At 41.4% G+C, this 57,671-nt stretch carries 53 protein-coding genes and 6 pseudogenes (2 of these 59 running past the window's edge); 37 read left to right on the forward strand and 22 right to left on the reverse strand.

From position 1 onward, the window contains the following. From F973_RS03140 to yiaA, 4 genes are all read right to left on the reverse strand, one after another. Positions 1-839, reverse strand: partial view of an ABC transporter ATP-binding protein gene (locus tag F973_RS03140; protein WP_004680865.1) — the 5' portion only. 37 nt of this gene lie to the left of the window's left edge; only the first 839 of its 876 coding nucleotides appear in the window; it begins with the start codon at positions 837-839; the stop codon falls past the left edge of the window. Further along, on the reverse strand, positions 839-1,777 hold the full coding sequence (locus F973_RS03145) for an ABC transporter permease (RefSeq protein WP_004680864.1): 939 nt from the start codon (positions 1,775-1,777) through the stop codon (positions 839-841). Before F973_RS03145 ends, F973_RS03140 begins: the two co-directional genes overlap by 1 nt. 457 nt (positions 1,778-2,234) lie before the next feature. Continuing rightward, positions 2,235-2,663 carry a hypothetical protein gene (locus F973_RS03155; protein ID WP_004677704.1) on the reverse strand — a complete coding sequence of 143 codons (429 nt, stop codon included), beginning with the start codon at positions 2,661-2,663 and terminating at the stop codon, positions 2,235-2,237. A gap of 234 nt (positions 2,664-2,897) precedes the next feature. Then, positions 2,898-3,365, reverse strand: a complete 468-nt coding sequence (gene yiaA / locus F973_RS03160) for an inner membrane protein YiaA (RefSeq protein ID WP_004759958.1) — start codon at positions 3,363-3,365, stop codon at positions 2,898-2,900. A gap of 246 nt (positions 3,366-3,611) precedes the next feature. Between yiaA and prfA the strand changes: the two genes are divergently transcribed. Next, the gene (gene prfA / locus F973_RS03165) at positions 3,612-4,700 is read left to right on the forward strand and encodes a peptide chain release factor 1 (protein ID WP_004677700.1); all 1,089 of its coding nucleotides are present in this window, start codon (positions 3,612-3,614) and stop codon (positions 4,698-4,700) included. Continuing rightward, positions 4,700-5,527, forward strand: coding sequence for a peptide chain release factor N(5)-glutamine methyltransferase (gene prmC / locus F973_RS03170; protein WP_004759960.1), 828 nt, complete (start codon positions 4,700-4,702; stop codon positions 5,525-5,527). Before prfA ends, prmC begins: the two co-directional genes overlap by 1 nt. Before the next feature lie 27 nt (positions 5,528-5,554). Here prmC and F973_RS03175 read toward each other — a convergent pair whose 3' ends face one another. Next, positions 5,555-6,658 carry an AraC family transcriptional regulator gene (locus F973_RS03175; protein ID WP_004759961.1) on the reverse strand — a complete coding sequence of 368 codons (1,104 nt, stop codon included), beginning with the start codon at positions 6,656-6,658 and terminating at the stop codon, positions 5,555-5,557. 90 nt (positions 6,659-6,748) lie between these two features. Between F973_RS03175 and F973_RS03180 the strand changes: the two genes are divergently transcribed. Continuing rightward, complete coding sequence (locus F973_RS03180; RefSeq protein ID WP_004759962.1) at positions 6,749-7,519, forward strand: SDR family NAD(P)-dependent oxidoreductase; 771 nt, start codon at positions 6,749-6,751, stop codon at positions 7,517-7,519. A 143-nt stretch (positions 7,520-7,662) separates the two neighbouring features. On the opposite strand, the gene F973_RS03185 is transcribed toward F973_RS03180, so the two are convergent. The 3 genes and pseudogenes from F973_RS03185 to F973_RS14415 form a co-directional block, all read right to left on the reverse strand. After that, a complete protein-coding gene (locus F973_RS03185; protein WP_004759964.1) occupies positions 7,663-8,211 on the reverse strand; it encodes a hypothetical protein in 549 nt (182 codons plus the stop codon). 26 nt (positions 8,212-8,237) lie between these two features. Next, positions 8,238-8,626: pseudogene (locus tag F973_RS03190) on the reverse strand (IS4 family transposase); the annotation flags it as partial. 157 nt (positions 8,627-8,783) lie between these two features. Then, positions 8,784-8,969, reverse strand: a pseudogene (locus F973_RS14415) (IS66 family transposase); the annotation flags it as partial. Positions 8,970-9,090: 121 nt separating this feature from the next. On the opposite strand from F973_RS14415, the gene arsC reads away from it, so the two are divergent. The 6 genes from arsC to trxB are packed head-to-tail and all read left to right on the forward strand — an operon-like array spanning position 9,091 to position 13,118. Then, positions 9,091-9,525 carry an arsenate reductase (glutaredoxin) gene (gene arsC, locus F973_RS03195; RefSeq protein ID WP_004759966.1) on the forward strand — a complete coding sequence of 145 codons (435 nt, stop codon included), beginning with the start codon at positions 9,091-9,093 and terminating at the stop codon, positions 9,523-9,525. A gap of 59 nt (positions 9,526-9,584) precedes the next feature. Further along, entirely contained in the window at positions 9,585-9,908 is a 324-nt protein-coding gene (locus tag F973_RS03200; protein WP_004759967.1) for a metalloregulator ArsR/SmtB family transcription factor, read from the forward strand. 6 nt (positions 9,909-9,914) lie between these two features. After that, positions 9,915-10,388 (forward strand): arsenate reductase ArsC, encoded by a 474-nt coding sequence (locus F973_RS03205; protein ID WP_004759969.1) that lies wholly within the window; start codon positions 9,915-9,917, stop codon positions 10,386-10,388. 7 nt (positions 10,389-10,395) lie between these two features. After that, complete coding sequence (arsB, locus tag F973_RS03210) at positions 10,396-11,439, forward strand: ACR3 family arsenite efflux transporter (protein WP_004759971.1); 1,044 nt, start codon at positions 10,396-10,398, stop codon at positions 11,437-11,439. A 5-nt stretch (positions 11,440-11,444) separates the two neighbouring features. Beyond that, complete coding sequence (gene arsH, locus F973_RS03215; RefSeq protein WP_004759973.1) at positions 11,445-12,149, forward strand: arsenical resistance protein ArsH; 705 nt, start codon at positions 11,445-11,447, stop codon at positions 12,147-12,149. 18 nt (positions 12,150-12,167) lie between these two features. Beyond that, positions 12,168-13,118, forward strand: coding sequence for a thioredoxin-disulfide reductase (gene trxB, locus F973_RS03220; protein WP_004759975.1), 951 nt, complete (start codon positions 12,168-12,170; stop codon positions 13,116-13,118). 93 nt (positions 13,119-13,211) lie between these two features. On the opposite strand, the pseudogene F973_RS03225 reads toward trxB, so the two are convergent. Beyond that, positions 13,212-14,434: pseudogene (locus F973_RS03225) on the reverse strand (IS256 family transposase). A gap of 88 nt (positions 14,435-14,522) precedes the next feature. Here F973_RS03225 and F973_RS15655 point away from each other — a divergent pair. The 6 genes and pseudogenes from F973_RS15655 to F973_RS03250 form a co-directional block, all read left to right on the forward strand. Next, positions 14,523-14,624 (forward strand): annotated as a pseudogene (locus F973_RS15655) (hypothetical protein); the annotation flags it as partial. 212 nt (positions 14,625-14,836) lie between these two features. Continuing rightward, entirely contained in the window at positions 14,837-15,565 is a 729-nt protein-coding gene (locus tag F973_RS03230; RefSeq protein ID WP_378251358.1) for a HesA/MoeB/ThiF family protein, read from the forward strand. Positions 15,566-15,622: 57 nt separating this feature from the next. Next, entirely contained in the window at positions 15,623-16,921 is a 1,299-nt protein-coding gene (locus F973_RS03235; RefSeq protein WP_004680857.1) for an ABC1 kinase family protein, read from the forward strand. A gap of 28 nt (positions 16,922-16,949) precedes the next feature. Next, positions 16,950-17,330 carry a dihydroneopterin aldolase gene (folB, locus tag F973_RS03240; protein ID WP_004677684.1) on the forward strand — a complete coding sequence of 127 codons (381 nt, stop codon included), beginning with the start codon at positions 16,950-16,952 and terminating at the stop codon, positions 17,328-17,330. Next, positions 17,287-17,721 carry a 2-amino-4-hydroxy-6-hydroxymethyldihydropteridine diphosphokinase gene (locus tag F973_RS03245; protein ID WP_004680856.1) on the forward strand — a complete coding sequence of 145 codons (435 nt, stop codon included), beginning with the start codon at positions 17,287-17,289 and terminating at the stop codon, positions 17,719-17,721. Before folB ends, F973_RS03245 begins: the two co-directional genes overlap by 44 nt. A gap of 41 nt (positions 17,722-17,762) precedes the next feature. After that, positions 17,763-18,314 (forward strand): DUF2799 domain-containing protein, encoded by a 552-nt coding sequence (locus F973_RS03250; RefSeq protein WP_004680855.1) that lies wholly within the window; start codon positions 17,763-17,765, stop codon positions 18,312-18,314. Positions 18,315-18,359: 45 nt separating this feature from the next. On the opposite strand, the gene coq7 is transcribed toward F973_RS03250, so the two are convergent. Beyond that, positions 18,360-18,995: a 2-polyprenyl-3-methyl-6-methoxy-1,4-benzoquinone monooxygenase gene (coq7, locus tag F973_RS03255; RefSeq protein ID WP_004677677.1), complete on the reverse strand. Its 636-nt coding sequence runs from the start codon at positions 18,993-18,995 to the stop codon at positions 18,360-18,362. Positions 18,996-18,998: 3 nt separating this feature from the next. Next, a complete protein-coding gene (locus F973_RS03260; protein WP_004758157.1) occupies positions 18,999-20,321 on the reverse strand; it encodes an MFS transporter in 1,323 nt (440 codons plus the stop codon). Between the two features lie 163 nt (positions 20,322-20,484). On the opposite strand from F973_RS03260, the gene F973_RS03265 reads away from it, so the two are divergent. The 6 genes from F973_RS03265 (at position 20,485) to F973_RS03290 (ending at position 32,652) form a co-directional block, all read left to right on the forward strand. Next, positions 20,485-23,208 (forward strand): autotransporter assembly complex protein TamA, encoded by a 2,724-nt coding sequence (locus tag F973_RS03265; protein WP_004759978.1) that lies wholly within the window; start codon positions 20,485-20,487, stop codon positions 23,206-23,208. A gap of 46 nt (positions 23,209-23,254) precedes the next feature. After that, the gene (locus F973_RS03270; protein ID WP_004759980.1) at positions 23,255-27,757 is read left to right on the forward strand and encodes a translocation/assembly module TamB domain-containing protein; all 4,503 of its coding nucleotides are present in this window, start codon (positions 23,255-23,257) and stop codon (positions 27,755-27,757) included. Between the two features lie 136 nt (positions 27,758-27,893). Beyond that, entirely contained in the window at positions 27,894-28,415 is a 522-nt protein-coding gene (locus F973_RS03275) for a DUF4124 domain-containing protein (protein WP_004759982.1), read from the forward strand. 99 nt (positions 28,416-28,514) lie between these two features. Beyond that, a complete protein-coding gene (locus F973_RS03280; protein WP_416201891.1) occupies positions 28,515-28,877 on the forward strand; it encodes a hypothetical protein in 363 nt (120 codons plus the stop codon). Between the two features lie 258 nt (positions 28,878-29,135). Continuing rightward, positions 29,136-31,775, forward strand: coding sequence for a bifunctional aconitate hydratase 2/2-methylisocitrate dehydratase (locus F973_RS03285; protein WP_004677664.1), 2,640 nt, complete (start codon positions 29,136-29,138; stop codon positions 31,773-31,775). A gap of 151 nt (positions 31,776-31,926) precedes the next feature. Then, complete coding sequence (locus tag F973_RS03290; RefSeq protein WP_004759984.1) at positions 31,927-32,652, forward strand: hypothetical protein; 726 nt, start codon at positions 31,927-31,929, stop codon at positions 32,650-32,652. 63 nt (positions 32,653-32,715) lie between these two features. On the opposite strand, the pseudogene F973_RS15000 reads toward F973_RS03290, so the two are convergent. Beyond that, positions 32,716-32,823, reverse strand: a pseudogene (locus F973_RS15000) (2-oxoglutarate/malate translocator); the annotation flags it as partial. A gap of 80 nt (positions 32,824-32,903) precedes the next feature. Between F973_RS15000 and F973_RS03295 the strand changes: the two are divergent. Then, positions 32,904-33,887, forward strand: coding sequence for an ion transporter (locus F973_RS03295; RefSeq protein ID WP_004758150.1), 984 nt, complete (start codon positions 32,904-32,906; stop codon positions 33,885-33,887). An 89-nt stretch (positions 33,888-33,976) separates the two neighbouring features. Further along, positions 33,977-34,588 (forward strand): DUF2238 domain-containing protein, encoded by a 612-nt coding sequence (locus F973_RS03300; protein WP_004677657.1) that lies wholly within the window; start codon positions 33,977-33,979, stop codon positions 34,586-34,588. A 25-nt stretch (positions 34,589-34,613) separates the two neighbouring features. Here the strand turns inward: F973_RS03300 and F973_RS03305 are convergent. Then, positions 34,614-35,477: pseudogene (locus F973_RS03305) on the reverse strand (MFS transporter); the annotation flags it as partial. On the opposite strand from F973_RS03305, the gene F973_RS15005 reads away from it, so the two are divergent. The 3 genes from F973_RS15005 to F973_RS03315 all read left to right on the forward strand — a co-directional run bounded on the left by F973_RS15005 (position 35,444) and on the right by F973_RS03315 (position 36,915). Beyond that, a complete protein-coding gene (locus tag F973_RS15005) occupies positions 35,444-35,650 on the forward strand; it encodes a hypothetical protein (RefSeq protein WP_155756449.1) in 207 nt (68 codons plus the stop codon). The pseudogene F973_RS03305 and the gene F973_RS15005 overlap by 34 nt on opposite strands. A 79-nt stretch (positions 35,651-35,729) precedes the next feature. Continuing rightward, complete coding sequence (locus tag F973_RS03310) at positions 35,730-36,164, forward strand: I78 family peptidase inhibitor (RefSeq protein WP_034432142.1); 435 nt, start codon at positions 35,730-35,732, stop codon at positions 36,162-36,164. Between the two features lie 187 nt (positions 36,165-36,351). Continuing rightward, positions 36,352-36,915, forward strand: a complete 564-nt coding sequence (locus tag F973_RS03315; protein WP_004758145.1) for an FxsA family protein — start codon at positions 36,352-36,354, stop codon at positions 36,913-36,915. A 46-nt stretch (positions 36,916-36,961) separates the two neighbouring features. On the opposite strand, the gene F973_RS03320 is transcribed toward F973_RS03315, so the two are convergent. Then, entirely contained in the window at positions 36,962-37,144 is a 183-nt protein-coding gene (locus F973_RS03320; RefSeq protein WP_004677645.1) for a hypothetical protein, read from the reverse strand. A 148-nt stretch (positions 37,145-37,292) separates the two neighbouring features. Continuing rightward, positions 37,293-38,459: a methionine adenosyltransferase gene (gene metK, locus F973_RS03325; protein ID WP_004758144.1), complete on the reverse strand. Its 1,167-nt coding sequence runs from the start codon at positions 38,457-38,459 to the stop codon at positions 37,293-37,295. A gap of 385 nt (positions 38,460-38,844) precedes the next feature. On the opposite strand from metK, the gene tkt reads away from it, so the two are divergent. Then, positions 38,845-40,833: a transketolase gene (tkt, locus tag F973_RS03330; protein WP_004759990.1), complete on the forward strand. Its 1,989-nt coding sequence runs from the start codon at positions 38,845-38,847 to the stop codon at positions 40,831-40,833. Between the two features lie 55 nt (positions 40,834-40,888). Here tkt and F973_RS03335 read toward each other — a convergent pair whose 3' ends face one another. Beyond that, positions 40,889-41,296, reverse strand: coding sequence for an OsmC family protein (locus F973_RS03335; RefSeq protein WP_004680844.1), 408 nt, complete (start codon positions 41,294-41,296; stop codon positions 40,889-40,891). A gap of 227 nt (positions 41,297-41,523) precedes the next feature. Here F973_RS03335 and F973_RS03340 point away from each other — a divergent pair, with 227 nt between their 5' ends. After that, the gene (locus F973_RS03340) at positions 41,524-42,102 is read left to right on the forward strand and encodes a YceI family protein (RefSeq protein ID WP_004677637.1); all 579 of its coding nucleotides are present in this window, start codon (positions 41,524-41,526) and stop codon (positions 42,100-42,102) included. Between the two features lie 556 nt (positions 42,103-42,658). On the opposite strand, the gene F973_RS03345 is transcribed toward F973_RS03340, so the two are convergent. Further along, a complete protein-coding gene (locus tag F973_RS03345) occupies positions 42,659-43,306 on the reverse strand; it encodes an A1S_1983 family putative colistin resistance protein (RefSeq protein WP_004758142.1) in 648 nt (215 codons plus the stop codon). Between the two features lie 98 nt (positions 43,307-43,404). On the opposite strand from F973_RS03345, the gene ispF reads away from it, so the two are divergent. Continuing rightward, positions 43,405-43,896 carry a 2-C-methyl-D-erythritol 2,4-cyclodiphosphate synthase gene (gene ispF, locus F973_RS03350; RefSeq protein WP_004680840.1) on the forward strand — a complete coding sequence of 164 codons (492 nt, stop codon included), beginning with the start codon at positions 43,405-43,407 and terminating at the stop codon, positions 43,894-43,896. Here the strand turns inward: ispF and F973_RS03355 are convergent. From F973_RS03355 to glnL, 5 genes are all read right to left on the reverse strand, one after another. Next, positions 43,884-44,408, reverse strand: coding sequence for a protein tyrosine phosphatase family protein (locus F973_RS03355; RefSeq protein ID WP_004680839.1), 525 nt, complete (start codon positions 44,406-44,408; stop codon positions 43,884-43,886). The genes ispF and F973_RS03355 overlap by 13 nt on opposite strands. 145 nt (positions 44,409-44,553) lie before the next feature. Further along, complete coding sequence (gene argF / locus F973_RS03360) at positions 44,554-45,474, reverse strand: ornithine carbamoyltransferase (RefSeq protein WP_004758140.1); 921 nt, start codon at positions 45,472-45,474, stop codon at positions 44,554-44,556. Between the two features lie 112 nt (positions 45,475-45,586). Then, entirely contained in the window at positions 45,587-46,228 is a 642-nt protein-coding gene (locus F973_RS03365) for a TetR/AcrR family transcriptional regulator (RefSeq protein WP_004759991.1), read from the reverse strand. 146 nt (positions 46,229-46,374) lie between these two features. After that, entirely contained in the window at positions 46,375-47,877 is a 1,503-nt protein-coding gene (gene glnG / locus F973_RS03370) for a nitrogen regulation protein NR(I) (protein ID WP_004759992.1), read from the reverse strand. After that, entirely contained in the window at positions 47,864-48,973 is a 1,110-nt protein-coding gene (glnL, locus tag F973_RS03375) for a nitrogen regulation protein NR(II) (protein ID WP_004758138.1), read from the reverse strand. The genes glnG and glnL overlap by 14 nt, the downstream gene beginning before the upstream one ends. A 328-nt stretch (positions 48,974-49,301) precedes the next feature. Here glnL and rimO point away from each other — a divergent pair, with 328 nt between their 5' ends. The 8 genes from rimO to bamA all read left to right on the forward strand — a co-directional run. Beyond that, on the forward strand, positions 49,302-50,645 hold the full coding sequence (gene rimO / locus F973_RS03380; protein WP_004759997.1) for a 30S ribosomal protein S12 methylthiotransferase RimO: 1,344 nt from the start codon (positions 49,302-49,304) through the stop codon (positions 50,643-50,645). A 48-nt stretch (positions 50,646-50,693) separates the two neighbouring features. Then, entirely contained in the window at positions 50,694-51,422 is a 729-nt protein-coding gene (pyrH, locus tag F973_RS03385) for a UMP kinase (protein WP_004677620.1), read from the forward strand. A 75-nt stretch (positions 51,423-51,497) separates the two neighbouring features. Beyond that, entirely contained in the window at positions 51,498-52,052 is a 555-nt protein-coding gene (gene frr, locus F973_RS03390) for a ribosome recycling factor (RefSeq protein ID WP_004677618.1), read from the forward strand. Positions 52,053-52,056: 4 nt separating this feature from the next. Further along, complete coding sequence (uppS, locus tag F973_RS03395; protein WP_004680833.1) at positions 52,057-52,806, forward strand: polyprenyl diphosphate synthase; 750 nt, start codon at positions 52,057-52,059, stop codon at positions 52,804-52,806. Between the two features lie 2 nt (positions 52,807-52,808). Further along, positions 52,809-53,633, forward strand: a complete 825-nt coding sequence (locus F973_RS03400; protein ID WP_004759999.1) for a phosphatidate cytidylyltransferase — start codon at positions 52,809-52,811, stop codon at positions 53,631-53,633. Then, the gene (gene ispC / locus F973_RS03405; protein WP_004760001.1) at positions 53,634-54,830 is read left to right on the forward strand and encodes a 1-deoxy-D-xylulose-5-phosphate reductoisomerase; all 1,197 of its coding nucleotides are present in this window, start codon (positions 53,634-53,636) and stop codon (positions 54,828-54,830) included. Positions 54,831-54,835: 5 nt separating this feature from the next. Next, entirely contained in the window at positions 54,836-56,191 is a 1,356-nt protein-coding gene (gene rseP / locus F973_RS03410) for an RIP metalloprotease RseP (RefSeq protein ID WP_004760002.1), read from the forward strand. A gap of 34 nt (positions 56,192-56,225) precedes the next feature. Further along, positions 56,226-57,671 carry the 5' portion of an outer membrane protein assembly factor BamA gene (gene bamA / locus F973_RS03415; protein WP_004760004.1) on the forward strand. It continues 1,068 nt past the right edge of the window, so only the first 1,446 of its 2,514 coding nucleotides appear in the window; the start codon lies at positions 56,226-56,228; its stop codon lies off the right edge, out of view.

Genomic DNA, 57,671 nt, shown 5'->3' on the forward strand with positions numbered 1-57,671 from the left:
GGTAAATGAGTCAGGGCAGGATCAAGCTCATCTTCCTGAGCATGCACCAGTTGATCTACCTTGTTTCTCAGGCGTTGAAACTCAGGCGTATTCATTAGCTCTGTACCACGCGGGTGAGGCAAATCTACTTCAATAATTTCCTTGATTTCGCCAGGATTGGCTTTGAGCGCCACAATACGATCAGCCAGTAGAATCGCTTCATCCATGTCATGGGTAACAAAAATGATAGTGATATCAATGTTTTGCCATAAATCCATCAAATGTCGTTGCATTTTCTGACGAGTATGAGGGTCAAGTGCACCAAACGGTTCATCCATCAATAAAATCTTGGGTTCATTGACCAAGGCGCGGGCAATTGCAACTCGTTGTTTCATCCCACCTGACAGTTGGTGCGGATACTGGTTTTCATATTTTTCTAGACCAATGATATTGATCCATTCTCTCGCCATCTCTTCGGCACGAGTTGCACTGATGCCTTTCATCAAAGGCCCAAACATGACATTTTGCTTAACCGTTTTCCAAGGAAATAGGGTATAGCCCTGAAACACCATGCCACGTTCTGAACTTGTGCCTGTGATAGCTTGACCATCAACTAAAATTTCACCACTATGATAAGGGTCTAAGCCAGCCACCACACGGCTCAAGGTGGATTTGCCACAACCTGACGGGCCAATCACACAGACAAATTCACGTTTATGAATTTTTAAATCCAGTTGATTGAGAATGGTGCGTTGCTCTTTGCCATGCTTAAACACCTGTGTCAGTTTTTTTGCTTCCAGAATCACAGGACGGGCATAAATTTGTTCAAAATAAACATTCGCATCAAATTGAGTTTCCATTATTTTGCTCCTGCTTTCCATTTAAATAGACGTTCGCCTAATTTCATCAACATCACATCGGTGACCAAACCAATCACACCAATAATTAAGATAGCGGCATAGACATTCTCAAAATTCTGGTAACGGGCTTGTTGAGTGATAAACCAGGTAATCCCCGAAGTGGCCCCGATCAATTCTGATACGATTAAATAAGTCCACGCCCAGCCCAGTAACACCCGTAAATCACGGTAAATATCAGGCAGTGCCGCAGGAATCACCACATGAAATAAACTTTTGGCTTTATTTGTTCCCAGTGTATAACCCGCTTCAATTAGGCCGCGATCCACCATACGAGTGGTATTGGCAATAATCAGGATTTGCTGAAATAAGGTGCCGATCACGATAATGGCAATTTTAGGTGCATCATTAATGCCCAAAATGGCAACTGCCAATGCGCCAAATGCAGGCGCAGGTAGATAACGGAAAAACTCGACAAAGGGTTCAGTCAATCGGGAAATCGTGGCAGAAAAGCCAGATAAAATGCCGAGTGGAATACCAATCAGAGATGAAATAAAGAAAGCGATAAACACAATCTTGATACTGTGCCACAGACTTTGATGCAACCACGGCGCATCAGGTTGTTGTGGTGGTGTGGTAAAGGATGTGACCAGCGCTTTGGCAACCTCATGTGGTGCAGGCAGATAAATTGGATTGACCAGAATCCCATTTGGCGGTGTTTTACCTGCATCCACTGCCTGTTGCGCTTCACGATAAAAGGCAGTTTTTTCAATACGTGTGCCGACCTGTAAATAAGACACACTGCCAGAATCGGTAATTTGTACCTGTGGATGCCAGATAAAGGGCAGGTAACTGACGCAACTCCAAATCAGGATGGGAATCAGGAAAGACCCCAAACCTAACAAAAGTTTTTTCTTTTTTGAGAATACTGAATCATGCATAGGTTTGTACCTATCGAGTAATACGATTTTTTAAAAACGTAATACTTGAAGCAATTTTGATGCCATTCCTGAGACTAGGATAAAGTGACTTATTTAAAAGATGGCCGATGAGAAAAATTCATCAATTTATTGAGCTTTAATTTTTTATCTATTTGATTTTTTTAAATTTAAAAAATTAATCCGATAAATGAAAAATTTTCATAGTGGAAACATCAACCTGATCATAAAGATATTTATATGGCAGGTTATGGAGCAGGGTAGCTCAAATCTTTATCAACAACCCATACATGCACAGAAAAAAAGCACGTATGCTCCACCTGCAAACTTGGGTGATGCGCTCGGTGCTTATTGTATCGGTATAAAAAGAAACACTATGAAGTTGGTTGAATACATCAAGACCAAATGCTTTTAGAAATTTTAATCGTAAAAAAGCGCCCAAAGGCGCTTTTCTAAAATATCAGTGATGACGATGCTTTCTTTTTTTCTTGTATTTTTTAGACTGGTAATTGTCATAGTCGCGGTCCTGACCGACTTTACGACCCAAAGCTGCACCACCTGCGGCACCCGCAGCGGCACCAATATAACCGCCTGTTGTACCACCTACATTCTTACCAACGGTATAACCGCCCACGCCACCTAAACCACCACCAATTGCAGCTTCAGTACGGGTATTTTTACCACTTGCAGCCGCTGCACCACCAGCACCGCCAAGTGCGGAACCAATCATGGCACCATTGTTGCCACCGATCTCCTTACCAATTGCAGTGCCCACCACACTTCCCAGGGCAGATGTGGCAGCAACACGAGTTGCATTATCAGCGTGTGCTGTAGTCACCAAAGTTGAGCTGGCTAAAATCGCACCCAATAACCAAATATTCGCTTTCATTTTGACTCCATGTTCCTATTAATAGGACATCTTTTGTAATGGAGGGAAATGTAACAAAGTTTGAGGGGAAAATTGTGGAGATGGCTGCCTGAATTATTACGTTTTGGTGTCTGGATTGTAGCGTTTTGTTTTGATGAATAAATTTAAATGAGAAATAATGATGATAAAGCATATGGATAGTAAGCATCATCGCGAAATAGGGAAGCTCTCGGGCTGAACTTCCTTAAGCTAAATTTAATCTTGTTGATGATCTTGCTGTGGGGAATCCTCCAGTTTCAACTGGCGAGGATTCAACTCATTTTGCAGGCGTAGGTAATTTAGGTCACGAATATTCTTTTGTGTGGCAACTACACCGAATAAACTCATCATAAAAGACATGATATAAAAGCCTTTTTCGCTCATCAGCATGTCAGCATTCCATAGACTGATTAATAATAATACGATACACACCGCCATAGAGACCCAGCACAGACCATAGTAAATTGTGGTAACAGCAATTTCCTCCAATTGATCACGAATGGTTTTCTGCAATGAGGCGGCAGAAAATAAACCGTAGAGTAAAATGACCAGATAGTAGCCTTTTTCATGCAAGGGCATATTGGCATTCCATAGCCCAATCATGAATCCGACCGCCCCAGCAAGTAAAGCAACCCAGCTTGCCGCAATAAATGCGGAGGTTGGACGATTAATAAAATTATTCATACATATTATCCTGTTGTTTTATCTTTCTATTTGTCCCTGATTATTTATATCTGAGCACAAATCCAAGAACAAGTGCCCACAACCAAAACTGAACAATTTATGATGAAATGAGGGCGAATGGGTAAGTTGGCCCGTTTCTCTATGTCTTTTAAGCACCAGAATCTGTACACTATGCGCAATTTTTTAATGTTAATTGTGCGGTATATGTTGTATTCGCACAAACCTGAATTTTGAGATATTTCGCCCATGAAAGCATCACTCCGTTTAAGACTGGATCAACTTTGTGATCGTCATGAAGAGCTGACTGCATTACTCGCTGATGTAGAAGTGATTTCGGACAATAAACGTTTTCGTAAACTGTCCCGTGAACATAATGACTTAACTGAAATCACCGAGGTTTGGGGTAAATATCGTCAAGCTGAGGAAGATATTGAAACAGCTGAGATGATGAAATCTGATCCAGATTTCAAGGACATGGCAGAAGAAGAAATCAAGGCCAATAAAGAGCTTTTGGTGGAACTGGAAGATCAACTGAATGTGTTGATGATTCCAAAAGATCCGAATGATGCCAATGCGGCCTATCTGGAAATTCGTGCGGGAACAGGCGGTGATGAGGCTGCAATTTTTTCAGGTGACCTGTTCCGTATGTATAGCAAATATGCTGAGAATCAAGGCTGGCGTATCGAAGTGCTTTCTGAAAATGAAGGTGAGCATGGCGGTTATAAGGAAGTGATCTGCCGTGTCGATGGAGAGGGTGTCTATGGTCGCCTGAAATTTGAAAGTGGCGCACACCGTGTACAGCGTGTACCTGCAACCGAATCACAAGGTCGTGTGCATACCTCCGCATGCACGGTTGCCATTCTGCCAGAAGTTGATGTCGATACCACAGTGGAAATCAATCCTGCCGATTTACGTATTGATACCTACCGTGCATCGGGTGCGGGTGGTCAGCACATTAACAAAACCGATTCTGCGGTGCGTATTACTCATATTCCATCAGGTGTGGTGGTGGAATGTCAGGAAGAACGTTCCCAGCATAAGAACAAAGCCAAAGCGATGGCGTTGTTAGTATCACGTCTGGAAAATGCAAAACGTGCGGCGGCTGATGCTGCAACTTCTGAAATGCGTCGTGATTTGGTGGGTTCAGGTGACCGTTCTGAGCGTATCCGTACCTATAACTATCCACAAGGACGGATGACCGATCACCGTATTAACCTGACTTTATATAAGCTGGATGCAATTATGGAAGGCGATTTAACTGAATTGCTGGATAGCCTGCATCGTGAATATCAGGCAGATCAGTTGGCAATGCTGGCACAGGAAAATGGTGGCTAATGAATATTGCTCAGGCTTTAGAGATGAAAGGCGAAATTGATAGCTATGAACGTCAGGAAGCTGCCTGGCTGCTTGAGCATATTATAGGTGTCAGTATTTTAGAGCTTAAATTTAGGCCTGAGCAGGAATTGACAGAAATTCAGCAGCAAACTTATTTGGATGGGCTGGCTCGAATTGAACAGGGTGAGCCTTTAGCCTATATCACAGGCTCACAACCATTCTGGACGCTGGATTTAAAAGTCACCCATGACACTTTGGTGCCACGTCCTGATACTGAAATTTTGGTGGAAACGGTTTTAAATCTTCCGCTTGCTCAAGATGCCAATATTGTTGATCTAGGCACAGGCACAGGCGCAATTGCATTGGCGCTTGCCAGTGAGCGTCCAAAGTGGCAAGTGATTGCAACTGATATTTATAAGCCAACACTGGATGTTGCCAAAGAAAATGCGTTAAAGCATGGGTTATCCCAGGTCAGGTTCGCCTGTGGTGCTTGGTTTGAAGCCTTGGATCAACAAAAGTTTGACCTGATTGTCTCCAATCCACCTTATATCGATCCTGATGATATCCACATGCAAAAGCTGAAATCTGAACCTGAACGGGCGTTGATTGCAGCCAATCATGGTTTAGCGGATATTGAAACGATTATTAGTCAAGGCAAAGACTGGTTAAAACCACATGGCTGGATTGTGCTTGAACATGGTTATGATCAAGGTCAGGCGGTGTGTGACATCTTTGAGCAGTACGGTTTTAACCCAATCCAGACCATCAAGGATTATGGTGGTAATGATCGGGTTACACTTGCGCAGTTATTATTCTTAATAGATTAAAAATCTATTTAAGGATTTTCAACAGGATTATAGGGAACTCAGCACAGTTTTCTTGAGTGTCTTGGCACGATAATCCCCTGGACTGACACCTGTCCATTTTTTAAAGGCACGGTGAAAGGCACTTGGGTCATGAAAGCTGAGATTATCACTGATATTTTGAATGGAATCATTGGTTTTGCTTAAACGCTCAATGGCAATATCACAGCGAATATCATTTTTAAGTTGCTGATAACTGACACCCTCCTGTTTTAGGCGGCGCTGAATGGTTGCGGTTGACATATTCAACTGCTGGGCAATATCTTTTAGCTCAGCCCAGTCAGACGGCGGTTGTAATAAAAGCTGACGTCGAATTTGCAGGCTTAAGGAATTTTCATTCTTAAAACGGACGATCAGGTTATAAGGCGTATGCTTGAGAAAATCATTCAATGCCTGTTTATCTTTTTTAATTTTATGCCTGAGATAATGTGCATCAAACTCAATTCTATTGATTTCAGCATCAAACTGGAGATTTTCACAAAAACGCACCCGATAATCCTGTATTTCTACAGGTTGATGGCATTTAAACGTCATTTTCTGAAAATGGATACGCTGGTCACTCAGCCAGCACATCAGGCTATGGACCAGCATTAAGAAAGTGGCATAGCTGAACATACGTTTTGGTTGTTCACGGTCATGCAGGATTAAAAAAGCCTTTGAACCTTGCTGAACCAGTTCACCCTGAATATCATCTAAAACCAAAGCTAAAAATCTGAGGATTTCCTCAATCGCTTGCTGTAAGGTTTCAGTGTTGAACGCCAGTTTTGCCAAGAGCTTATAACTGCCGCGACGCATGGGATGAGTATCCATTCCCAGAAACTCATCATTCATGCTTTCTGCGAGTTCAATCCATAGTTGTGCGCACTGGGCCACAGGAACGCGTGCTTTGGTTGAGGTCAACAGTTCTGCTGAAATTCCAGCCTTATTTGCAATATGGACAATATTTAAACCCCGACTTGCGGCAACACTCAACGCTTCACGAATCAAGGCATTTGAGATCGTGTCTTTGGTAGAGTTATGGTCTGGATTTTGATTCTGGATCATACGCAAAGGAAGTAGGGAAGAATAAATAGGATGAATGCTCAAAAGTCGCATTAAATTTGCTACTTTTTGGAATTGTATCGGAAAAAGCTTGCCTTTACTCTCACTTATAAAAATTTATCGTTTATTTAACAGGAAATTTACATGAAAATTCAAGGAAAACATTTTGTTATTACGGGTGGTGGCTCTGGTTTAGGCGCTGCAACCGCAGAATATTTGGTGGAAAAAGGCGCATCAGTTACGCTGGTTGATATGAATGTTGAGGCAGGCGAACAACAGGCACAGGCATTGGGTGAAAAGGCTGAGTTTGTAAAGCTGGATGTGACTGATGAACAGGCAGCGGAACAATTCTTTCAAGATGTCGTTGCCAAGCATGGCTGTTTACATGGCTTGGTCAATTGTGCAGGCATTGGCCCATCTGCAAAAGTCATTGCTAAAGAAAGTGTGCATGATTTGGCAATGTTCTCTAAAACCTTGCAGATTAATGTAACTGGTACATTTAACATGCTACGCTTTGCTGCCGATGCCATGAGTAAGAATACCGTCGACGCAGGTGATGAAGACCGTGGTGTGATTGTCAACACGGCTTCAGTTGCGGCTTTTGATGGTCAGATTGGTCAGGCTGCCTATTCAGCTTCAAAAGGTGCGGTGGTTGCCATGACTTTACCAATTGCTCGTGAATTGGCACGCCATGCAATCCGTATTATGGTGATTGCACCTGGCATTATGGAAACACCAATGCTGAAAGGGTTGCCACAAAATGTACAGGATGCTTTGGGACAAATGGTGCCTTATCCATCACGTTTGGGTCGTCCTGAAGAGTTTGCGCGTTTAGTTGCACACATTGCTGAAAATTCATATCTGAATGGTGAAGTGATTCGTCTGGATGGTGGCATCCGTATGGCGGCTAAATAAGGCCTGAAATTGCGAAAATAGAAAAGCGATGGTCTATCCATCGCTTTTCTATTGATTCTGTATTTTAAAGCTTGGCTTTACCTAATCCACTTTGTTTTTTATATTTCTAGTTGGGTAGCAAAGCTACCCGTTATAGCTTTATCTTAGCAACTTAAAGTTGGTGGACATGAAAAGAATCCGCCCCCATTCATGGTGTTTGCAGATGGAGCGCCAATAATGGGTGCTACGGGTTCATTAGTTTGAGGTGGTATATATGTATTTGTAACAGGTGTTAATGGATTTGGATTTACTGCGGTTTGCGCTGGTGGAGAAACAGGTTGTTGCTGTGAGTTATTATTTGACGGCGTTATTTTAGGATTGTTGATACGTTCAGCTTTTATCCATGCTGATTGATTAATAGAATATGTAATATTTTGTGATGGAATATAAATCGTAGAATCATAATTAGGTAAATTATGCTCAAAATCAACACAAGTAGGATAATCTACTGAGGTATCCGTAAATGGATGTACTAGATTAAGGGTGTAATTATTGACATTCCTAGTAATTTCGCCAAACAACATACACATTTTTTGATTTACATTGCCATTTTTTGCTGCCTGCAATGCAAAAAAAGCTCGTGTTTGGTTGGGATTCATTGTTCCACTAAAGCAGTCATCGGTTGATTTATTTTGTTTTTCATTGGCTGTCATGCAATTAGAAACTTCCTGAAAATTTTATTTCCACGTTTATTAAGCAATGTCCAAATGATAGGTATCGCTATTCCACGATAAACGATCGCAAGCATCAGGATATTAATATTTCGTTTTCCCCATTTCCAATTGGTTCTATCTAAAAAGTCAGTTGCACTTTGTCGAATGAAAACATATTGAAAATCAACTGAGAAATTTGACGATAATCAAAATACTGACCTGCAAAGAAGCGCTGCATACGTCGATAAAATGATTGTGGTGAGCACTTGATGGGCAAGGCTTTAGATGCAGAAGAAAGATTGCACGTTTGCTTTAAAATGATCGCAAGCATGATGAGCGCAAAGCACTTTAAATGTGATTTGTTCCATTTTAGAGATTTGTTTAGGATAAGATGTAACTCATTGAAATGTGTCATAGTATTCGTCGTTAGAAAACAATTATTATGACATTATTTCAATGATTTATCTATTTTTGTCGTGTATAGAGCAAATCATTATAAAACCAATACAAATCAGTCGATGAATTATTTCCAGTTTTTTTTGAATCCTGTATGGATAATAAAGTAGTTTGACTATATCTTCTTCAACCGCTTCATCCCAGAGATGGATTTGTTTTGCGGTGAGATGTTCGTTTTTACTGCCAAATTTGTGCTGTTTAAACAGCGCCAGTTCATGCTCGTATTTTTGATTGAGAATGGAAAGATGTTGGTTGCATGCTTCAAGTCGCTGAACTTTGGCATCTAATTGCTGGTTTGATTTGGTTTAGCTTTGACTAGTTTATTAACTTAGAGCATTTTCAGGAGAATAGTATATTTGCAATTGCATATATGTGTTAATTCGTATATAAAGATATAAGAATATATCAACAGAGTCTAGTTTGATGACAGCTTCATTCGAAGTAAAAATTTATCACAACCCTGCTTGTGGGACATCTCGGAACACTTTGGCTTTGATTCGAAATACAGGAATTGAGCCAACGGTGATTGAATACCTCATTACACCACCGAGTCATGACGAATTAATTAAATTGATTCAGAATGCAAAATTAACGGTCAGAGAGGCGATTCGGCAGAATGTTGATCCTTATCGTGATTTGGAACTTGATTGCCCTGATTTGAGTGATGAACAATTACTCAGTTTTATGCTTGAGCATCCTATTTTAATCAACCGCCCATTCGTGGTGACCGAACAAGGTACTCGCTTAAGCCGTCCATCAGAAGTCGTTTTGGAGATTCTGCCATTACCGCAAAAAGGTGTTTTCACTAAAGAAGATGGTGAAAAAGTGATTGATGAAAATGGTCAACGAGTAAATTAAAAAATTTAATTTTTGTATATGATTATCTGCATATCCAAATGAATAAATAGGTAGCAAAGATGGATCAAGTTAATTTTTTTAAATGTTTATCTGATGAAACCCGTCTCAATATCGTGACTTTAGTTGCTGAGAATAAAGAACTCTGTGTTTGTGATCTGACTGAAAAGCTACAACTGAGCCAACCCAAGATTTCTCGTCATTTAGCATTATTGCGTTCTTCTGGTCTTTTACAGGATAGACGACAAAGCCAATGGGTGTACTACAGCATTAACCCACAACTACCAGCTTGGTGTTTTGAAATTCTAGGCACTTTACAAAAAACATCATTAAGTCAAGTTGTGGTCGATACCAACACGTTTCCCATAAATAGTTATTGTGAGTAATAGATGATGAAATTCCTTTTTTTGTGTACTGGTAATAGTTGCCGTAGCATTTTATCTGAAGAGCTGTTTAACAGTCGTGCGCCTGAAAGCTGGAAAGCGTACAGTGCAGGCAGTAAGCCATCTGGACAGGTGCATCCATTAACGATTGAAACCTTGCAAAACTTAGGTCTTTCAACGGATGGTTTGTGGAGTAAAACCATTGATGACTGTGAACAATATCAACCTGATGTGGTGATTACTGTTTGTGATTCAGCAGCTCAGGAAGCGTGTCCACTTTATTTGGGTGGAGCAATCAAAGCACATTGGGGTTTGGCTGATCCATCACACTTAGACTTGCCTAAAGAAGAAAAATTACAGGCATTCCAAGTGACTGTAGACCACATCAATCGTCGTTTAGATGCTCTATTCGAACTGGATACAGCAAATATGACTCGTCCTGAATTGATTGCTGCAATTAATCACATTTCAAATATCGAATGAGAACGTCATGGCTCAACAAAGACTGTCATTTTTAGATCGTAACCTGACGCTATGGATTTTCATTGCGATGGGGTTGGGGATTGCGATAGGTGTGTTCTTTCCGCAAGCTTCCGTTACTTTAGACAAAATGAGTGTGGATTCCGTCAATATTCCAATTGCGATTGGTTTGATTCTGATGATGTATCCACCTTTAGCCAAAGTGGACTATGCTACTTTGCCACAAGTGTTTAAAGACAAGAAAACCTTAACTTTATCGCTGGTACAGAACTGGGTGATTGCACCAGTACTGATGTTTGCATTAGCCATTATTTTTTTACATAGTTATCCAGAGTACATGACAGGCTTGATCCTGATCGGTTTGGCTCGCTGTATTGCAATGGTCTTGGTGTGGAATGGCTTGGCGTGTGGAGATAACCAATATGTTGCTGCATTGGTTGCTTTTAACAGTATCTTCCAGATTTTATTTTTCAGTAGCTATGCTTGGTTGTTCTTGACTTTCTTACCACCTTATTTCGGTGTTGCAGGGCAAGTGATTAATGTCGATTTCTGGACCATTACCCATGCGGTACTGGTGTACTTAGGGATTCCATTTTTCTTTGGCTTTATGACGCGATTCACTCTAGTAAAAGCTAAAGGTCTGGATTGGTATCAAAATGTCTTCTTACCTAAGATCAGTCCACTGAGTTTGTTGGCTTTATTATTCACGATTGTGGCGATGTTTAGTCTCAAAGGGAACGATGTGGTGAGCTTGCCACTCGATGTCTTGCGAATTGCCATTCCATTGACGATTTACTTTATCGTGATGTTCTTCATCAGCTTCTTCATGAGCAAATGGATGGGGAACGATTATCCTAAAACCACAGCAATTTCTTTTACTGCTGCGGGGAATAACTTTGAATTGGCGCTGGCCGTAGCGATTGCGACCTTTGGTTTAGCTTCACCAGTCGCATTTACCACGGTGATCGGCCCATTGGTTGAAGTACCAGTGTTGATTGCTTTAGTCAGTGTGTCTTTGTGGCTTAGAAAAAAGTTTTTTAAAGAAGAGGTGTAATTTCTATGACTCTCCCAAATGTAGATATGAATCTTTTGGATCAACCGACTTTAGAAAAGGTACAGGCCAAAGCGCTAGATCATCCACCCCGTATTTTACTGCTCTATGGTTCTAACCGTGAGCGTTCATACAGCCGATTGGCGGTGATGGAAGCTGGTCGTATCTTAGAGCAGTTTGGTGCAGAAGTTAAAATCTTTCATCCTAAAGGGCTGCCTTTACCTGAAGATGCGGACACTGAACATCCAAAGGTTAAAGAGTTGCATGATTTACTCGCTTGGTCAGAAGGTATGGTGTGGTGCTCGCCTGAGCGTCATGGCTCCATGAGTTCAATTTTCAAATCGCAAATTGATTGGATTCCATTGGCTGGCGGTGCGATTCGAGCAACACAAGGCAAGACGTTGGCCTTGATGCAGGTGAGTGGGGGGTCGCAGTCTTTTAATAGCGTCAATCAAATGCGTATTTTAGGGCGGTGGATGCGCATGATCACGATTCCGAATCAGTCCTCAATTCCGAAAGCATTTTTAGAGTTTGAAGAAGATGGTCGAATGAAAGCATCATCGTATTACGACCGTATCATGGATGTGATGGAGGAGTTATATAAGTTCACCTTGCTCACTCGTGGACAAAGTCAGTACCTCACAGATCGTTATTCAGAGCGCAAAGAATCTGCTGAAGAGTTATCTAAACGTGTCAATCAGCGAAGTTTGTAGAATGCTGGAGAAAACTAAATGCAAAATCAACATTCTCGTCTAATTATTTTAGGTTCGGGACCTGCGGGTTATAGTGCAGCCGTATATGCAGCTCGTGCCAACCTCAAACCAACATTGATTGCTGGACTACAATTAGGTGGGCAATTAACAACAACGACTGAAGTTGATAATTGGGTTGGCGATGCTGAGGGCTTAACGGGTCCTATACTTATGGAGCGTATGCAGGCGCATGCAGAACGCTTTGGTACAGAAATGGTCTATGATAACATCAATGAAGTGGATCTTAAAACTCGTCCATTCGTACTTAAAGGTGACATGGGTGAATACACTTGTGATGCACTGATTATTGCAACAGGTGCAACGGCTCAATATCTAGGACTTGAGTCAGAGGCAGCTTTTATAGGGCAGGGGGTGAGTGCTTGTGCGACTTGCGATGGCTTTTTCTATAAAAACCAAAATGTCATGGTGGTTGGTGGTGGTAACACTGCGGTTGAGGAAGCTTTATATCTGTCAAATATCGCTGCACATGTGACACTGGTACACCGTCGTGACAGCCTGCGTTCTGAAAAGATTTTGCAAGACCATCTTTTTGCCAAAGAGAAAGAGGGCAAAATCAGCATTATTTGGAACCATCAAGTTGATGAGGTTTTAGGTGACAACACAGGTGTAACGGCGGTACGTATTAAATCCACTCAAGATGCAAGTATCCAAGATGTTCAAGTGAAAGGCTTGTTTGTTGCGATTGGACATAAACCCAATACAGGAATGTTTGAAAGTCAATTGAACCTACGTGATGGCTATATCCAAGTCCAAAGTGGAACTGCGGGTAATGCAACAGCTACATCTATAGAGGGGGTATTTGCTGCGGGTGATGTGGCAGACAGTATTTATCGTCAAGCGATTACTTCCGCTGGTTCGGGTTGTATGGCGGCATTGGATGCTGAAAATTATTTAGACAATCAAGAATAATCAATACATTCACTGGAAAAAATCAAGCAAACTCCGCCTCTTATGGGTGGAGTTTGCTTTTGAGGGTGTAAATAATTCTGTGTAAATACAGTTTTAAAAATACTTGGTTACACGCTCTTCAAACATGATACTAAAGCGATTCATGGCAGCTTTCCAATTCTGAATAGGCATCGTCCATTTTTTGCTTGCTGCCATAATTGCTAAATATACCACCTTTTTCACGGAATCATCAGTTGGGAAGATTTTTCTTTTCTTGGTCGCATGGCGGATAACGCTGTTCAATGATTCAATCGCATTGGTCGTGTAAATCGCTTTGCGAATATCCATAGAGTAAGCGAAAAACGTGTTTAGATTCGACCAGTTGGCAAGCCATGACTTGCTGATTTGAGGATACTTCTCATCCCATTTTTGTCCAAATTCATCTAAAGCCTGTAAGGCTGCGTCTTCTGTAACAGCTTGATATATCTTTTTTAAATCGGCTGTGACAGCTTTGTAGTCTTTCCAACTCACATATTTAAGGTTGTTGCGTACCATGTGGATGATACACAACTGAATATGCGTATCAGGGTAAATTGTATTGATTGCATCAGGAAAGCCCTTCAGTCCATCTACGCAGGCAATCAGAATATCCTTTAAACCACGATTTTTCAGTTCTGTAAGGACTGAGAGCCAAAATTTAGAACCCTCGTTTTCTGACATCCACATACCTAATAGGTCTTTCTGTCCGTCTGTATTGACACCTAATGCCAGATACACCGCTTTGTTAATAATCGTACTATCTTGACGCACTTTCACGACGATACAATCCATATAGACAATAGGATAAAGGGCATCCAATGGTCGATTTTGCCATTCTATTACTTGTTCTTTAACTGCATCCGTCACTTTGGAAATAAGCGTTGGGGAGACGTCCGCATCGTACATTTCCTTGAATGTGGCAACAATATCTCGTGTCGTCATGCCTTTGGCGTATAGGGATAGGATTTGGCTATCCATTTGTGTGATACGCCTTGCGAAGCGCTGCTTCTCATCTTCTTGATCAGCTGGGGCTCAAAAGTGCCATCACGATCTCTAGGCGTGTCTAGTTCAAATTCACCATCATCAGTAAATAGCCGTTTGGTTGTATAGCCATTACGTGTATTTTTGCCTATACGAGGACTATTCTTCTCATAGCCTAAATGTTCAGTCAGTTCAGCATTGAGTGCAGTTTCAACGGTGAGTTTCTTTAGAGCTTTACTGAAATTATTCAGGTCAGCTTCTGTTTTTAAGTTCTTGGCAAATTCTTTTGCCAATGCCAGCATTGCTTCATCTTTCATGGTAAACACCTGTGTTGCCCCCCAACAGCGTTGAGGGATAGTTTAAGCGTTTACACAGTTTTATTTACAGTCTCATAGCGAACTAACGACATTATCTTTTTCGACTTTTTCGACTTTTTCGACTTTTTCGACTTTTTCGACTTTTTCGACTTTTTCGACTTTTTCGACTTTTTCGAGAAAAAACCGATGAATGTCACATAAAATCTTAAAATTAAAAAAATAAGCTCTTGTTCTGATATAAATGCTTCAGCTATTTAGCAAGAGACTGTTTCTGTCAAAATAAAATTTATTACTTTCCTCAAAACATACATCCACTTAAAATCAGCAACATGATTGAGCTATACAGAAGCAAGCCACGTGTCACAACATCCAGAAAATGAATTTGAACTCAGTAATGATGAAATGCATCTCTACAGTCGACAAATTTTATTGGAGGGTTGGGATATCGAGGCGCAAGAAAAACTCAAGCTTGCCAATGTGCTGATGATTGGCGCTGGTGGAATCGGCTGTACCAGTGCGGAACTGCTGGCGCGGGCAGGTGTGGGTAAAATTACCATTATTGATGCGGATACCATCGAAATCAGCAATTTGCAAAGACAGATCGCATTTACTTCAAATGATTTAGGTCATTATAAGGCAGAAGTCTTAGCCAAACATCTTCAAAAAATTAATCCTCATATACAGGTGAACTATCAAAATAGTCGTTTTGATGAAAGTAATGCTGATGAATTGGTACGGCACCAAGATGTCGTTTTAGATGGTTGTGATAACTTTAGTACCCGATATTTAGTTAATGCGCTGTGCAAAAAACATCAAGTTCCCTTGATTAGTGCTTCGGCCATTGGCTTTGAGGGACAATTATTTATGGTTGAATCAGATTCAGCATGTTATGAGTGCCTGTTCCCAAAAGAGCAACATGCCAATGAAAATCTACGCTGTGCAGACTCTGGTGTTTTGGCAACAACACCTGTCACAATTGCAGCATTACAGGCTCATCACGCATTACTGTTTTTAGGGCTTGGTTTAACGCCACTCAGGCAAAAATTATTACTTTGGAATGGTTTAAACCTTTCCCAACGCATTTTACAGTTTGAAAAAGATGAAAATTGTCCGATTTGTCAGGCAACTTGATCAGTAAATTAAGCAAAATTTGCTAAACTAACGCCATCTATGAGGCACTGAAAGATTATGAAAAGAAATATTTTATTTGATGGACTGCGTTCCATTGGGCGTATAGGTGAAACTGTGATTGTTGCGGCACAGGCAGGTGTCAAATATGCAACAGAAAAACCAAGCAATGCTAAATTGATGCGTGAAACTTTTGAATCATTGGGTTCAACTTACATTAAGCTAGGACAATTTATTGCCAGTACCCCATCTTTATTTCCTCGTGAATATGTTGAGGAATTTCAAGGCTGCCTAGACCAGACGCCAACCTTACCTTTCAGCTATATTCAGGGCGTATTGAATGAGGAGTTTGAGGGCAGGAACCTCAATGAAATTTTTAGTTTTATTGATGAAAAACCATTGGCTTCTGCATCAATCGCGCAGGTGCATGCCGCAAAATTGGTTACAGGCGAAGATGTGGTAATTAAAGTCCAAAAGCCTGGTGTGGAAACCATTCTATATACCGATTTAAATGTGGTGCATTGGGCAACCAAGCTGCTGGAACGTGCTGTACCTAAAATCAAGTTCGCATCACTTTCCGAGATTGTTGATGAAATCAAGGTCCGTATGGTACGGGAAGTGGACTTTATTGAAGAGGCGCAAAATCTGGATGATTTCATTCAATATCTGAATGTTTCGGGTAATCAGGCTGCCACAGCACCAAAGGTTTACCATCAGTTTTCGACTCGCCGTGTGTTAACCATGCAACGTCTTTATGGTGTGTCATTAACTGACTTTGATGTGGTAAAAAAATACGCAAAAGACCCAACCCAAGTGCTGATTACCGCGATGAATACATGGTTTGGAAGTTTAATGCTGTGCAAGAGCTTTCATGCCGATTTACATGCTGGAAACCTGATGTTGCTTGAAGATGGCCGCATTGGCTTTATTGACTTCGGTATTGTAGGTCAGTTAAACCCAGAGGTCTGGAGTGCATGTATGGCATTTATGGACGCGCTACAACATACCAACTATACGGCAATGGCTGAAAACATGCTGAAAATGGGCATGACTCATCAAAAAATTGACACTCAGGTACTTGCAGATGACTTGGAGCGTCTGTTTAGTGGTGTGCTCTTGGCCGATCCTCAGGAAATTCTAAGCTCTAATCCAGCAGACCTTAATGACATCATGATGGATATGATTGGCGTAGGTGAGCGTCACGGTATCAAGTTTCCGCGTGACTTCGCCTTGTTATTCAAGCAAATGTTATATTTTGATCGTTTCATGCGTGTTCTCGCACCATATACCGATATTTATGCTGACCAGCGTTTGAAAATGGTTCACAATATTGAATCTGCTTCATTGTTAAAGCATTAATCTTATTTATCGGTTTATTAAGGTCATTATGGATGCCATTATTATTGAGGGACTAAAGGTCGATACCGTAATCGGTTGTTTCAACTGGGAGCGTCAGATCATCCAACCTTTAATGCTGGATTTAACCATTCATAATGACCTGACTCAGGCTGCATGTTCAGATGAGTTGGACGATACACTCAACTACGCCCAAATCTGTGAGCTTGCGGCACAAGTGATTCAGCAAGCCAAACCCAAACTCATTGAGCACGCTGCTCAACTTGTATTGAACTGTCTATTTTCTACATTTCCATCAATTGAATCGATCAGCATTACCATTCGTAAACCCGCCATTATTGCCCAAGCCAATGCAGTAGGAATTCGCCTTGAACGCAACAGAAACGATTTTTGCGCTCGCACTGGCCAGTAATGTTCAGCAGCAGCAAAATTTCACTTTTGCCTATGCTCAACTTGCAGAACTGGGGCATGTGGAATTTTCACCGATTTACCAGATTCCATGTCGGGATGGAATTGGGGCAGATTACTGGAATTCAGCCTGCCTATTACGAAGCACTTTATCGGTTGATGACATTATCGAGACTTTAAAACGATTAGAGACACAGTCGGGACGTGTTCGCCCATCGCATCATATTAGTCTGGATATTGATGTGATTGCATGGGGCGCAAACTTAACAAATATGCAATTCAATCCAAAAAAGTTACCATTGGCCCTGGATGTCAAAATTCCACTCTATGATTTATGGCAGCAAGCTGATTTAATTTATGATCAACAGATTCATTACCCTGTCATTACAATGTAATGTTTTGCTGTAAATAAATTGATAATAATAGGAATAGTTGTATGAAAATTATTTTACCATTTTCTATTTTGACGTTTTTGCTTTCTGGTTGTGCCGCCATGAGCGTTGAACAATGTAAAACTGCAAACTGGTTAAATGTCGGCGAAAAAGATGGTGCGGCTGGGCGCGAATCACGTTTGGACCAGTATTATTCCTCTTGTCAAAAAGCCAATATTATTCCAAATCAAAGCCTATATGAAAAAGGTTATCAGAAAGGTTTGAGCTATTATTGCCGACCTGAAACCATTTTCAATGAGGCATTAGAGGGGCGTGGTGATTTTCGGGTTTGTCCTTTGGAAAAGCGTGAGTCTCTACGAAGGTATTATCAGGTTGCCAATAATTATTATCAGGCGAATTCAGAATTTAACCGTTCACAAAGTGATTTAAACTACTATCTCAAAGAATTGGAACGTAAAGATTTATCGGTAAAAGATCGGGATGATTACAAAAAACGGCTTTATGATTTACGCTTAAACAGTAGTGCTGTGCAATCTCGTTATCAGAATGCGGTTAGGAATCTGGAACGATTTAAGGCAGAGCATGGATTACGTTAAGCGTTGATATAAGCGGGAGTCATTCGATATGACTCCCTTAATTTCTTAAAGATAATAACTGGTTTTTGTCATCAATTTTGAAATTGCAGTCATGGTGATTTTGACTGGCACGGGTAAGTCCACGCCGCCAGCCTGTAAGGCGGTATCACGATGATGCAGCTCATCTTCATTCATTTGCTCTAATATTTTGCGTGAACGTTCATCATGTTCGGGCAGTTGTTGCAAATGTTGCTGTAAATGCTGGCTGACTTGACGTTCCGTTTCAGCGACAAAGCCGAGACTGTATTTGTCCCCAGCAATGCCTGCAATGGCACCCATACCATAGGAGAGACCGTACCAGATTGGATTGAGTACACTGGTGTGGCTGTCTAGTTCTTTCAAACGATCTTCACACCATGCCAAATGATCCTGTTCCTCAATCGCCGCTTGCTGCATTTCCTGACGTACATGGGGGAGTTTTGCTGTCAGTGCCTGACCATGATAAAGCGCCTGAGCACAAACTTCACCACTATGATTGACACGCATTAAACCTGCGACATGACGGGCATCACTGACACATAACTGTGATGGTTCATCGGTAGCAGGGTTTGTACGTTGGGAGCTTGTCGCACCTGGAACCAAACTACGCAGTGCCTGGTCAAATGAGTTGATCAGTTTATCGAGACCTGTGTAATGACGCATAGATTAATCCTCTAAAGTATTCGACGTATCTGCCAGCAAGGGTTTAAGTCGTTTTAATAACCAGAATGAAAAAATCGCACTTAAAATGGCGGTGATGATAAACAAGATTTTAATATCAATTTTTAAAATGCTTAAGATTAAAATTGAGAAAATTGCAGAGGACACCATGAACACCGCATTTAAAATATTATTCGCCGCCACCACACGGGCACGATGGGAACGTGGTGAATAGGCTTGCATCATGGCATAGAGTGGGACGATATAAAACCCGCCGCTAATTCCCAGTAAGGTTACGGCAAGCATGACATGGTAATACACCATGCCACCTGTAAACATATCTTTTAATGAAAGCAGTTCGCCTGTGCGTTCAGGCACAAAAGCAAGGCTTGCAGCCAGATAAACCGCAAATAAGGTTAAGCCAATCGCGCCATAAGGCACCATCTTAATATTAATTTCACGCCCACCAATCTTTCGGCATAGTAGTGAACCTACACCAATGCCGATGGAGAAAAAGGTAAGTAATAAGCTAACCACATTTTCTGAAGCGTGGAGATTTTGTTGGCTAAGCTGGGGAATCTGGGTGAGATAAGTCGCCCCATAAAACCAGTACCATGAATTGCCAAGCAGAATCGTAAAAATCAAAGGGATGCCTTTGACATATTTCAAGGTTTGGAAGCTGGTTCGAAAAAAGTTCCAGTCAATTTTAAGGTCAGGCTCGGCCACTTTTTGCGGCAGAATAAAACGGCTGGATAAATAGCCTAAGCAGGCAATAGTTACCACTGTGATGCTAATCCACAGCAAATTACCCTCAGATGAGGCAATCACCGCACCGCCCAGAATCATACCGACCAAAATGGCGATAGATGTACCCGACTGGAACAATGCATTTCCCGACATCAATTCCTGTGGTTTAAGGATTTCAGGCAGAATGGCGTACTTGATTGGCCCAAAACAGGTGGAATGTGTTCCCATCAGGAATAAGGCAAATAACAGTAGCCATAAATTACCCAGTAAGAAACCTGCGCTCCCAATCAGCATAATCACGATCTCAAGAATCTTGATAAAGCGGATTAGTTGAGAACGCTCGTATTTATCGGCAATCTGTCCTGCGGTGGCGGAGAAGAGAAAGTAGGGCAATATAAACAGTAAAGCGGCTAAATTGTTGAGTGTGCTGATGGGTGCAGACTGTTGTTGAATCCAGCCATAGGTAATCACCAGAAGGAGCGCCTGCTTATAAACATTGTCGTTGAGCGCACCAAAAAATTGAGTGAAAAACATCGGTGCAAACCGACGAGATGTCATTAAGCGGTCATCTTGTTTCATCATTTGTTCACTTCATTGTGTTTTATAAAAAAATGTGACGAACTGTAAAAATGCACTAAAATGCATGTATGATATTTTTTAATGTTTGATTGGATGAAAATCAAAGATTTGAATAAATTTTTATCCACAAAAAACGACACATTAAAAAATAAGTTTAGAGTTCTACATGCCATCTCAAGCAAAGTTTAAACCGTCTGCACTGAGTCATTCTATGCATTTAATTTTTAAAATGCAGGGCTTTCCTAAACTTATTTGTGGTGGGTTTCTGATTAGTTCTTGTATATCAGTTGCTTGTGCACAGGAAAAAATCACGGAGCTGGCTAAAAATGAAGCGCTGGAATCCTCAACTACACAGCTTGAGGCAAAAACAGTTGCTGAAACCATATCACCTCAACCGCAACTGGACAGTGAACCCCAAACCGTTTCGGTACCACAACAAGACAGTTTGGCTGCGTTAAAACAGCAGGAACAGGCCGCAAACCAGATTGAAGAATTAAAACCGATCCAAATGGAAGACAATCTGGAAGATTTGCCCAGCATGACGATTGATCAGGGCATGGCAGATGAAATTTTCCGTGTAGCTGAAGAGGCGAAAAAAGAAGCCCAGAATTCCCGTGACAATGCGGCAAAAACGCCTGCTGTGCTGGTCAATGATGTTTCACAAACTGAGCTCACGGAAGTCACCAAGGCCCCTGTCAACATTGACAAACTGATGCAGGACATCCAGACCGACAGTAAAATTGTGGTTGAGGCCAATGAAGCAGGACGAACCCTGCCTGAGTTCCAGCCCCAGCCTGAATCATCACAGGAAAAAGTCGGATTTTTTAGAAAGATATGGAATCGGTTCCATCCTGAAAACCTGCTTAATGCCGAAAAAACTCCACGTATCACTGCTGATGTGACGGGTGCACCTCCCGTACTTGCCACCAATATCAAGGCCAAACTATCCAGCTTTACTCAAGAGGCTTTTGAAGACTTCAATCTGGCTTTACCCCAGTTAAGGGCCTTAACCAATCAAGCTGCACAGGCGGTTGGTTATTATAATGCGGTATATAAATTTGAACGGTTGAGTGACAGCAGGGTCAGAGTGATTGTCACACCCAATGAGCCTATCCTGATTAAAGAGCAAAATATTGAATTTTCGGGGGCTGGTGAAAGATTACCTCAACTACAAGTGATTCGTTTAATTCCAGAACAGGATGAGGGTGATATCTTTAATCATGGCAAATACGAAGAAACCAAAACAAAAATTGTCAGTGCAGCCAATGATAACGGTTTCTTTGATGCCTACTGGCGTTTGCATGATGTCAAGATTACGCAGCCTGATAAAACAGCAGAGATCAACCTGAAATATGAGACGGGTGAGCGTTATAAGCTGAAAAAAGTCGAATACCGTATGAGTGACCCAAGCAAGCCACTGCCGCTTACCCAAAAAGTGCTTGATAGTTTGGCACCGTGGAAAGAGGGTAATGACTACGCATTTTGGCGTGTCAATGTCTTAGCAAATAACCTGACCAATACCCGTTATTTCAATTACACCCTTGTTGACACCATCAAGCCAGACCCGATTCAACCTCCTTTGGAATTGGCGCCTGACTTACAGGCATTGGTAGACCAGCAGAAACTTCAGCAGTCACAGTTGATGAATAGTCAGCAAAAGGCTGATCTGGCACGTCAGAAAGTTACCTCTGCACAGGAAGTCACACAAAATGTGGTCGATGAGACCGTATTCTCTGGTGGCGAGTCTGCACAGGCCTATTCAGTTGCCCGCACAGCACCACGTTCACATGACCATGATGATGAAGATGAGGAACGCCACAAGCTTGAAGAGCAAACCCGAATCGAGAAAAAAATTCCAATCGTGGTGACATTGAATGCCGATAAATTAAATAGTCTGGAAACGGGTGTCGGTTATGGAACTGATACAGGTGCGCGTATTCGTAGCCAGTATCGTCGTGCCATTGTCAATAAATATGGACATTCTTTTGATGCCAACATTGAATTGTCGCAGATTCGTCAGTCCATTGATGGACGCTATAGTATTCCCTACAAGCATCCACTTAATGACTATTTTAACCTTGTCGGTGGTTATGAGCGTGAAGAGCGTGATGATATTGGTCCAGGTGTGAACCTGCTGGTGGAGTCAGCAGTCATGGGGGGCGAACGGGTGATTAAAAATCCGTTGGGTGACTGGCAAAATACCTTTGGCTTACGTTACCGTCTGGATCGCTTAACCAAAAAAGGCGATATTGATGTCAATGAACTTCCTGACGCGTTTAAGGTTTCAGGAATCGACTCCGAACAGGAATCCTTGCTGCTCAGTTATGAAGCGTCAAAAACCAATGCCAATTCACGTTTAAACCCAACCAAAGGCTTTAAACAGATTTACAAGGTTGAGCTGGGTACAGAATCATTATTGACAGATGCCAACATGGCCATCCTGACGGGAGGCTGGCGTTTTATCTATTCAATGGGTGAAAATGACAACCACCAGTTTGTGGGGCGTGGCGACACCAGCTATATCTTTACCGACAACTTCAACAAGGTTCCTTATAATTTACGTTTCTTCACAGGTGGGGATCAGTCGTTACGCGGTTTTGACTACAAGAGCCTATCACCAGAAGAAGATGGCTATAAAATTGGTGGACAGGCCTTAGCCTTGGGATCACTTGAGTATAACTATCAATTTAAAGATGGCTGGCGTGCAGCGATATTTTCTGATTTTGGTAATGCCTATGATAAGCAGTTTAGCAATCCAACCGAGTACAGTATTGGTGTGGGCATACGCTGGAGATCACCGATTGGGCCGATTCGCCTAGATGTTGCTTCAGGTATCTCGAATGACAACAACCCAATCCGACTCCATTTCTTTATTGGTCCACAGCTTTAATAACTTTTTAAAAAACCTTTAAAAGGTCAAACAATTCAGGTTGATTATGACGGAAGCACAACAGCAGTTACCTCCAACAAGACCAAGACGGCAACGGCGCATTCTTCGAAGCATTGCGCTGATTGTGCTGATCATTCTTTTATTGCTGGTCAGCTCGTTAATGGTGATGATGTCTACGGACAAGGGAAGCCTTTTCCTACTGGATCGTGTGCTGCAAAGCCAGAAAGTCATTAAATATGAATATGAGGGTGGGAACCTGCTTTCAGGGATCATCCTGAAAAATGTATTGCTGCAAGTCAAGGCTGTGGATGTGTCGCTGGATCGGGTCGATGTGTCTTTAGGCTGGCGTGCCCTGTTAAACAAGGAACTGCACTTAAGCCATGCCGATGTACGTAACTTAAGGATTGTGAATAAAAAACCGCCATCAGGTAAACCATTTTCCTTTGATGCGATTAAATTGCCTTTTGTATTAAGGGTAGATGAGGCAACTATAGACCATCTTCAAATCAAGACCAGCACCTCGAAGACCGACTTTAGTGATATTTATTTAAAGGATGCCTTATGGTCGGGAACAAAGCTTAAGTTCGAAGACTCCCGCATGGATATGGGTTATCTGGCGCTCCAGCATGCAACAGGTGAAATGGATTTTATCGGTAAATACCCATTGAATCTCAAAACTGACCTGATAATTCCCTCATTAAAAAGTCTGGATATCCAGATTATCAAGGTTGTCGCCAGAGGAACACTTGATACCTTAAAGGCAGGAGTTGCAACCCGTACCCCTGATCTACTCACAGGTTGGGTTGTGGTTCATCCTGTACGTGACCATGTACCAATGAACGGCGAATTGTTCTTTAAAAATTATCATTTACCCTTGCTAAAAGAACAGAAATTATTTGCAAAAGATGGCGTGGCGCGGTTTAACGGTGACATTCAAAAGTTACTTCTGACACTGGATACCGACCTGAAAGGTGAACAGATTCCTGAGGGGAAATATAATGCCCTGATGGATACTGACTTGAAAAATCAGCTCAATATCAATGATTTTAATGGTCAGTTGATGGGTGGTACGGTCGGTCTCAAGGGTATGGTGAATTGGCATAATCATGTGTCATGGGATATTAAGGGGCGTTTGGAAAAATTAAACCCGAAAGATAAAACTGTGCCGCAAGTGGCTCAGGATTTCTTGCCACCCAATCTCGACGCAAACCTAAGTTCATCAGGTTCAATGGAAAAAGGGCTGTCCTTAAAAGCCAATCTTGATTTCGATAAATATGAAAGCTGGGCCATCAAGCTAAATCAGGCTGAGGCAAAAGACCACAAAGCCCAACCAATGTTGTTAAATGTTGCATGGCAAGGAATTGATCGGGCTGTACCTTATATTGGCTGGTTGAGTAGTGCCGAAGGGCATACCGATGTTACACTGAAAGAGGGACAACAGGATATCTATGTGTCAACCAAGGTACGTCCGCATGAGAAAACACTGTTACCAACAGGACAGTATAATGCACGCTTTGATGTAAAAGGTGATCTTTTAGATGTGGAACGTTTCCATTATCAGGCTGAAAAAGGCAGCCTAACAGGTCAGGCCAAGGTGAAACTGCCAAATGAAAAGCAGCAGCTTGCATGGCAGGCACAGCTACAGGCACAAAATTTTAATCCGCAGACAGTGGTTGCAACAGCACCTGTTAATCTACTTAACGGTCAGATTAAAGCGACTGGTTTTGCCAAACCCAACCAGCAGATCATTCAATTTGACCAGATTGATCTCAAGGGACAACTGGCCCAGGCAGGTAAAACTGAAACGGTTGCCTTAAAAGGAAAAAGTACAGCGGCTCTTATCTTCCATGATCAAAAAGCGGGTGGCGGCTTTAAAAGTTTTGCTGTGAATTATGATGGTTCACTCAAAGCCTTAAATCAGGGCAATGGCTTATTAAAAATCAATGTTGCAGGTACACCTGAATACATTAAGATCAATCAGCTAAAACATGATGGTGTAGCGGGTAAAGTCTATGCCACTGGTGCAGTCAATCTTAAAGATAAATTGGGTTGGGATCTGGATGGCTCACTGGTACGTTTTAAACCCCAATATTTCGTTTCCAGTGTTAAGGGTGAAGTGTCTGGTCACGTAAAAACACAGGGTGTCTGGTCTGAACAGCTAAAACGTATTGATATCCGTCAACTGAATGCCGCTGGTTTTATTAATAATAAGCCAATCAGGGGACGCGGCAACCTGACGCTCTTGCTGGATTCCAGCCAGAAAGGCTTTTTGCCACAACAGTTTGAAGCCAATGATTTATATTTTTCCTATGCACAAAATCAGTTACAGGCAACGGGTAATGCCCAAAGCCTGAAAATCAAGCTCAATGCACCTGCACTCTATGAACTATATCCAGGTCTGAAAGGCCGTGCCTATGGCAGCCTGAATGTGCAGTCCCAGCCACGCTTAAAGGCAATCGCAAATATTGCCGTGGATAATTTTGCATTCAAGGATGTGGCAAGTGTTAGATCGTTGCGTATTCAGGGTGAATTGCCAACATCAGAAACCACCCCAACGTTATTGGCTGCAAAAATTGACCATTTACGCAGTGGCAATCGTGAAATCGAGAATGCTATGGTCAATCTGGCTGGAACACGTAAGGCGCATGTATTAAAAGTTGAAAGCAAAAATCGACAATCAAATTTCTATCTACAGCTTGTAGGCGGCTTTAACTCAAACAATGAATGGCTGGGGCAACTGCAAAAAGGAAACTTTGCTTCGCCACGTATTAATCTTGTGCAAAATCAAAATGCGGCGATTGTGTATTCAACCCGATTATCCGAACTGTACGTTGGGCAGCATTGCTGGCAGAGTGCACACAGCCAGTTATGTCTGGATCAGCCTGCACGTATTAGTCAGGCCAAGGGTAATGTCTCTGTCATTACCAAAAATATCGACTTAAATGACTTTACTGCTTTTATGCCAGAAGGATTGGTGGTTACGGGTCAGTTGAATGGTTATGCCAAGGCCTCATGGGTTCAGGGTAACCGTCCAAAAATTGATGCCAGCCTAGTGACACGCAAGGGTGAGATTGGCTTGGCTGCGGATGATCCACAATACCCAGCCACCACCATGAATTATGATGAATTAAGCTTGATTGCCAAAAGTGTCAGCGATGGATTGTTGTTCCGTGTAGACATGAAAACCCCAGATATTGGAACGGGTTATGCGCATGTGATTGTCAATCCTTTTCAGGATAATATGCCAATGCGTGGCGAAGTAGCTTTTGATGATGTTCAGTTAAAAGTTTTTAAACCATTTATCAAGGATGTCCGTTCAATGGCGGGCACGCTTGCACTTGCTGGTAAAGTGAATGGGACTTTAACTCAACCTCAATTCACAGGTGAAATGCGTCTGAAAAATGGTGCCATCAGCATGATTTCATTGCCTGTCAATCTCACCAATATCCAGTTGTATTCCTCAATCCGTCAGGATTCAGCCAGTATTAATGGTGCGTTCAACAGTGGGCAAGGGGTTGGGCGATTAAAAGGTAGCTTCAATTGGAAAGAAGATCCTCATCTCGCGCTTAGTTTGAAAGGTGATAATCTTTTAATTCGCCAAGCGCCGATGATTACCGCAATCGTGCAACCTGATTTAAATTTGGATGTTTACCCATTTAAACAACAATTGAGTTTAAGAGGAACGATTGATGTACCACGTGCTCGTATTTCAATGCCAGAAACCACCGCAACTGTGATTAACGTTTCGCCTGATGTCCGTGTTGTTCAGCAAGGACAGGACTTGTTAGCAACATTAAAGTCAGCAAAACCGTGGGACATTCGTGCTGATATGACCCTGACGTTAGGCAATCAGGTTGTTTTCCAGGGCTTTGGAAGTAATATTCCACTCGTTGGACGTTTGCATCTATCCCAGCGTGGTCTCGAAACCGCAATGCGTGCCAATGGTGCGATTGGGGTGAGCCAGAAAGTGAAAATTGAAGCCTATGGTCAAAGTCTGGACTTGAACCGAGCCATTGCCCGTTTTAATGGACCATTGGCCAACCCAACACTGGATATTGATGCCAATAAACCTGTGCAAGGCAGTATGGTTGGGGTACGGGTAACAGGTACGGCAACTGTACCGAATGTTCAGGTCTATAATGATGCTGGCTTGTCAGAACAAGAGGCCCTCAATGCCTTGCTTACGGGACGTATCAATGAGGGTGGCAGTGGTTTAAGCAATACTGAAGGCTTTAAGTCAGACGTGAACAATACCATTGCAGCCGCTGGTATCAGTATGGGTCTGGGGGGTACACGGGCTTTAACCAACCAGATTGGTCGAACCTTTGGTCTGAGTGGTCTGGCATTGGACGCACAGGGTACAGGAGATGATACTCAAGTCAGCCTGACAGGGTATATCACACCAGATTTATTTATCCGCTATGGCATAGGTGTGTTTACTCCTGTGAATAAACTCACCTTACGTTATCAAATGAACCGCCGTTTATATCTGGAAGCGAGTCAGTCTTTGGAACGCGCGATAGATATTTTCTATAACTGGCGTTTTTAGTATGTAAAAATAAAAACCTGTTTTACAATGATAAAACAGGTTTTTTTAATGACATTTATTTTAAATAAGGAAATATGCTAAAATTAAAATAAGTTATTGAAAATAAAATATTTATGATATTTTTGGGAGGAAAGGGATGAAATCTGTCACTTTTAGTCAGATTTTGGCAATCATCAGCCTTGGGGTGATTGGCTGTACATTTCAAACAAATGCTAAAGAATACTATAAGTGGGTGGACGCACGTGGTGTAACAACATATTCAGCAACACCACCTCCAACTCAGAAACAGGAACCTCAACTCGACCCTGCAAAGAGAAATCCCAACACCGCTACAACCCAGACCGTAACTCATCCAACAACACCTCCGCCAGTAGCAAACAAAGAAGCAAAAACAACTGTAGCGGCGACCAGTGCAAATGCGGTTAAGACCACCACCGCTTCTGCAACAAATTCAGCTAAGCCAGCTGCTGGTGCGACCACTGCCAGTCCATCTACAGCGGCTGCTGTAGCAGCCCTGATCGCTGTAAAAAACTGTAATGGTGTCAGATGCTGGGATTCAAAAGGTAGGTATTATAATCTGGTTGCAGGTAATACCTATCTTTCTGCAACAGGCAGTAAATGCCAAAAGAATGGCAATAATATGCAGTGCAGCAAATGATTTGTATGTTTGTATTGCGGACAGGGCGGTTTTAAATACTTCCTTTTGCAAAATAAACCAGTTTCAGTATGATGTATGCATCAAATTAGTCGCAGTATGATGATGAATAAAGTTTTGTTGATTGCAATAGGTTTGGTCTTGGTCGGTTGTAGCAAAAAAGAGCCACTTACACCTGAACAACAATGGCATGGCTATTGTGTGAGTGTGGGAAATGCCGCGCGTTCGATTACGCTGGATCGTCAAAATGGAATTGAGCAAAAACAGGCAACAGAGCATGCGGGTAAAATTGAGGATGAAACCACGCGTAAGTTTATTTTCGGTATCATTGAAAAAGTCTACGCAATCCCAGCCGAAGAACTTAAGGCTGAACCAGATGCATTACGTGAAAAACTGAAGCAACAATTTACTGAACAATGTTTGGCAACTCCACATGAAAAGCTGCCGAACTATAAACTATTTTAATGTATTAACCGAAAAGACAACACCGTTGTCTTTTTTTGTGGAATTAAATGATTGTTTTACTGGACCTTGGCTTTATACCAAAGCGGTATTTCAAACTGATGGGCATTTCGCTATAAAATAATGGTCATCACGTAGAAATACGCTTGTTGCATTAACTTTTAACTCGAAGTCTAGTAAAATTTTGCTGTCCATATTGCTTGTAAAGCTTACAGAAAGCTGGAACTTACAGGTAATTTTTTAAAAAAGAGGAATAACACCGTGCTAGAAGCTTACCGCCAACACGTTGCAGAACGTGCCGCACTCGGAGTCCCACCGAAGCCACTTGATGATGCTCAAACTGCTGAACTTGTCGCATTATTAAAAAATCCACCAGCAGGTGAAGAAGCATTTTTAGTAGATTTGCTTGAAAATCGTGTTCCAGCAGGTGTTGACCAAGCTGCGTATGTTAAAGCTGCTTTCTTGGCTGCTCTAGCAAAAGGCGAAGCAACTTCTCCACTTGTAACTAAAGAGCGTGCAGTTTACTTACTAGGTACGATGCTTGGTGGTTATAACGTTGCTCCTTTAGTTGAGCTTCTTGACAATGCTGAGCTTGCTGAATTAGCTGCAGAAGCATTGAAGAAAACTCTTCTGGTATTTGATGCATTCCATGACGTAGCAGACAAAGCAAAAGCAGGCAATGCTGCGGCTAAAGCTGTTTTACAATCTTGGGCTGAAGCAGAATGGTTCACGAGCCGTGCTGACGTTCCAGAAGAAATCAAAATCACTGTGTTTAAAGTAACAGGTGAGACCAATACTGATGACTTGTCTCCAGCTCAAGACGCTTGGAGCCGTCCAGATATCCCATTACACGCAAATGCAATGTTGAAAAACGAGCGTGACGGTATCAACCCTGAAAAACCAGGTGAAGTTGGTCCATTAAGCCAAATCAAAGAATTGATCGCGAAAGGCAATCAAGTTGCTTACGTGGGTGACGTTGTTGGTACGGGTTCAAGCCGTAAATCTGCAACTAACTCTGTACTTTGGTTCTTCGGTAACGAACTTCCACACATTCCAAATAAAAAAGATGGTGGTGTGTGCTTAGGTTCTAAGATCGCTCCAATTTTCTTCAATACAATGGAAGATGCAGGTGCATTACCTGTTGAAATCGACGTTGCTAACATGAACATGGGCGACGAAGTTGTATTGAAAATTGATCATGCTGCTGCAAAAGTTACTGCATTCAAAGACGGTGCACAAATTGCAGAAGCTGAGCTTAAAACGCCTGTACTATTAGACGAAGTACGCGCTGGTGGTCGTATTAACCTGATTATAGGTCGTGGTTTAACAGCTAAAGCGCGTGAAGAATTAGGTCTTGAGCCTTCTACTTTATTCCGTACTCCAGTACAACCTGCTGACACTGGTAAAGGCTTTACACAAGCTCAGAAGATGGTAGGTCGCGCATGTGGTCTTCCTGAAGGTCAAGGTGTTCGTCCAGGTACTTACTGCGAACCTAAGATGACGACTGTTGGTTCTCAAGATACAACTGGTCCTATGACTCGTGACGAGTTAAAAGACTTGGCGTGCTTGGGCTTCTCAGCTGACTTGGTAATGCAGTCTTTCTGTCACACTGCTGCGTATCCAAAACCAGTTGACGTAACAACTCACCATACATTACCAGACTTCATCATGAACCGTGGCGGTGTATCTTTACGTCCAGGTGATGGTATTATCCACTCTTGGTTAAACCGTATGTTACTTCCAGATACAGTTGGTACTGGTGGTGACTCACATACTCGTTTCCCAATCGGTATTTCATTCCCAGCGGGTTCAGGTCTTGTTGCGTTCGCAGCTGCAACTGGTGTTATGCCACTTGATATGCCTGAGTCTGTACTTGTTAAGTTCAAAGGTAAAATGCAGCCTGGTATTACTTTACGTGACCTTGTACATGCGATTCCTTACTATGCGATCAAAGCGGGCGACTTAACTGTAGAGAAGAAAGGTAAGAAAAACATCTTCTCTGGTCGTATCTTGGAAATCGACTTATCAGAAATGGAAAATGACTTGACTGTTGAGCAAGCATTTGAACTTTCTGACGCATCTGCTGAACGTTCTGCTGCTGGCTGTTCAATCACGCTTTCTGAAGAGAAAGTTGCTGAATACCTACGTTCTAACATCACTATGTTGAAGTGGATGATCGCAGAAGGTTATGGCGATGCTCGTACAATAGCGCGCCGTGCTGAAAACATGCAGAAGTGGTTAGATAACCCAAGCCTGTTAAAAGCTGATGCTGATGCAGAATACTTAAAAGTTTACGAAATCGATCTTGCTGACATCAAAGAACCAATTCTTTGCTGCCCGAACGATCCAGATGACGCTAAACTTCTTTCTGACGTTCAAGGCGACAAAATTGATGAAGTATTCATCGGTTCTTGTATGACAAACATCGGTCACTTCCGTGCTGCAGGTAAATTGCTTGAGCAAGTACCAGGTGGTTCTTTATCAACTCGTCTTTGGATTGCGCCACCAACGCGTATGGATGAGCATCAGTTGATGGAAGAAGGCTTCTATAACATCTATGGTAAATCAGGCGCACGTACTGAAATGCCAGGTTGTTCACTCTGTATGGGTAACCAAGCACGCGTAGCACCGAACACGACTTGTGTATCGACTTCTACGCGTAACTTCCCGAACCGTTTAGGTCAAGGTGCAAACGTTTACTTGGCTTCTGCTGAGCTTGCGTCTGTAGCTGCGGTACTTGGTAAATTACCAAGCCCTGAAGAATATCAACAGTACGCGTCACAAATTGACAGCGCTGCTGCTGACATCTACAAATACTTGAACTTCGACAAGATGAGCGAATATACAAAAGAAGCTGATCAAGTTGATACCAAGAAAATTCAGGCTGCTCAATTAACTTAATGAGCTAGGGTTAAGAAAAGCCGAAAGGCTTTTCCCTAGCGCAAGCAAATCTATGATTTGTTTAAGCCAAAAGCTAAAAATAAGGGCTGAGTAATCAGCCCTTATTAATATAGAAAATTAAATTTATAATTTTAGATCATAAGGAAAAACTATGCTAACAAGTAATTCTGCCTTGTTTTCTCTTCCTGCTAATTTGGATAAAAAGTTACTATTTACTTTAGATGGTATGCGAGCTGCCATACAAATTATTGACTTTAGTTATAAGCGTTTATGTAAGGGATTGTACGAACTAACATTCTATAAAAACGAATCTATAAAAAATGACACATTTACACCATTACTCTTAGACGCTTGGGCATTTATTGATGCTATAGATAGATTTAGATGTTTGTGGATAATATTAACTAGAACAATGAATATAAATGAAGAGTTTTCTGAATCTAAAGTAAAAGAGAAATTACAATTAGTACGTGAAATTAGAAACGTACTGGCACATGTGGCTCAGAAAGTTGACAGACTAGCATCTCTTAATTCGTCGGTAAGTGGCGAGTTAAGTTGGGTTGTAATTCATAATGAGAGTCCATTAACTGTAAAAACTTATTTTATACGATCTGGGGTGTTTCTTAAAAAATTAAATTTTCAATTTGCCTTACCTGTGGGAAACATACATTTTAATGAGCATAAAATAGGGCTTATTGAATTTAAAGCGGAAGAAAATGTAGTAGATTTAGTAAGTGTATATTCATATACCAATTCAATTGTGAAATATTTGGAATATTTTCTAACAGATATTATTCAGAAAATGAATTTTCAGGATGTATGTTCATCAGAGGTTTTTGGTTCGGCTGAGTTAGATACTAAGAGTTGGGATCGCTGAATTTTTATTGTTTAAAAAATTTCAATATTAACTTCTAGTTATAGAAGTTAATATTATTCAAAATCACCAATAACCCAATAATTTCCACCAAAGTCCGCCAATCACAACAAAGATAACGATATTGACGACACTCATGACAAAGTTCTCTTTCCACCATGCACTAAGAATGGTTTAGTATGATACAAATCACTTATCAAATGCCTGAGCAACATGATACATTTTAACCTGATTTATATAACGATAAATATGGTATGGCTCAATTTTCATGGCAACAGCTAAGACAGTTTGTTTATAACAATCTGCATGATGATGACTATAAAAGTAAGGTGAGTACCTGTGTCAACTACTTACTGATTTCCCTAATCATTGCCAATGTTGCAGCGGTGCTATTGGAGTCAGTGGATGACTTGTATAAGCTATATCAGCCTTATTTCAATATTTTTGAAAATCTCTCAATCCTTATTTTTAGCGGTGAATATTTATTAAGGCTATGGAGCATCGTTGAGAAAAATCCACAGGAATCAGCATGGAAGCAGCGGTTTCGCTGGATGAAAAGTGGCGGGGCGATTATTGACCTCATGGCGATTTTACCTGCGTACTTAAATTTCTTTGTACATCTTGATTTGCGTTTCCTGCGGGTTTTACGACTATTCCGATTACTCAAACTAACCCGTTATTTCGTGTCATTACAGATACTTTTACGTGTCATCCAGCGAGAAAAAGGTTCATTTCAGGCGGTTATTTTCATTTTGGTCATTATGATTGTGATGACGGCATCCGCAATTTACGTGGTGGAAAATAAAGCCCAGCCTGAAGCATTTAGCTCAATTCCAAAAGCAATGTGGTGGGCGGTTGTTACATTGACAACAGTGGGCTATGGTGATGTAACGCCTGTAACCAATTTAGGGCGTATCCTGGGTGCATTCATTACAATTCTGGGTGTCGGTATTGCAGCTTTGCCCGCAGGTATTTTAGCTTCAGGCCTTGCCAATGAATTAAACCAGCGTAATCAAAGCCTGGAACAGGAGTTTCGTGAAGCCTTGCAAGCCAAAGGGCTGGACTTGTTGCATGACCAAGTTGAAATTGAACGAATTCGGAAAAAAGTGGGTTTACCAAAAGAGCAGACCCATGAAATTATCATCCAACTGGTCAGGGAGAAGTTACTTGAGAGTCAGGAACAGGAGAAAAAGAAATATCATTACTGTCCGCATTGTGGTGAAAAATTATCCGAATAAACCGCAAGTTTAATGAAAAACAGCGTTAGAGATCAATTTTAAGAATCGAGTCGTGTTAAGAAAAAATGATAAAATCTAGAGGAGTTGATATGAGTCAAAAACTGATGTTGTGTTGTGCAGCATTTATTCTTATGTTGATTTTAATCATTTCAGGTATTCATCCATTTGACCGTGGTACATGGGTGATGGAAGTTGTTCCTGTTGTCATCGTTTTACCCATCTTATTTGCAACTTATTCAAGATTTCCATTAACTAATCTCTTGTATAGCCTAATTTTTTTGCATGCAATTGTATTAATCCTTGGTGGAGCATATACCTATGCACGTGTACCTTTAGGTTTTGAGATTGCTCAATGGTTGGGTTTAGATCGAAATCCTTATGACAAGATTGGACATTTTATGCAGGGCTTTGTCCCTGCGATTGCTGCACGGGAAATCCTGCTTAGAAAACAGATTTTGATCAAAGGAAAAATGCTCACTTTTATTGTGATCTGTATTGTATTGGCGATTAGTGCGAGCTATGAGCTGATTGAATGGGCTGCTGCTTTAGTAATGGGGCAAGGGGCGGAGGAGTTTTTAGGAACTCAGGGATATGAATGGGATACCCAGTCTGATATGTTCTTTGCCTTAATTGGAGTAATAACTGCCTTGCTATTGCTGTCCAAATGGCATGACCGACAAATTGCAAAGCTGATGAATTGATCTTAATCAATGAATAAATCTGCCGTTAAGACACGGCAGATTGATTTTTTTGAGTGTATTTAGCATAAGCCAGTGCAATTAATAAAATTGCTAGTCCCCCTAAACTTAGTACAAACCCAACCCAGATCGGTGCTAACCAACCCATATTATGGCTAAGTACCCATCCTCCAAGAAATGTACCTAAGGCATTGGCTAAATTAAATGCAGAATGATTTAATGATGCCGCTAATGTTTGTGCATCGTCTGCGATGTCCATTAAATGTGTTTGTAATGCACCACCTAACCCAATCACAGTGAAACCAATCATAAATAAGGCTGTAATCGCAGTATAGAGATTAGACATCATAAAACTTGCAAGTACAAAGGCGAGTGCAGAACTCACCAAAATTCCAATCATCGTTTTAAATAGGCTTTTATCTGCCAGCCAACCAGAAACGAGACCTCCAATCACCATACCAACGCCCCAAATGGCTAGCGCAATCGGGACTATACGAATATCTGCATGGGTATACTCAGTTAAAATTGGAGATACATAACTGTAAACAGAGAACATGCCGCCAAAACCGATTGCACCAACAGCCAGCGTTAACCATATATTGATGTTTTTTAGGCCTGCCAATTCTGCTTTAATACTGGCTGTCTTTTGAAGTGGAATATTGGGCGCGAAAAGGCTGACACCGATTAAAGTAATAAAGGCAAGGACGGCAGAAAACTCAAAACCAGATTTCCAACCAAATTGCTGACCAAGCCAAGTTGCAATAGGAACACCAATCACATTGGCAAGGGTGAGTCCCATCATTACTTGTGCAATCGCAGTTGCTCTACGTTGTTTTCCTGCCAATTCGGCTGCAACTAATGCTGCTACACCAAAATAAGCACCGTGAGGAAAAGGATAAGCCTATGGATGCAATCGGCACAAAAGATTTTTTAGCGATCACAGGATACACCCACGCCATTTTAGAGATGGATGAATGGATCAGAGATAAACCTTATTTTTATCTGATTAAAGATCATTATTTAGTGGATGAGGCAATTCGTGTCGAGTACATTATCATTCAATAGACGCTGTTTTGCTTCAAATAATAGACATAATAATTTTGATTTATTTGTTATCTTTACATTTTTGCAAGAATATAAACTTATGAAAAAATTTTTATTTTTAGGTTTAATCCTGACTTCACTTACAGCGTGTTCATCTACTCCAAATAAAGAACTCACTCCACCAAAAATTGGTATGGTAAATCCAGCAAGCAAGTTTTGTGTAGAGCAGGGTGGTCAGTTAGAGATCAGAAATGAAGCCAATGGTCAGGTTGGCTATTGTAAGTTGGCCAATGGTCAGATTGTTGAAGAATGGGAATTCTTCCGTGCTAATCAACCGAAATGCTTGGCGGATGAAGCACGAAAATTGATTGGCCAGTCAGGTTTAAGTGAAGAACAAATCAAGCAAAAAACCAAATCTGAAATTGTTCGTAGTGTTGGGCCAAACCAACCAGTCACAATGGATTATCGGGAAAATCGTGTGACGGTGACCATTGATCCACAAACTAAAAAAATCAGCAATGCAAACTGTGGTTGATCTTTAGAGAAAGCCTAAGCTCTCAATTAGTGATGATTTAATTGGGAGCTTTTTTATGCAGCTCACACTAACAGCACTTGATAAATTGAAAAAAGTACCCATCAACTTATTTATTGAATTCATTTTATGTATTGTGTCAGCCTAATTGACCAGTTTTTTGCACAAGTTTTTAATTTTGAGATTTGAAATGACTCTACTTCTTATCGTGGTATTTGGCACAATTGCTGAAGTTTTAGTATGGATTGGCGTGGGCGACCTCGTTGGAAGTATGTGGTATGTCTTTTTCTGGTTCATCATTGCATTTTTCATTGGTCTGAACCTTGTTCGCTCAAGCACCTCCAACATTATGCCGCAATTACAGCAAATGCAGATGACTGGACAGCTTGGGAGTGATCCAGCAGTAACCAAGAAGCTGGCAATTGCGATGTCTGGTTTTCTGCTAATGTTACCAGGTTTGATTTCCGATGTACTGGCTGTATTGGTACTTATCCCAGCCGTTCAAACTGCTTTCCGCAACGCGCTCATGAAAACGATGGCCAAGCGTCAACAAGCCCTGATGGACCAAATGATGGGTGGAATGGGTAGCGGTGCGGCTGGTAGACAGAATCCATTTGCTGATCTTATGCGTCAAATGCAGGAGATGCAAAATCAGCAAGGTGGCGGGCAATATCGTGATTCAACTGTGATTGACGGGGAAGCGCGTGAAGTGAAACCTGAGCAAAAGAAAATTGAATTTAAAGATGTGAATTAATTAGCGTTGATTTTAATAAAGGCACACTTTCAAACAGTGTGCTTTTTTATGCCTCATTTTTAGATGGGCTGTCCTTTTTTTGCTCTGGCTGGGTATGTTGGTCTGTTTCTTTTAAACCAGCACGATATTGGTTTGGAACCAGTGTCGTTAATTCATTTTCAGATTGTTTGTATTTACGAGTGCGGTTTGCACGTTCGCGAAATCCACCCTTGTTGATCAATTGAGTCATAACCATGTATCCGAAATGATTGAAATTGTATTTTAGCAAATGCTGTGCAAGATCAAAATAATATAGTTCCCAATGTAAATTTTAGGACATAGGTGAGGAGAGCATAAAAAAGCTCGCGATGAGCGAGCTTTTAAAATGAGGTAAGACGTTACAGTCCAGCTGCATCTTTTAACACATCAACCTTATCGGTTTTTTCCCATGTAAATGCAGTGTCTGAACCCTCACGACCAAAGTGGCCATACGCAGCAGTTTGCTTATACATCGGTTGGATCAGGTTCAACATGCGGGTGATACCGTATGGACGTAAATCAAAGTGTTCACGAACCAATTGAATAATCAACTCATCTGAAACTTTGCCTGTATTGAATGTATTGATTGAAATGGAGGTTGGCTCTGCAACACCGATTGCATAACTCACCTGAATTTCACATTTGTCAGCAAGACCTGCAGCAACAATATTTTTCGCAACATAACGACCTGCATAGGCTGCAGAACGGTCAACTTTTGATGGATCTTTACCAGAGAAAGCACCGCCACCATGACGTGCCATACCGCCATAAGTATCGACAATAATCTTACGACCAGTTAGACCACAGTCACCTACAGGACCACCAATCACAAACATACCTGTTGGATTGATATGGAATTTTGTACCTGCATGGAACATTTCAGCAGGAATAATCGGTTTTACGATTTCTTCAATCACAGCTTCTTTTAAGTTAGCTTGACTAATTTCAGGATCGTGCTGAGTTGATAATACAACTGCATCTAAACGAACTGGCATACCATTTTCATAAGCAAAGGTAACTTGGCTTTTTGCATCTGGACGTAACCAAGGTAAAGCACCTGAACGGCGTAATTCTGCTTGACGCTCCATTAAACGGTGCGCATAAGAAATTGGGGCAGGCATGAGTACATCTGTCTCACGGCTTGCATAACCGAACATTAAGCCTTGGTCGCCAGCACCTTGATCTTCAGGTTTTTGACGGTCAACACCTTGAGCAATCTCTGGAGATTGTTTACCAATCATATTGATCACGGCACAAGTTGATCCGTCGAAACCTAAATCAGAGTGATGATAGCCAATACCATTTACGGTTTGACGCACAATTGCTTCAAAGTCGACATTTGCTGTCGTTGTAATTTCACCAGCAAGAACAACCGCACCTGTTTTTACTAATGTTTCACAAGCGACACGCGCATACGGGTCTTCTTTTAGGATTGCATCTAAAATAGCATCACTAATTTGGTCAGCCATTTTGTCTGGATGACCTTCGCTTACAGATTCTGAAGTAAAAACAGCATACTCGCGCATGAACGTCCTATCATGGTTATTTTCAAAAAGACAGAGTATGTTACATCGACTTGGCGGATAGGACTAGCATAAGCTGACTAAAATGCATGAATTTATTTCATTTTCATTGTGTTTTTATTGATATGCGTATCAGTAAAACTAATATTAATGCTTTAATTAATAAAGTTTTCCTGAATTGTAAATTTTCATATTGGAATGAATGTATTTTAGTGGTTGTTTAGATGGTGAGCATTTATATAAAGAATTGTATTTGAATGATCAAAATATAAGAAATATCGTGTATTGCACTTTACCCCATCTTGTTTTTTTAAGACAATAGTCGCAGTTTTTGAAAGATGATTTCTCATCTTCTCTACATCTTATTGATTTAATCGGATTCTGACTTATGACAACCCCTTTAAATGAACGCCGTATTGCAAATGCAATTCGTGTCTTGGCTATGGATGCTGTGCAACAAGCAAACTCAGGGCATCCTGGTGCTCCAATGGGGATGGCAGATATCGCTGACGTAGTTTGGCGCGAATTTTTAAATCATAACCCAAGTAACCCTCAATGGGTGAACCGTGACCGCTTTGTATTGTCTAATGGTCACGGCTCAATGTTGCAATATGCGTTATTGCATTTGACGGGTTATGAATTATCTATTGAAGATTTAAAACAGTTCCGTCAATTACACTCTAAAACTCCAGGTCATCCAGAATTGGGTTATGCACCTGGTATCGAAACCACAACAGGTCCATTGGGTCAGGGGATTGCCAATGCTGTTGGTTTTGCTTTAGCTGAAAGAACTTTAGCTGCGCAATTTAACAAAAATGGTTTAAACGTTGTTGATCACTTCACTTATTGCTTCTTGGGTGATGGCTGCTTGATGGAAGGTATTTCGCACGAAGTATGTTCACTTGCAGGTACTTTAGGTCTTGGTAAGTTGATTGCTTACTACGATGACAACGGGATTTCAATTGATGGTGAAGTAGAAGGTTGGTTTAGTGATGATACTGAGCAACGTTTCAAAGCTTATGGCTGGCAAGTGCTTCGTGTAGACGGTCATGATGCTGATGCGATTCGTCAAGCAACTGTTGAAGCGAAAGCTGAAAGCAATAAGCCAACAATTATTATCTGTAAAACGATTATTGGTTTAGGCTCACCAAACAAACAAGGTAAAGAAGATTGCCACGGTGCGCCACTGGGCAAAGACGAAATTGCTTTAACACGTGAAGCATTAGGCTGGAAAGAAGACGCATTTGTTATTCCTGAAGATGTTTATGCTGCTTGGGATGCAAAAGCAAAAGGTCAAGCATCTGAAACCGCTTGGAATGAATTATTTGCTGAATATCAAGCAAAATATCCAACTGAAGCGGCTGAATTATTACGTCGTATCAATGGCGACTTACCAGCAGAATTTGCTGCACAAGCTGATGCATTCATTGCTGAAACCAATGCAAAAGCTGAAACCATTGCAACTCGTAAAGCAAGCCAAAATACTTTACAGGCATTCGGTCCATTACTGCCTGAATTATTAGGTGGTTCTGCTGACTTGGCTGGCTCTAACTTAACACTTTGGAAAGGTTGCCAAGGCGTACAAGAAAATCCAGCGGGTAACTACGTGTATTACGGCGTTCGTGAATTCGGTATGACCGCAATCGCAAATGGTGTAGCTTTACACGGTGGTTTTGTTCCTTACGTTGCAACATTCTTGATGTTTATGGAATATGCACGTAATGCAGTACGTATGTCAGCATTGATGAAGCAACGTGTGATTCATGTTTATACACATGACTCAATTGGTTTAGGTGAAGATGGCCCTACGCATCAACCAATCGAACAAATTGCATCGTTACGTGGTACACCAAACTTAAATACTTGGCGTCCATGCGATACGGTTGAAGCGGCTGTTTCTTGGAAATCTGCTCTTCAGCGTAAAGAAGGTCCGACTGCGTTAATTTTCTCTCGTCAAAACTTGCCATTCCAAGTGCGTAATGAAGCTCAAATTCAAAACGTTGCAAAAGGTGGTTATGTACTTGCTGAAGAAAAAGGTGAGTTGAAAGCAATCATTATTGCTACAGGTTCAGAAGTTTCATTGGCAATGGAAGCGTATGCACAACTTGAAGGTGTGCGTGTAGTGTCTATGCCATGTGCTGAAGAGTTTGTGAAACAAGATGCTGCATATCGTGAAGCTGTATTACCTGCACATATCCGTGCGCGTGTAGCGGTTGAAGCGGCTCATGTGGATTACTGGTGGAAGTTTGTTGGTTTAGACGGCAAAGTGATTGGTATGACCACTTACGGCGAATCTGCTCCAGCAAAAGACTTGTTCCAGTTCTTCGGTATTACTACTGAAGCAGTTGTTGCTGCGGTTAAAGAGTTGACTGCTTAATTGAATTAATAGTTAAAAAGCGTCCTGAATAGGGCGCTTTTTTTTGTGAATGAAATTAAATGCTAAGTTCAGTTTGAATCGAAATATTAGACGTTAATAATTTATGAACAGGACAACTTTCCGCAACTTTTAATAAGCGTTTATGCTGTTCTTCAGTAAATTCACCTTTTAGCGTAATCTTGCGCTCAATGTTGTTTTGACCTGCTTCAGGTTCAGCATTGGGATTTAAAGCTAAATCGACCTGAACATGATCAAGCTTAATTCCTTTATGATTCGCATACATCTCTAAAGTAATGGTTGTACATGCACCTAAAGCAGACAAGAGTAACTGAATTGGGTTTGGTGCAGTATCTTGACCACCTTTATCTGCTGGTTCATCTGCATACCAAGTATGACCCGAAGAATCCGTCAACGAAACGCGATAAGGTGTAGATGTACTGAGTGCTTGTGCTGTATGTGTCATGTTTTACCTTTTTGTTTATCTTTAAAAATTTGAATAAAAATATGTCAATTGATGATGTCGTTCTAGCGACAATATGTATAGTACCGAATAGTCTTATGATATTCGTTTTACGTAACAACTGTAACGCTTTTATTGTTGCACTGGTGAAACATATCGTTTTATAAAGAATGGTGAATAAAATTATGTGATCTATAAACTAAACAACATATCAAACAAGGATACGAAAAATGCAGTTTAAAACATTAAGCCTCGGTTTAGCAGTTGCCATCGCAAGTTCAGTCACTTTGGCGGCACCAGTAGACTATAAGATTGACCCAACTCATACAGCGACTGTATTTAGCTGGAACCATTTTGGTTTCTCTACACCAAGCGCGAATTTTACTGATATTCAGGGTGTAATTAAAGTTGATAATGCAAAACCAGCGAATTCTTCTGTTGAGGTCACTATTCCGATCAGTAGTGTAAATACCAATGTGCCTGCCTTGGATAAAGAGTTCCAGGAAGAAGCTTGGTTTAACGCTGCTAAGTATCCGAATATCACTTTTAAAAGCACTAAAGTCGAAACTAAAGACAAAAAACACTTCAAAATTACGGGTGATTTAACTGTTAAAGGTGTAACAAAGCCTGTGGTTTTAGATGCTGTGCTGAATAAACAAGGCGAGCACCCAATGGCGAAAGTGCCAGCGATTGGCTTTAATGCCACAACATCATTTAACCGTTCTGCATTTGGCATCGGAAATTACGTGCCGAATGTAGGAGATAAGATCACTGTCAATATTACCACTGAAGCAACTGCTGCAAAGTAAAATCAAACAAATTATTAGATTGATAAAAAAAGCTCATGGAACTAGTCCCTGAGCTTTTTTTAATTTTGCTTGTAAATTGTAAGCGCCCGCTGAACCCCATGGCTGTTTTTTAATTTTGGTCGGATTTCCAGCGGTGTGGTAGTAATTCTTCGCTTCGCAAGAGATGCGATGGATGTCTGGTTATTTGTAGTCATAAATTTAAGTCCCCACTTATTTTTAACTGGGGACTAAATTAAGGCTTATAGGACAAATTCATAAGGTGTGTTCAGCGGACGCTTACATTTATGGTGAGTATCATGATAATGTTTCATGACTTTTTCACGTAAATCTACAGAATATATTTTAGGCATGAGTGAAGTCTCAAATAAATCCAAGTGTAGCTTATATTTTGCTAATTGCTATATATTGCTTATTATGAAATTCCTTGCATTTCAAGGAGTTTACTATGCCTCATATTGTTGTCATCGGTGCAGGAATTACAGGCGTTACCTCTGCCTATTAAAGAATAAAAGCCGATGTATAAAAACATCGGCTTTTGAAATTCAATCATTCAAGTTTAGTCATATAAACGGTAGATGCCTGTAAAACGTTCGCAGCCTTTTTGATCTGTTTTAACAATCAGTAAGGCCTTTTGAAAATCAAACTGATATTGGCATTTCTTTTCATTATCAGTGATCTGATTTTTTTGTTCAGGTGTACTGTAGGCAAGCAATGACAATATTTGGGTTTCCAGCCGATTGTTTGGGTTGCGATAAGCAATACCCTCAATTTTAAGCTTGTCTTTATCCAGTTGATGAATCTGTAAATGAATGGGTTGAGCGGCTAATTTTCCCTGTTCATATTTTAGATAATGCTGGGTTAGCTTCTGGTTCATTGAGGTATAAAAATTCAGGTCATCCAAACGCAATTCAAACTGTTGTTGATAGCAGGTTTTAGATTTGCATTGCTGTAACTGTTTTAACCATAATCTCTGGGTATCATGTAATAGCTGTAAGGGGGCATCGGTCACCAAATAAGCAGTTAAAAACTTATTGTTGAGTTTAATTCGCTGTTCATCATATTGCTTGGAACATATCTTTTTAAGGGTAAGTGTACGATCTGAGCAATCGATTGATTTCGCAAATGTAAATGTTGAGCAAAAACAACTCAATGTGATGATATAACCGACGTTCTTTAATTGATTTCTTACCGTATTCAACAGCATAATGACGCATACTTTCAGTCTAATTTGCTCAATGTACTATAGCGAAATAGAAAGCCAGAATACAAGATTTGTTCAGTATATTGTAAAAGGAAAATCATATGGTTGCTCACATTCGTATTGGACAGGGAATGGATGTACATGCTTTTGAAGAAGGCAGCTTTGTTACCTTGGCGGGTATTCAGATTCCCCACACACATGGTTTAAAAGCCCATTCTGATGGAGATGTGGTGCTGCATGCATTGTGTGATGCATTATTGGGCGCATTGGCTTTAGGGGATATAGGGCAGTATTTCCCTGACACTGACCCAGAATATAAGGGTGCAGATAGTCGGGTATTGCTTAAGCATGTATATCAGTTGATTTTAGATCGTGGTTATCATCTCAATAATGCTGACATTACTGTGGCCTGCGAACGGCCAAAACTTGCCAAACATAATCTGGAGATGCGTCAAAGCATCGCAGATGTCATGAATGTGGATGTTACACAAATTAGTATTAAGGCGACCACAACTGAAAAACTAGGTTTTACTGGCCGTCAGGAAGGCATTCTGGCAATGGCAACAGTGCTTGTTTCCCATCAGGCAAAATGATCTGCATTGATCAATGACTGCTGTAATTCCTGTGTTGCTTTACGACCTTGCAGTTGTAAGCTAATGCTGTGAATCAGGCCTGTCCAGGTCTCATTCGGTTCCCAGATTTGATGAAGCAACTCTTGGGCAATAGGTAAATCAATATTCATATAAAACTGCCGATATAAATACATCAAGCAACTGACACGCATATTCTGGGCACAATGTAACCAGACAATTTTATTTTGAACCAGATGGTCAATTAAATCCAAAATAAAAAGACACTGTTCTGAGCAGGGAATATCCCAGTCAATGGGGATATGAATATAGTTTAGCCCCAAACCCAGACAAATTTGATCCTGTTGGGATAAGTGATTTTCAGACTTACTCGTCGCAAGGTTAATGACTGTACTACAACCATATTCTTTAATCTGCTGCAACTGCTCAACTGAGGGTTGGGCAGAGCTAAACAGGTGCTCATGCACCAAAGAAAAACCCGGTATCTGAGATAAAGCTTGTTCGAGTGAAGTCATAAGGTTCGCTATACAATGATTGAAGTTCTCATGATATGAGAAACTTATTTTTAAAATGCTGGCTTTACTATAAGTGTTTTTATTTCAGTGTTCAATTTAGATTGGATAAATAAAAACAGCATCATGAGGATGCTGTTTTTTGTATTTAGTCTTTGTTTAAATTCTCATTGAGCAGGAATTCCATTAATGCCTTTTGAGCATGCAAACGATTTTCCGCTTCATCCCAGACCACTGCATTTTTATGGTCCAGCATGTGTTCAGAAATTTCTTCGCCGCGGTGTGCGGGTAAGCAATGCATAAATAAACAATCTGGATGAGCCAGATCCATCAATTTTTCATTCACTTGGAAATCAGCAAATGCTTTTTCACGAAGCTTTTGTTCTTCTTCTTGCCCCATGCTTGCCCAAACATCTGTTACGATCAGGTCTGCATTAACCGCTGCATCTTCAGCCTTGTTGAACACTTCCACACAGTCAGCAAACTCGGCAAGAAACTCAGGTTTTGGCTCATAACCCTCAGGAGAGGCGATCTTGAGTTTAAAACCCATCAGATGTGCCGCTTCAACATAAGAGTTGCACATATTGTTACCGTCACCAATCCAGGCTACTGTCTTGCCTGCAATGCTGCCACGATGTTCCTGATAGGTTTGTAAATCAGCAAGTAACTGGCAAGGGTGGTGATCATCCGTAAGACCGTTAATGACAGGTACTTTAGAATAAGAAGCAAAACGCTCTACGATGTCATGCCCAAAAGTACGGATCATCACAATATCAAGCATGCTTGATATTACGCGGGCAGAATCTTCAATTGGCTCACCGCGACCCAGTTGGGTGTCACGTGGCGAAAGAAAAATCGCATTACCCCCAAACTGGCAGATGCCTGCTTCAAAAGAAATACGGGTACGTGTACTCGACTTTTCAAAAATCATTCCTAAAACTTTACCAACAAAAGGTTGATATACCGTATTGCTGTGCTGCATACGCTTGAGTTCTTGCGCACGATCTAAAATGCGTTGCAGTTCTAATGAGGATAGGTCACGTAAAGTTAGGAAATGCCGAAGCGCCATAGCTACTCCCACAATAATTATTGAATAAAAACAATAATTAATTGTTGTTTGACGAGTGGTGAATAAAAAAGAATTGACTACTATACTATACGCGCAGGAAAATGCAAAAGAATTAGACTTTTTGATGAGCTTTTAAGAATAAATCAACGGAATAATTAATATAATCAGTTATTTCAGCGTCATTTGCTGATACTTCTAAACCCATTAAAAGTCGCCATTCCACATCACGTAAAATTCCGAAATACATCATGGCGGAGAAATGGGGGTTAGAGCAGTATATTGCATTGAGGTCGTTTGCCTGACCTAAAGCAAATGCAATCGTATTCTGTATATTTAAAGCACATTGGTCATAAAAATAGTGCGCTAATTGTATATCTTTTTGAGTTTGCTCTGTGAACAGACGCATAAAGGCAATGTTCTCGGGCTTTATGATATGTTGATAAAAACGGATCAAGGTCTGGTTTAGATAGTTTTTGAGATCAATCTTTTCTGGAATATAGGGTACGCAAACCCCCTTGAAAAAAACTTCTCGCCGATAATCACAAATGGCGGTAAACAAGCCTTCTTTATTGCCGAAATATTTATAGATAGACGTTTTTGATCCACTCGCATGATTGACAATATCATCCAGAGAAACAGCATCATAACCACGTTCCAGAAATAAATCGGTTGCACAAATGAGCAAGGCAAGACGACGTTCCTGTCCACGGCGAGTTTGAGGCTGTTCGCAACTTGGGTAACAAATATCAGTCATTATATTCAAGAGAAGTGGGTTGAGTGATCTGTATTATAGCAAAAACCATATACATTGTATGGCTATGAAGTTGATGAGTGTTGCAAATCCTCCTGATAATAAAAAAGCGAGACATGATTTGCTCGCTTTTTTAATGGCTTAGTCTTTTAGGCTGAACGAATTTCCTCGTCATCATCATCTTCAGATGAATCCATGCCAAGCTCCTTGAGTTTACGTGTTAGGGTATTGCGTCCCCAACCCAAAAGCTCAGCAGCATGACGTTTACGTCCACGTGTTTGTTGGAGTGCGGCATTAATCAATGTGCGTTCAAACATCGGTGTTGCGATATCCAGAATTTTCATTTCACCATTTTTGAGTTTTTGAATAGCCCATTGGCCCAACAACTCATCCCAATGGTGGACGGCAATGCGTTCAACCATTGCTGGGCTGGTCGCTGTTGGCTGCACGGCATCACTTGTTGTTTTTTGGATTGAGACTTGTTTAAGTTCTGCGGGTAAATCTTCAGGATAAACATCGCGACCCGTAATCATCACGGTAAGCCAGCGACAGGTGTTTTCTAGTTGGCGAACGTTGCCTGGCCACGGTAGCTGTTGCATATAATCCGTTGTTTCAGTGCGTAGGATTTTGGGACTTACGCCAAGTTCCTTGCCTGCACGTGCCAGAAAGTGCTGTGCCAGCATTGGAATGTCTTCACTACGATGGGCAAGTTTAGGAATGTGAATACGGATTACGTTGAGACGATGATACAAGTCTTCGCGGAAACGTCCTTCATTAACCAGCTTTTCCAGGTCCTGATGGGTTGCCGCCACAATGCGCACATCTACTTTTACTGGAATATGTCCACCAACACGATAGAATTCACCATCCGCAAGCACACGGAGTAGACGTGTCTGGGTTTCAAATGGCATATCACCAATTTCATCCAGGAATAATGTACCGCCATTGGCTTGTTCAAAACGTCCTTGATGCTGGGTGTTTGCACCTGTAAATGCACCTTTTTCGTGACCAAACAACTCGGTTTCAATCAAGTCTTTTGGAATTGCCGCCATATTCAGCGCAATAAAAGGTTTGGCACGGCGAGGCGAATGTTTGTGCAGTGCATGGGCCACCAGCTCTTTGCCTGTACCAGATTCACCATTAATCAATACAGTAATATGCGATTGTGATAAACGTCCAATGGCACGGAACACTTCCTGCATTGCAGGTGATTCACCGATAATCTCAGTGGATTTTAATGGTGCAGCCGCCGCCGCTTTGCTGGCTTCCTGCTGTTGAAGCTTGGTGATATGCAAAATGGCACGATTGACCAATGCCAGTGCCTCATCAATATCAAAAGGCTTTGGCAGGTACTCAAAAGCACCAGTCTGGTAACTTGATACCGCTGACTCCAAATCAGAGTGGGCGGTCATGATAATCACAGGTAGGTCAGGATGGGTATTCTTTACTTTAGACAGAAAAGTTAAACCATCAATCCCAGGCATGCGAATATCAGTCAAAATGACATCAGGGGCATCATCATGTAAACGTTCCAGCGCTGTTTGTGCTTCTTCAAAATTGGTAACGTCAAAACCTTCTTCTTTAAAAGTTTTTTCGAGTACCCAACGCATGGCACGATCATCATCAATTACCCAAATTTTATTTCGTGACACGGTCTGACTCCCAAGGTAGATATAAGCTAAATACGGTTTTTCCTGGAACGGATTGACATTCGATCATTCCGTTATGTTGATGCATGATGTTTTGCGCAATACTGAGGCCAAGTCCTGTACCTTTCGCTCGTCCAGTCACAAGCGGGTAAAATACCGACTCTAATATACTTTCTGGAACACCTGGTCCATTGTCTTCAATATCAATTCTTATCGATGAGCGATTTAGAACACCGTTAATTGTGACTAAGCGTTGAATGCGCGTTCTTAAAATCAGCTCTGGTTCTGAATCGACAAAAAAATCTTTATTTTCAGTCATTGCTTGCACAGCATTTACGCTGATATTCAGCATGACTTGAATCAGTTGATCACGGTCAGCCATCACATCAGGTAAAGACAGGTCGTAATCACGAGTAATCTTAATTTTTTTCTTCGTTTGATTGACAATAAGTGAACGAACGCGCTCTAAAGGTTCATGCACATTAACTAGCTCATAGCTTGGTAATTGACGTGAACCAAGCATGGTATCTGCTAGATTGGTTAAGCGATCTACTTCACTAATAATAATGTCGGTAAACTCACGATAGCTTTCATCATTTAAGCTGCGAGCAAGTAATTGTGTTGCACCACGAATGCCCGCTAAAGGATTTTTAATTTCATGTGCCACGCCGCGAACTAGTTGGCGGGCAACCTGATGCTGCTGAACCAGATTTTCTTCCTTGGAAATTTTTAGCATCCGATCAATTGGGTTTAGCTCAATCAATAACAGGGGATGGTAGCTCTTTCCTGTATTAAGCTGTGAAACTGTATAATCCACATGAATCGGTTTGAAATTTACATTGATTACCGCTTCACGACGTGTGTAATGCTGTCCACTTTCTAATGTGTTGAGTAAAGCTTCGTGGGTATTAAAGGTATCATCGTGGGCATGCAGTAAATTTAAGATAGGTTGACCTGATGCACGGAGTAAGCTGACATCAAATAACGCTTCACAAGCGGAGTTCAAATAAAAAATATTAAGCTTACTATCGACCAATAAAATGGCAGTCGTTAAATTATCTACTAGGAGTCGATAGTCGATAGTGTGGTGTTGATCCATTTGTGAATCGTCCTGTATTAAAATGGCGCAATAAATATATGTATAAGTGAATAGCCATTCATGTCTAAGGTTTATGTAATGCAAAATGTAAGCCAACTTTTGATAGGCTAAATTTCAACAACTTAGTTAAAAGATATGACGTTTATGCTGTATTTTTCACATAGGTACGGTTTTATCTGGATTTTATAATGTTCTAAATTGGTGCAATGTAGGATTTTATTTAAAATATTGGTTGTATTTTGGTGCATTGATTAAACTGTGCAATCCCCACCTGTTTTTATCACTCGAAAAGTCATACAATACGCCGATTCAAGTGGAGCGCAGATTCATGAAGACCCCCAAAGTCGGTTTTGTATCTTTAGGTTGTCCTAAGGCATTGGTAGATTCTGAACGAATTTTAACCCAGTTAAAAACTGAAGGTTATCAAGTGGCATCAGATTATGACGGTGCTGACCTGGTTGTTGTTAATACCTGTGGTTTTATTGAGTCTGCGGTACAAGAGTCGCTGGATGCGATTGGTGAGGCCATGAGTGAGAATGGTCGTGTGATCGTCACGGGCTGTTTGGGCAAAGACGAAGATAAAATCCGCCAAATGCACCCAAATGTACTGAAAGTGACAGGTGCGGCAGCCTATCAGGACGTGATGGAGGCAGTGCATGAGTATGTGCCTGCACCACCAAAGCACAACCCGTTTATTGATCTAGTTCCAGAGCAGGGTGTGCGTTTAACACCGAAGCATTATGCTTATCTCAAAATATCCGAAGGCTGTAACCACCGCTGTACATTCTGCATCATCCCAAGCATGCGTGGAGACCTTGTTTCTCGTCCAGTAGGGAAAGTATTGGATGAAGCGGCAGCATTGAAACGTGCGGGTGTAAAAGAGGTTCTGGTGATTTCCCAGGATACCTCTGCGTATGGTGTGGACACCAAATATAAGCTGGATTTCTGGAATGGCCAGCCTGTTAAAACCAAATTCTATGATATGTGTGAAGCACTTGGTCAGCTTGGTATTTGGGTGCGTTTACATTATGTCTATCCTTACCCACATGTAGATGCAGTCATTGACCTGATGGCGCAAGGTAAAATCCTGCCTTATTTGGATATCCCTTTTCAACATGCCAGTCCGCGCATCTTAAAATTGATGAAGCGACCAGCCCACAGTGAAAACACCTTGGAACGCCTTAAATTGTGGCGGGAAAAATGCCCTGAATTGGTGATTCGTTCAACTTTTGTTGTGGGTTTCCCTGGTGAAACTGAAGAAGATTTCCAAATACTGTTGGATTGGTTGAAAGAGGCACAGCTTGACCGTGTCGGTTGCTTTACCTATTCACCTGTAGAGGGAGCGACAGCCAATGATCTTCCAGACCATGTACCTGAAGAAATCAAGCAAGAGCGTTATGAGCGTTTCATGGAAGTTCAGCAGGAAATTTCAGCGGCAAAACTGCAAAAGCGTATTGGTCAAACGATGACAGTGCTCGTTGATAGCCTGGAAGAAGAATTCCCAGTTGCGGTTGCCCGTTCTTATGCAGATGCACCAGAAATTGATGGCAATGTATTTGTTGAAGATATTGATAAAAGCGTGATTAAGGCAGGTGACCTGCTTGAAGTCGAAATCACGGATGCAGATGAATATGATTTATTTGCTAAGTTGATTCAGATTAAATCTGCTTAACACAAGATATAAAGAAAATTTTGAGATTGATCGGTTTGGAGTAAAGGTATGTCAGCTTCTAAGAATCCACGTTATGCACGAATTTTGCTCAAGCTTTCTGGTGAGGCTTTAGCTGGAAATAAAGATATGGGTATTGATGCCCAGGTACTGGACCAAATGTCACTTTCGATTGCCCATCTGGTTGGCTTGGGTGTGCAGGTGGGTATCGTTGTTGGTGGTGGTAACTTATACCGTGGTAGCCAGTTGCAGAAAGATGGTCTGGTTGGTCGTGTAACAGGTGACCAAATGGGCATGTTGGCGACGGTGATGAATGGTTTAGCGATGCGTGATGCATTGGTGCGCCGTAATATCAAAACCCGTTTGATGTCTGCTTTGTCAATTGGTACGGTCGTCGAGTCCTATTCTAGCCGTGACGCGATTCGCCATTTAAGTCAGGGCGAAGTATGTGTGTTTGTTGCGGGTACAGGTAATCCATTTTTTACCACAGATACCGCAGCTTGCTTACGTGGTATCGAAATTGAAGCAAACTTGATCCTGAAAGCAACCAAGGTTGATGGCGTTTATAACAAAGACCCAAGTAAATATGAAGATGCAGTTAAATATGATAATTTAACTTTCGATCAGGTTTTGGATGAGAAACTTGGTGTGATGGATTTAACGGCAATCTGCCTATGCCGTGACCACAATGTGCCATTGCAGGTGTTCGATATGAACAAGTCTGGTGCATTGCTTTCTGTTGTGATGGGTGAAAAAGAGGGAACTCACGTTACGAATTAATATACGTGAACCATAAAGCGCTTTATACTACGTTAAATATTTTGTAATACCTCAGGAATAAGTAAGGAAGATCATATGATTAACGATCTCAAAAAAGACAGCGAACAGCGCATGCAGAAAACCCTTGAGTCTTTGGAACAGGGTTTTGCAAAAGTTCGTACTGGACGTGCTCATCCATCTATCTTAAATGGCGTGATGGTTCCTTACTATGGTTCAGATGTTCCATTGAATCAGGTGGCGAACGTGGGTGTTGAAGATTCACGTACCTTAATCGTTCAGCCATTTGAACGTAACATGGTGTCTGCGATTGATAAGGCAATCCGCGAAAGTGACTTGGGCTTAAACCCGATTACCACTGACTCTATTCGTGTGCCGTTGGCTGCCTTAACAGAAGAAACCCGCCGTGACATGCAGAAAGTTGCCCGTTCAGAAGCGGAGAATGCCAAGGTTGCCATCCGTAACATCCGTCGTGATGTTTTAGGTGACATTAAGGCCCTACTGAAAGAAAAAGAAATTTCTGAAGATGATGAGCGCCGTGCAGGTGAAGATATTCAGAAAATCACTGACAAGTTTGTTGCGGAAGTGGACAAACGTCTTGCAGCCAAAGAAGCAGAATTGATGAAGGTCTAATTATATGACCTCACAAGAAGAACAGCTTCTTCCCCAGCATGTTGCCATCATTATGGATGGCAACAATCGTTTTGCCAAAAAAAATCAGATGCAAAAAGGCGATGGGCACCGTGAAGGCAAAAATATCCTTGACCCCATTGTTGAGCATTGTAAAAGTGTCGGCGTAAAAGCATTAACGGTTTTTGCATTTTCAAGTGAAAACTGGAATCGACCACAGTATGAAGTCGATTTACTCATGAAGTTGTTAGAAGATACGATTCATGAGCAACTTCCTCGTATGGAAAAATTTAATATTGCTCTACGTTTCATTGGTGACCGATCACGTCTCTCAGGTCATTTAAGGGATTTGATGCAATATGCAGAACAAAAAACAGCCGCCTTTGATTCCATGACCTTAACTATTGCGATTAGCTATGGTGGCATGTGGGACATGGCGAATGCTGCAAAATGTATTGCTCAGGATGTTCTTGCTGGGAAAGTTCAAACAAACCATATAAATGTTGATTTATTTGATAAATATGTCAGTCTAAATGACCTGCCTGCTGTGGATTTATTAATTCGTACAGGGGGAGATTATCGCCTTTCAAATTTCTTATTGTGGCAAGCTGCATATGCAGAATTGTACTTTACAGAAACTTTATGGCCAGAGTTTACGGTCGAAGAATTGGATTACGCATTTCGTGTTTTTTCAGGGCGTGAGCGACGTTTTGGCAAGACATCCGAACAGATTCAACAAGTGAAAATAGAGAATTAATAATGTTAGAGCGGATAATTACCGCATTGGTATTAGTTGCAGTTGTTTTAAGTTGCATGTTTGCAACGCAATCACATTATCCAATGTTCATGCTTATGATTTTAGCGGCAGGGGTTGCAGGCTACGAGTGGTCTAAATTGATGCCACAGGCGTCGGCGATTGTCTCAAAACCTAAAGCCTGGGTATATGGTGGTTGTGTTGCACTGGTATCAACACTGGCATTGTTTTTTAATGATATTGCCTTACTGCTTTGGGTTGCATCCATTCTTACCTGGCTGGTGAGCATTTACTGGATTAAAAATTTCCCCGATGCTGATAACTGGTACAACGTTTCACTTCACTTGATTGGGTTTGTTTTAATTTCAGCCGCTGTTACCGCAATTTATGCTGTATGGCATAACTCACCGTGGTGGCTGATGTATTTATTTCTATTGGTTTGGGGCGCTGACAGCGGTGCCTACTTTGTTGGCCGTAAGTTTGGTAAAAAGAAGCTTGCCCCGAAAGTCAGTCCAAATAAATCCGTTGAGGGTTTATACGGTGGTATCGCCACAACAGTGATTATTATGCTGGTTGTACAATATTCCTATTTAAATTTAACCGCATTGCAGCTTATTTTATTCCTGATTCTTTCAGTCATTACCGTGTTTGCATCAGTGCTGGGTGACCTGTTTGAATCCATGATCAAGCGTCGTGCAGGGATTAAGGATTCTGGCCGTGTGTTGCCAGGTCATGGTGGTGTGCTGGACCGTATCGATTCACTGCTCGCGTCAGCACCTATTTTTGCTACGGGTATATATATTTTAAAACTGATTGGTGTAGATCTTTAAATGACTCAAGCTGTTTGCATATTGGGTGTAACGGGTTCAATTGGAAAAAGTACTTTAAAAGTATTGGAACAGCATCCAGACGATTACACCGTATTTGCAGTTTCTGCATATAGCCGTTTGGATGAACTTTTAGAAATTTGTAAAAAATACCATCCCAAAATTGTTGTGGTGCCGAATGAAAAAGCATTTGAGTTGCAACAACGTTTAAATCAAGAAAACTTAAAACATATCGAAATTTTGACTGATGAAGCGGGCTTAATCACTATTGCTGAGCATGCCGATGTTGACATCGTCATGGCTGCTATTGTTGGTGCGGCAGGTTTGTTGCCAACTCTTGCCGCAGTCAAGGCAGGTAAGCGTGTCTTGCTTGCCAATAAAGAATCTTTGGTCATGTCTGGCGACATCATGATGCAGGCTGCCCGTAAGCATAATGCACTGTTACTACCCGTTGATTCTGAACATAATGCGATTTTCCAGTCCTTGCCGCATGACTATCTAAATGCTGAAAGGACAGGCCAGCCCCAGTTGGGTGTTTCCCGAATTTTACTGACAGCGTCTGGTGGGCCATTTCTCAACCATTCATTAGAACAATTGCATGATGTAACACCACAACAGGCGTGTAAGCATCCAAACTGGTCTATGGGTCAAAAGATTTCGGTTGATTCTGCGACTTTAATGAATAAAGGGCTGGAATTGATTGAAGCGTGTCATTTGTTTTCAATATCAGAACATTTTGTTACAGTCGTGGTTCATCCACAAAGTATTATTCATTCCATGGTGCAATATGTGGATGGATCAACTTTGGCACAAATGGGTAACCCTGATATGTGCACACCAATTGCACATGCATTGGCCTGGCCTAAACGCCTGGCAACAGATGTTCCTGCGTTAAACTTGTTTGAGACTGCTCAATTGAATTTTCAGCAACCTGATATTGTCAAGTTTCCAGCATTGGACTTGGCTCGTCAGGCGATGCGGGCAGGTGGTTTGGCGCCTACAGTATTAAATGCAGCAAATGAAGTTGCAGTTGCTGCATTTTTGCAGCAAAAAATTCGCTTTACTGAGATTGCGCAAATTGTCGAGAACACTTTGCAAGTTGTACAAAATGCCAAAGCAGAAAACATAGACATCATTTTACAGACTGATATGATCGCTAGACAGGTTGCAGAGAAGTATATTGTGGATATAGGGGGCTAAATCGTATGAATGCACTATTTATGATTGTTGCAGCGATTTTATTACTTGGTCCACTGATTGCAATTCATGAATTTGGTCATTATTGGGTGGCGCGTAAATTAGGTGTCAAAGTCTTGGTTTATTCCATTGGTTTTGGCCCAACCTTGCTGAAATGGCAATCCAAAAAATCAGGTATTCAATATCAGCTTTCTGCTTTGCCACTTGGTGGTTATGTCAAAATGCTGGACGAGCGTGAGGGCAATGTTGCTGAAAAGGACCTGCCTTACGCCTTTAACCGTCAGTCTCCGTGGAAGCGTATTGCCATCGTTGCGGCGGGTCCATTGATCAATCTTATTTTTGCGGTGTTATTGTTCTGGATTTTATTTTTACCAGCCCAGGAACAGTTGAATACCCGTATTGGCAAGATTATGCCCAATACTCCCGCAGCGTTGGTTGATTTGCAAGTGGGTGACAAAATTCTGGCAGTTGATGGTCAAACAACGCCAACATGGGAAAAACTTAATTATACCTTGGTCAATCGTGTGGGAGAGACAGGGCAAGTTTCCATTATTGTTGATCGTGCAGGTACTGAAAAGCAGTTTAGTTTACCAATCAAGGATTTCCTTAAGGATCAAAGCCAGTCACCTTTGGATGTATTGGGCTTCTTGCCTTATCGTCCAGTCATTCCCGCAACCGTGAAAGAGTTGAGTGCAGATGGTGCTGCTTCACGTCAGGGAATGAAAGTCGGTGATCGTATCGTTGCAATTGACAATGTTGTCATGAAAGACTGGTTTGATGTGGTTGATGTGGTTCAGAATTCACCTGAAAAACTTTTGAACATTGATGTGATGCGTCAGGGACAACTGCTGCATTTGCAGGTGATGCCACAAGGTCAGCGTGACAATATGGGCAATATCACAGGTGTGCTGGGGGTGAAGAGTGACGCAGGCAAGATCACCATCCCTGCTGAATACAAACAAACCATCCAGTATTCACCGATCGAAGCGTTGGGTGTTGCGGTAGATAAAACCACACAGCTTTCAGGCATGATCTTTAACTCAATCATTAAGATGGTGCGTGGCTTGATTGGACTGGATAATTTGTCAGGGCCAATTACCATTGCCAAAGTAGCTGGACAAAGCGCTGAAATGGGATGGCAGACCTTTATTTCATTTATGGCCTTGATGAGTGTCAGTTTGGGTATTCTCAATTTGCTTCCAATTCCAATGCTGGATGGTGGGCATTTGGTTTATTACTTTATTGAAGCCATTCGTGGTAAACCTGTTTCTGAACAAATACAGATGTTTGGTCTAAAAGTTGGTATGGTACTGCTCGGTAGCATGATGCTTTTGGCTTTATTTAACGACTTCATGCGTTTATAAAAACGCAATTGGAATTTAACTTACTGGAAAATATATGGGCATGCGTCACACACATTTATTAATGCCTTTGGCACTGGTTAGTGCGATGGCAGTGGTACAACAAGCATACGCAGCAGATGAGTTTCTTGCACGAGATATACGAATTGATGGCCTAGTGCGTTTAACACCTGCAAGTATTTATTCGATGTTACCAATAAATAGTGGCGATAGAGTAAGTGATCCAGTGATCGCCGAGGCAATCCGTACCCTATATGCTTCAGGCTTGTTTGATGATATCAAGGCTTATAAAGAAAAAGACATTCTGGTTTTTAAGGTTGTTGAACGTCCAGTCATTTCCAAGCTTGAATTCAAGGGTAATAAACTCATTCCAAAAGAAGCTTTAGAACAGGGCTTAAAGAAGATGGGTATTGCTGAGGGTGAAGTTTTTAAGAAATCAGCCCTGCAAACCATTGAAACCGAGCTGGAACAGCAATATACCCAGCAGGGTCGTTATGATGCCGATGTGACTGTGGAAACGGTTGCTCGTCCAAACAACCGCGTTGAGTTGAAGCTAAACTTTAATGAAGGTACGGCTGCAAAAGTTTTTGACATTAATATTATTGGTAATACTGTTTTTAGTGACAGTGATATCAAGCAGGTATTTGCCGTTAAGGAAAGTGGCTGGGCCTCTGTGGTGACCCGTAATGACCGCTATGCACGTGAGAAAATGGCGGCAAGCCTGGAAGCCTTGCGTGCGCTGTATTTGAACAAGGGTTATATCAATTTTAATATCATTAACTCTCAACTCAATATCAGTGAAGATAAAAAGCATATCTTCATTGAGGTTTCAGTTGATGAGGGTAGCCAGTTCAAGTTCGGCGAAACCAAGTTCCTCGGCGATGCATTATATAAGCCAGAAGAATTGCAGATGCTTAAGCTGTATAAAGATGGTGAGACCTATTCACAAGAAAAAGTAAACGCGGTTAAGCAACTATTGCTCCGTAAATATGGTAATGCAGGCTATTACTATGCTGAGGTAAACATCGTACCTGAGATTAACAATCAGACAGGTATTGTCAACCTCAATTACTATATCAACCCAGGTCAGCAAGTTACAGTTCGTCGTATTAACTTTACAGGCAATAGCAAAACAGCTGATGAAGTGTTACGTCGTGAAATGCGTCAAATGGAAGGCGCGTTGGCAAGTAATGAAAAAATTGACTTGTCCAAGGTACGTCTGGAACGTACAGGCTTCTTTAAAACGGTTGATGTCAAGCCTGTTCGTGTACCAAACTCTCCTGACCAGGTTGATTTGAATGTCAATGTTGAAGAGCAACATTCTGGCACAACCACACTTGCGGTTGGTTATTCTCAAAATGGTGGTGTGACATTCCAGGCTGGACTCAGTCAAACCAACTTTATGGGAACGGGTAATCGTGTGGCAATTGACTTGTCCCGTTCAGAAACACAGGATTACTATAACCTCAGTGTGACTGACCCA

This window comes from Acinetobacter sp. CIP 102129 (assembly GCF_000368305.1).
GTDB classification, from domain to species: Bacteria; Pseudomonadota; Gammaproteobacteria; order Pseudomonadales; family Moraxellaceae; genus Acinetobacter; species Acinetobacter parvus.

Bases quoted from the DNA above. Each gene is read 5' to 3' on its own strand.
- F973_RS03145 (WP_004680864.1), bottom strand. From the start codon at position 1,777: ATGCATGATTCAGTATTCTCAAAAAAGAAAAAACTTTTGTTAGGTTTG.
- F973_RS03155 (WP_004677704.1), bottom strand. From the start codon at position 2,663: ATGAAAGCGAATATTTGGTTATTGGGTGCGATTTTAGCCAGCTCAACT.
- yiaA (WP_004759958.1), bottom strand. From the start codon at position 3,365: ATGAATAATTTTATTAATCGTCCAACCTCCGCATTTATTGCGGCAAGC.
- prfA (WP_004677700.1), top strand. From the start codon at position 3,612: ATGAAAGCATCACTCCGTTTAAGACTGGATCAACTTTGTGATCGTCAT.
- prmC (WP_004759960.1), top strand. From the start codon at position 4,700: ATGAATATTGCTCAGGCTTTAGAGATGAAAGGCGAAATTGATAGCTAT.
- F973_RS03175 (WP_004759961.1), bottom strand. From the start codon at position 6,658: ATGCGACTTTTGAGCATTCATCCTATTTATTCTTCCCTACTTCCTTTG.
- F973_RS03180 (WP_004759962.1), top strand. From the start codon at position 6,749: ATGAAAATTCAAGGAAAACATTTTGTTATTACGGGTGGTGGCTCTGGT.
- F973_RS03185 (WP_004759964.1), bottom strand. From the start codon at position 8,211: ATGACAGCCAATGAAAAACAAAATAAATCAACCGATGACTGCTTTAGT.
- arsC (WP_004759966.1), top strand. From the start codon at position 9,091: ATGACAGCTTCATTCGAAGTAAAAATTTATCACAACCCTGCTTGTGGG.
- F973_RS03200 (WP_004759967.1), top strand. From the start codon at position 9,585: ATGGATCAAGTTAATTTTTTTAAATGTTTATCTGATGAAACCCGTCTC.
- F973_RS03205 (WP_004759969.1), top strand. From the start codon at position 9,915: ATGAAATTCCTTTTTTTGTGTACTGGTAATAGTTGCCGTAGCATTTTA.
- arsB (WP_004759971.1), top strand. From the start codon at position 10,396: ATGGCTCAACAAAGACTGTCATTTTTAGATCGTAACCTGACGCTATGG.
- arsH (WP_004759973.1), top strand. From the start codon at position 11,445: ATGACTCTCCCAAATGTAGATATGAATCTTTTGGATCAACCGACTTTA.
- trxB (WP_004759975.1), top strand. From the start codon at position 12,168: ATGCAAAATCAACATTCTCGTCTAATTATTTTAGGTTCGGGACCTGCG.
- F973_RS03230 (WP_378251358.1), top strand. From the start codon at position 14,837: ATGCATCTCTACAGTCGACAAATTTTATTGGAGGGTTGGGATATCGAG.
- F973_RS03235 (WP_004680857.1), top strand. From the start codon at position 15,623: ATGAAAAGAAATATTTTATTTGATGGACTGCGTTCCATTGGGCGTATA.
- folB (WP_004677684.1), top strand. From the start codon at position 16,950: ATGGATGCCATTATTATTGAGGGACTAAAGGTCGATACCGTAATCGGT.
- F973_RS03250 (WP_004680855.1), top strand. From the start codon at position 17,763: ATGAAAATTATTTTACCATTTTCTATTTTGACGTTTTTGCTTTCTGGT.
- coq7 (WP_004677677.1), bottom strand. From the start codon at position 18,995: ATGCGTCATTACACAGGTCTCGATAAACTGATCAACTCATTTGACCAG.
- F973_RS03260 (WP_004758157.1), bottom strand. From the start codon at position 20,321: ATGATGAAACAAGATGACCGCTTAATGACATCTCGTCGGTTTGCACCG.
- F973_RS03265 (WP_004759978.1), top strand. From the start codon at position 20,485: ATGCCATCTCAAGCAAAGTTTAAACCGTCTGCACTGAGTCATTCTATG.
- F973_RS03270 (WP_004759980.1), top strand. From the start codon at position 23,255: ATGACGGAAGCACAACAGCAGTTACCTCCAACAAGACCAAGACGGCAA.
- F973_RS03275 (WP_004759982.1), top strand. From the start codon at position 27,894: ATGAAATCTGTCACTTTTAGTCAGATTTTGGCAATCATCAGCCTTGGG.
- F973_RS03280 (WP_416201891.1), top strand. From the start codon at position 28,515: ATGATGAATAAAGTTTTGTTGATTGCAATAGGTTTGGTCTTGGTCGGT.
- F973_RS03290 (WP_004759984.1), top strand. From the start codon at position 31,927: ATGCTAACAAGTAATTCTGCCTTGTTTTCTCTTCCTGCTAATTTGGAT.
- F973_RS03295 (WP_004758150.1), top strand. From the start codon at position 32,904: ATGGCTCAATTTTCATGGCAACAGCTAAGACAGTTTGTTTATAACAAT.
- F973_RS03300 (WP_004677657.1), top strand. From the start codon at position 33,977: ATGAGTCAAAAACTGATGTTGTGTTGTGCAGCATTTATTCTTATGTTG.
- F973_RS15005 (WP_155756449.1), top strand. From the start codon at position 35,444: ATGCTGCTACACCAAAATAAGCACCGTGAGGAAAAGGATAAGCCTATG.
- F973_RS03310 (WP_034432142.1), top strand. From the start codon at position 35,730: ATGAAAAAATTTTTATTTTTAGGTTTAATCCTGACTTCACTTACAGCG.
- F973_RS03315 (WP_004758145.1), top strand. From the start codon at position 36,352: ATGACTCTACTTCTTATCGTGGTATTTGGCACAATTGCTGAAGTTTTA.
- F973_RS03320 (WP_004677645.1), bottom strand. From the start codon at position 37,144: ATGACTCAATTGATCAACAAGGGTGGATTTCGCGAACGTGCAAACCGC.
- metK (WP_004758144.1), bottom strand. From the start codon at position 38,459: ATGCGCGAGTATGCTGTTTTTACTTCAGAATCTGTAAGCGAAGGTCAT.
- tkt (WP_004759990.1), top strand. From the start codon at position 38,845: ATGACAACCCCTTTAAATGAACGCCGTATTGCAAATGCAATTCGTGTC.
- F973_RS03335 (WP_004680844.1), bottom strand. From the start codon at position 41,296: ATGACACATACAGCACAAGCACTCAGTACATCTACACCTTATCGCGTT.
- F973_RS03340 (WP_004677637.1), top strand. From the start codon at position 41,524: ATGCAGTTTAAAACATTAAGCCTCGGTTTAGCAGTTGCCATCGCAAGT.
- F973_RS03345 (WP_004758142.1), bottom strand. From the start codon at position 43,306: ATGCTGTTGAATACGGTAAGAAATCAATTAAAGAACGTCGGTTATATC.
- ispF (WP_004680840.1), top strand. From the start codon at position 43,405: ATGGTTGCTCACATTCGTATTGGACAGGGAATGGATGTACATGCTTTT.
- F973_RS03355 (WP_004680839.1), bottom strand. From the start codon at position 44,408: ATGACTTCACTCGAACAAGCTTTATCTCAGATACCGGGTTTTTCTTTG.
- argF (WP_004758140.1), bottom strand. From the start codon at position 45,474: ATGGCGCTTCGGCATTTCCTAACTTTACGTGACCTATCCTCATTAGAA.
- F973_RS03365 (WP_004759991.1), bottom strand. From the start codon at position 46,228: ATGACTGATATTTGTTACCCAAGTTGCGAACAGCCTCAAACTCGCCGT.
- glnL (WP_004758138.1), bottom strand. From the start codon at position 48,973: ATGGATCAACACCACACTATCGACTATCGACTCCTAGTAGATAATTTA.
- rimO (WP_004759997.1), top strand. From the start codon at position 49,302: ATGAAGACCCCCAAAGTCGGTTTTGTATCTTTAGGTTGTCCTAAGGCA.
- pyrH (WP_004677620.1), top strand. From the start codon at position 50,694: ATGTCAGCTTCTAAGAATCCACGTTATGCACGAATTTTGCTCAAGCTT.
- frr (WP_004677618.1), top strand. From the start codon at position 51,498: ATGATTAACGATCTCAAAAAAGACAGCGAACAGCGCATGCAGAAAACC.
- uppS (WP_004680833.1), top strand. From the start codon at position 52,057: ATGACCTCACAAGAAGAACAGCTTCTTCCCCAGCATGTTGCCATCATT.
- F973_RS03400 (WP_004759999.1), top strand. From the start codon at position 52,809: ATGTTAGAGCGGATAATTACCGCATTGGTATTAGTTGCAGTTGTTTTA.
- ispC (WP_004760001.1), top strand. From the start codon at position 53,634: ATGACTCAAGCTGTTTGCATATTGGGTGTAACGGGTTCAATTGGAAAA.
- rseP (WP_004760002.1), top strand. From the start codon at position 54,836: ATGAATGCACTATTTATGATTGTTGCAGCGATTTTATTACTTGGTCCA.